Source organism: Lishizhenia tianjinensis, assembly GCF_900116425.1.
Lineage (GTDB): Bacteria > Bacteroidota > Bacteroidia > Flavobacteriales_D > Crocinitomicaceae > Lishizhenia > Lishizhenia tianjinensis.
Genome location: NZ_FPAS01000001.1, coordinates 1,356,771 through 1,414,441, shown reverse-complemented (window position 1 = coordinate 1,414,441; position 57,671 = coordinate 1,356,771). Strand labels below are relative to the sequence as shown.

The following is a 57,671-nucleotide window of genomic DNA, read 5'->3' as shown; positions in this document are numbered from 1 at the left end:
TTATAATCTTCAAGGCCAACTTGTTCAAGAAGTCGCAATTTCAAAAAAACAAGGAACTTATCACATACTCAATAATTTATCAGCGGGATCTTATACTGCCGTTTTAAGCCATGAAGAGAAGTTGATTTGTAAGAAATTGGTGGTGTTGTAAATAAAATTATTTTAAAAGAAAAACTGTCTTACATCTTAAAAAACAAAATACTAACTTTAGAGTTATGAAAACCATCCTCTTCATCCTTTCTGTTTTTCTGGTTCATCTATCAGGACAGGCACAATTCTTTCAAATCTATAATCATCAAGTATTAGATTCCTTTTCTGGATTTAGTGATATAGTTGTAGACTCAAATTCTATTCAGGTCGTTGGAGGTTCAGGTTATTTACCCATGAGAAGTCCGTTATTAATTGAAGAGATTGAAGATAATGGATATATTAACAATATTTTCACTGGAAATAATAGTGATACAACTATTCAAATTACAACTGCAAATGGAACAAAATTATTTAAAAACTACCGAGGAAATTATATGGTATTCTTTGTAGACCTTCATGCTAATCAAAGTTATTTGAAGTGTATGGAAGCCGATGAAAATGGTAATTTAGTTCACGATACCATCTTCACACAATATCCATTAGTTGTAAATCATTATCAACCTTACACACTTAGAACCTTACAAAATTTGGATTCCACATTTACCTTATTAGTCAATTCTGCCAGACCAACAACTGATACTTCCTATATAAAATCAAGTATTGATTTTATAAAAATTACCGATGATTTTGAAATTGAACAGATCAAAAACGTTCAATTAACAGATGAAAAAGAGGGCTTTCGCTTAGGTAAAATTTTAAACCGAAATAATGGAAATATATTAATAACCTATAATTTTATTGAATTCGAAGTTCAAAATGGGGCTTCTTATATGTTCATTAAAGAATTTGATTCTAATTTAAATCTTGTATTCTCAAAAAAAATTAACCCTACTCTAAAAAATTTAGGAGGCTACGGTCTATTAGACTTAGATACTGCTGTTGTTTTTACTTTCTCTAATTCCTCAATAGGAGTACAAAATACCTTTTACGATTTTAATCTTTTTTGTTACAGTTTTAATGCAGACAGTATCGTTTGGAAAAAAAACTTAATTCCTTTTCATTTAACTAGTTTGGGTAGTGAAACTTTGGTTAATGATTTAGTTCTAAACAAGAACAATGAAATAGTTCTATCACTCTCGAGGTATGAACCCGGCGACTCTCTAACCCATAGAACTTTCGAATTACAAAATAGGACAGTTTATGGTGATTTAAATTGGGCCAGAAATTATAAACATTATGGAGACAATTCTGTCACATATTGCACCTATAGAATTGTTGTATACAACAATGAGATCTATGGATGCGGAAAATTATTGAATCATAATTTTTATTTAGAGGGAAAACCTTATGAATTCGCCTATGTATTTAAAACGAATTGTTTAGGCTATTTAGATGCTCCTGAGCTAGATATCCAAACAAGCATTACCGAGAACCAGCTAATCATCCAAAATAATTCAAGTTATTTTGATTCACTGTTTATAGATTATGGTGATGGTATTACTCAAATTGTTCATAATTCTACAGATACTATTAAGCATATTTATGAGGTTGGAGGAGAATATGAGTTAAGAATAAAACCCATTACCTGTGATGCTGGTTTGGATACGAGTTATTTACAGAAAATTCAAATAGATATTTCGCCCAATGGATTACTCATATATCCCAATCCTTCCTCTGGTATATATACACTTGAATATAAATTTTTCCAACCCAATGCTAAATTTGTTGTCTTTGATCTCAAAGGGAAATTGGTACACAGATCAACACTTCCTGGAACTAATGGGAACCATGTCTTAGATTTGTCGCACATTGCTACAGGAGTTTATTTATTAGAAGTTGAAGGAGACAATACCACAGAAAGCTATAAAATAGTAAAGCAATAGGCAGAAAACCGGTGTTAGCGCAGCGGTTTTTTGTGATTCATCTCTCGGCTCCGCTCGAGAACCTTTTAATCTAAAATTCAATAAAAACATCATTTTACTTTGTGTTCTCCGTGTAATATCTTTCAGCCCTTTGTGGTTAACACCACGCCCTGCTTTCTAATATTCTCGGGCTCCATCCTTCTAAAAGTCTAACCGTCTAAAAATCTAAATTTCTAAATTTTTGTCTAGCGATCTAGAAATCTAGGTATCTAGCCATCTAAAAAATATTCATTCTAAACTCCTTTCTGCTTAACTTGTAGGTATGGATTACTTCAATTTATCTACAGCACGTTTGAACCTTCGTCCCATGGAAAAAGAGGATGTAAATTCTTGGGCCGAATTTTTTGAGAACAACAATTCTTTGCACTTTTTAGGGATAGAAGCTTGCAAGACGCACAAAGAAATGGCAGAGGAGTGGATAGAAAAACAATTCCCACGTTACGAAAATGAAAATTTGGGCTTGTTGGCAAGTATAGATAAAGCAACGGGTGACATCGTAGGCGTATGCGGAATTATTCCCCGAGAAATCAATGGTAAAAAGGAGTACGAATTGGCTTATTCTGTTAAACCCAAGTATTGGCAAAAAGGATATGCTTCAGAAATGACGGCTTGTGTAAAAGCTTATGCCCAGGAAAAATTAGATATAGACAGAATCATTTCCATCATACATGTAGACAATCATCCTTCTAAAAAAGTCGCCCAGAAAAATGGAATGGAAAGCACAGAACAAACCACCTACCTAAATATGCCCGTAGAAGTTTTTGCTTTGGGGTTGAAATAAAGTTGAAGGAGTTGTTTTAGTAATTCATCACCAAATCTGGCAGCTCTTGTAAATCAGAAATTTTCAATATACCATTGCGTTGGGTGAATTTTTCTTCTGGATCAAACAATACCCCTTCGATACCAACCGCTTGTGCACCCAATACATCTACGTGTAAATCATCACCTATCATGATGGATTCATGGGCTTGTGCTCCAGCTTGTTTTAAGGCGTGTTCGAAAATACTAGGGTGGGGTTTATTTTGACCAAATTCATCCGAGCACACAATCACATCAAAGTATTCTATCAAACCACAGTTGCTGAGTTTAATATATTGCACCTCACTAAATCCATTGGTGATGATGTGTTTTTTTATGCCCCATTCTTTAAGGGTTTTAAGCATTTCCAGAGTGTTAGGGAAAAGTTCTTTTTGATAAGGTGCACGCGAAATGTAGAAGTCGCCTGCCTCGTTCAAATGTTTTTCTTTCAAAAGGTTTATCCCCAATGCTGTGAAACTATCCTTAAAACGACCCACTCTTAATTCTTCTTTGGTGCAATAGCCTTTGCGGTAGCGCTTCCAATAATTATTATTGATGGCTCTGTATTTTTTTACAAAATCTTCGGGTGAAATCGCATGTTTGGCCAATTCAAAATTGTCGTGCAATTCAAATAGTGCGACTTCTGAGTTTTTTTCAAAATCCCAAAGTGTTCTGTCTAAATCAAAAAATACGTGTTTAATTTTCATCGCTCTCCACAATTAATTCGCTTTCACATCTACCATTCCACCAACAAAATACCAAATACAGCACAACAAGAAAGTGTTCAATACTATACCTGCCAAGATGAGGTAAGGTGTTTTCTTGTGATGTCCGTAAAATTTGGCGCAAATAATTGAGCCTATAGGTATACTTAAAAACAAGGGAACCAACCAACAAGTAATGTAAATACCTAAGGTTGTTTTCACCTTAACGATGGTTTTATTCAGTCGCGTAAAGTTCTTTGGTCGTTTATAATTGGGATCATTCGTAGCTAATGCTTTTTTGTATTTCTCTACTTTTTTAGCGTGATTTCGTCGCATGAAATATTCACTCATGAAATAAAAAACACCCCAGGAGATAAGTGCTCCTACCAGGGTACTAAAAAAAGACTCTAAGAAAGTTAAACCCAACTTTTCACCGGCTAGGGGCGAGAACATAAATTTGAACGAAGCCAAACCTACAATGGTGAGGTATTTCCACATATAACTTTATAATTTATCTCCAAAGGCAATGTCTCCTGCATCTCCACAACCGGGAACGATGTAAGAATGCGCCGTAAGCTCATCGTCTATGGCACCTACCCAAATTTCTGTTGTTGGGGGCAAATGTTTTTGCACATATTCTATTGCTTCTGGAGCGGCAATGCCTGCAATGATATGAGTTTTTCTTGGATTACCGTTTTTTAAAAGCTCTTTATATACGGTCACCATAGAACTCCCAGTTGCGAGCATAGGGTCAGAAATAATCAGGTCCTTTTTATCTATACTCGGTGCAGCCAAATATTCTACCCTGATTTCAAACTCCTCACCACTCTTGTGCTTTCTATACGCACTCACAAAAGCCGAATCTGCTTTGTCAAAAATATTCAATAATCCTTGATGCATGGGAAGTCCAGCTCTTAAAATTGTGGCTAAAACCAATTCTGTATCTAAGGTGTCAACTTGTGCAATACCCAAAGGTGTAGTTACCGATTTTTTCGAGTAATTCAACTTCTTAGAAAGTTCATAACCGAGTATTTCAGCTGTCCTTTCCAAGTTGCGGCGAAAGCGCATAGAGTCTTTTTGGATTTCTACATCTCTGATTTCCGCCATGAAATTATTGAAGATAGAATGTGTTTTACTGAGATCGTGAATCATAGGGCTTTTCTTTGTTTTAAAGATATTAAATCTTAGGCTATTCTCCCGAGAAAATTGGCTTTAATCTTTAGCTCCTTGAAGCTCTTGTTGTTAAGGTCTGAAAAGGACCCAAAAGATGTTGTTTTTAGCCTTTGGGAAGCTTGAATGACCCGCGTTTAAAAAGGTTTACCTCTCCGTTTTACAGTCCGGGGGAAATAACTTTTTGATAATTGTCATTTAGAGGTAACTTTTTCGGGGAAAAACATTTTTATTCTTTGCAATCCAAGTTATTTTTGCGCCATGTCTGATAAAAGCGCTAGAAAAGTAGATTTTGGTATTTTCAAAAGGTTGTTGGCCCACGCCAAACCTTACCGTTTGTACCTTATTCTTTCTTTACTTTTTACCATAATTCTTGCAGGACTTGCTCCCTTAAATCCTTCAATCTTAGGATATGCCATCAATACTTATGCGGTGGCCGAGGAAACACAGAGCGCCGAAAAATTGATGTACTGGATCATGTTGGCCGGTGGTGTGCTTATGCTTCAGGCTGTGTTCATGTACTTTTCTACCTATTTCTCAAACTTGTTGGCGCAATCCATTATTAGAGATTTGCGCAAGAAGTTGTACAAACACATGGTAGGGTTTAAGATGAAGTATTTCGACAAAACTCCTATTGGTACCATTGTTACGCGTTCCGTATCAGATATAGAAGCCGTTTCTGAAGTTTTCTCTCAAGGTTTGATTAACATCATAGGTGATTTATTATCCCTTGCAGCCATTTTAGGTTTCATGATTTACATGGATGCCACGCTTACCTTGTTGGTGTTGATCCCAATTCCATTGTTACTTTTCGCTACAAAAGTTTTCGCAAAAGCAATGAAATCAGCCTTCCAGAAAGAACGTGTAGCGGTGAATAGATTAAATACCTTCGTACAAGAACGTTTAACGGGAATGGCCATACTCCAAATGTTCTCTAGAGAAAAAATTGAGTCGAATAAATTTGACACCATCAATAAAGCCCATTTAAAATCGCACATAGATGCCATTTGGGCCTTTTCTATTTTCTTCCCTTTGGTGGAGATATTGAGTTCTTTGTCCATTTCTGCCTTGTTGGTTTATATGGCAGTTTTGGTTTCTGGAGATGATATTGAGAGTAAAACTAACCTAGTTGGAACGGTACTATCCTTTACGATGTATGTGAGTTTGTTGTACAGACCTATTCGACAGTTAGCCGATAAGTTCAACGTATTGCAACGTGGTATTGTGAGGGCAGAACGTGTATTCGAAACTTTGGATTTAACCGAGCATATAGATGATTCTGGAGCGGTGAAGGAAGTTGATTTTCAACAAACCATACATTTAAAAGATGTCAATTTTGCTTATGTAAAGGAAGACTGGGTCTTGAAAAACATCAATTTAGATATTCAGCCCAACTCAACGGTAGCCTTTGTTGGAGCAACTGGAGCAGGGAAGTCGTCTATTGTAAATCTACTGGCGCGTTTTTACGAATTCCAGAAGGGAAGTATTAAAGTAGGAGATACAGACATACGTGAAATGGATTTGTCCTACTTGCGCAGAAATATCTCTATTGTCTTACAAGATGTTTTCTTATTTTCGGATAGCATACACAATAATATTACCTTGGGAGATGAAAGCATTAGCAGAGAGCAAGTAATAGAAGCTGCTAAAGAAGTAGGTGCCCACGATTTCATTATGCGTTTGCCAGGAGATTACAATTATCAAGTGGGAGAGCGCGGTGGAGTGTTGTCGGTAGGACAAAGACAGCTACTTTCTTTCATTAGAGCTTACGTTTACAACCCACATATATTAGTTTTAGATGAAGCAACTTCTAGCGTGGACGGGGAAAGTGAAGAACTCATCCAAAAAGCTACAGAGAAGTTAACCCAAGGAAGAACAAGTATAGTCATAGCGCACAGACTATCAACCATACAAAATGCCGACAAAATAGTAGTGTTGGAGAAAGGAGAAATTGTAGAACAGGGCAATCACCAGAGTTTGTTAGAACAAGATGGTTATTACAAGAACTTGTACGAAAAGCAGTTTCTCGAGAATGAAAAATAAACAAGATGAATGATTTAGTAGGATTGAAAGTAGGCGGTGTTCCAGAACACTTTAACCTGCCATGGAAGTTAGCCATAGAAGATGGGAAATTCAGAGAAGTTGGATTACGACTGCACTGGGAAGACATGGGAGGAGGAACGGGCCAAATGATCCGAGGACTTGAACAAAAATCTTTAGATGTAGCGGTATTATTAACAGAAGGTATTACCAAAGCTATACTCCAAGGATTGGACGCCAAAATCATTCAGGTATATGTTACTTCACCTTTGCGTTGGGGGATACATGTTCCTTACAAATCAGATATCAAAAAGGTTGCAGATTTAAAAGACGGAACCTACGCTATTTCGCGTTCCGGTTCAGGATCTCAATTGATGGCTTACGTATTAGCCGATCAGCAAGGATGGCCAACAGACAATCTTAAATTCAATGTAATTGGTGATGTTTACGGAGGTCTTTGGGCGCTAGAAAATAACGAAGCACAAGCCTTTTTGTGGGAGAAATATACAACGCACCCATACACAGAGCAAAAGAAATGTAGATACATAGATGAGGTCGTTACGCCTTGGCCATGTTTCTGTATAGCGGTAAGAACAGATATTTACGAAAAGCATTTCGATAAGCTCAAAGAAATGTGTGAGGTAGTAAACCAAAAGGCCGAGGAGATGAAAACCATGGAAAACATCATAGATGTAATTTCTTGGAGATATAATTTAAGAAGCTCTCACGTACAAAGCTGGTTAGAAGAAACCGATTGGAATTACAAAGGAATTGAATATCCGTTGGCTTTCGAAAAAACCGTGCGTTACCTTAAGAAATTAGGTTTGATCACAGAAGAAGAATCTACAGATTTCAGAGAAAAACTATTTTAGTAGCCCACAAACGCTAGCGTATTAACATGAGTAAAACAGGTGTAAAGTATTTCGTAGAACAATGTAAGTTGAACAATTTGAGAAATGTAGTCATTTCTCCAGGTTCTAGAAATGCTCCCCTTACCATTGCCTTTTCAAGCGATGATTTTTTCAAGTGTATCTCCATTCCTGATGAAAGAAGTGCAGCCTTTGTTGCGCTAGGAATGGCTGAACAATTACAAGAACCTGTAGCCGTACTTTGTACTTCAGGTTCTGCCTTGTTAAATTATGCGCCAGCGGTTTCTGAGGCTTTTTACAGAAGTATTCCTTTGGTGGTGATTTCTGCCGATAGACCCAACATGTGGGTAGATCAAGGAGATGGTCAAACCATACGTCAAACCAATGCTTTGGCCAATCATGTGCGTTTTGAAACGGAATTGAAAGAACATTTACGAGATGATAATGAGGTGTGGGAATTATGTAGAAAAACAGATCATGCTTTCCAAGTGGCAACACAAGCAGCGAAAGGACCTGTGCATATCAATTTCCCTTTCACAGAACCTTTATACGATAGCTCCGAAGTAGCTTACACGCCGCAAAAACACCTAAACCTTGTGGCTCCTAAAATGACTTTTGACGCGCATCAATTAGAGCACTTTCAAAACATTTGGGATAAGACGCAGAAGCGTATGATTATCGTAGGACAAATGCCCGTAAACCCAAAGGTACAAGCCCAGTTGGTAGATTTGGCAACAGATACCTCTACGGTAGTTTTGGTAGAAAATACCAGCAATTGTACCCACCGCAGTTTTATTCAGTGCATAGATAGAACTTTGAACAGTATAAGCGCTGAACAAGAAGAAGATTTTGCACCCGATTTATTGATTACTATAGGTGGAGCGGTGGTGTCTAAACGCATCAAGGCTTTTATCCGTCGCAATAAAATACAACACCATTGGAAGGTGAGTGAGGATTTCAACTTCATGGATACCTACCAAAAGTTAACGGCATCTTTCCCCATGAAAGCGGAACAGTTTTTTGAGGAAATGCCTTTGACAAAATGGTCGAGAAATAGTAATAATTACGGAGGGAAATGGAAGCAGTTGGATTTGCAAATTCAAGCCCAACACGATGCCTATTTTTACGATGCACCTTATGCAGATATGTCTGTATTCGAGATGCTTTTAGATTATATTCCCGAAAATTCAGTATTACATTTTTCGAATTCATCTGTTATTCGTTACGCCCAGTTGTTCGATGCTATTCCAAGCATAGAGCGCTACTGTAACCGCGGAACTTCGGGGATAGATGGATCTACAAGTACGGCCGTTGGTGCTGCTTTGGCGCGACCAGATAAGTTGCATACGCTCATAACGGGTGATATTTCTTTCTTCTACGATTCTAATGCCTTGTGGAACAAAGTTTTGCCGAGTAATCTGAGAATTTTCTTGATCAACAATGAAGGGGGTGGTATCTTCAAAATCATACCTGGACCCGGTACAACCCAGGCTTTGGATGAATTCTTTACCACGCGTCATCAAACCAAAGCAGAGCATTTGTGTAAAGCCTATGAGGTGAATTATTTCAAAGCGGATAATTTACAGGCCATAGACGGACAAATGGAAGATTTCTATGCCAAGTTAGAACGTCCTGCAATCATGGAAATCTTTACACCTTACGAAGAAAATGATAAGGTATTGAAAGCTTACTTTGATTTTGTAAAAGTGAAGTAGGGGCCTTTCCGAGTTGGACTCGGAACCGCGCTATCCAGTATAGTCCCCAAAAGATAGTTTAAGTCGCATTTCAAGTTACAATCACTTCCAGAGGTCGTAATTGTAACTCGTGGCTTACTAAAACTCTATTTCGGGGCGCTGCCCTTCCTATCGCTAAGCCTATAAAAATTGTATGTATAATCCTAAACTGTGGTAGTAAATCTGATAGTCAGGATTGAGCATAGGAGGGTTTAATTTTTCTGTTAAACCAAAGCTATACCTGAGCTCTGTTTGTAAATCGAAGTACTGTAGTTTGTTCAAAAAGCCTACCCCAAAGTTCAGCGATAGATTGTTTCGATTGGTATAATCCGAAGCTATTTTTACTTCGCTTAATCTATGTTGGAGTGCAGGACCAAAACTAAAAAACACACTGTTGGCATCTTCTTTTAAAAAGTAATTCAACTTAGGCTGGAAGTTAAGGTAATAATCGAGTATGGGGTTATCCTGAAAACGAGCACTGGAATATCCGAAGGAGATGGCTGGGTTGAAAAAAAGTTGTTCACCAATTTTTCGTTGGGTGGTAATTCCTAGTTCGTAACCAGGCCCATTAGATTTATCTCGACCAATTACATTGCTATAGTTTGCACCAACTTCAAAACCATAGTGCCATTTTTTTTCTTCTTCTTCTTGCGCATACGTAGTAAATAGGAAACACATTGCCAAAAGGCTGATTGCTGTTTTCATCGTTTTTGTTTTTGGGTTAAGTAGTGTACTTACATATGCTTTTGGGTTTTCATCTCTTTCTCAAAACGCTAATTCACAAGGCTTATTATCTTCGTTAAACATTTAAAATTCAATAGGGATGAAATTAGTTCGTGTATTCAGTATAGTGGTGTTCACTTTTCAAGTGTTTTTATTAAGTGCTCAAGTCTCATCAAAAATAGATTTGGTTATAGGCGATAAACATCTTTTGCGCTCAGAAATATTGGGAGAAGACAGGGTACTGAATATATACTTGCCCGATGATTATAATGATACCACTGTCTATGATATCGTTTACTTGCTGGATGGAAGCATGAATGAAGATTTCATGCACATCGCCGGACTCACTCAATTTGTGCAGATGATGTACAAAATGCCTGCAACCATAGTGGTGGGGATAGGTAACGTTGACAGACAAAGAGATTTCACCTTCGCCCCCCAATTGGAAGAGTTTTCAAAAGCTATTCCCAATGGCGGTCATTCAGAAAACTTCATTTCCTTTCTCGAAAAAGAACTCATTCCCTTTATCGAACAAAAATATAGGTGTAGTAAAGAACGCTATCTCATTGGGCAATCTCTCGGTGGATTGTTGGCCACAGAAATCTTATTGTATCACACAGAATTGTTCCAGTATTATTTTATTGTAAGTCCAAGTTTTTGGTGGGATAAAGAGCGTTTACTGGAAGAAGGTAAAATGCATTTAAAGCAAAAAGAAAATCAAATCTCTGCAAAGGTTCAACTCTATGTTGGAAAGAAAGAACCTTACATCATGCGTAAAGATGCGCGCAAATTAAAGCGACTCTTAAAGCGAAATACCAAGCATAGTATAGGTTTTAAGCTCATGCGTAAAGAAGATCATGCAACGATTTTGCACAACAGTATTTACCATGCCTTTGTTCAACGCTTTGAAGCGAGGTATTAGATAGTTTTTTTGTTTAAGACTTTATTCGTATCTTTAAAAGACAAAAGTCTTTAACATGGTGAAGGAGTATAAACAAATCAATACAAGTATAGGGCAAGTCCTCAAAGATTTTCAGGTAACCTATCAAAGGTCTACACCAAGTTTTACTTCCTTTTTAAACGATAAACTTACGGTTGTAAATACTATAGCCAGTGGTGTAAGTTTTGAGTTTTATCAAGAAATTAAGGCTTTGGCCCCCTTCACAGAAGAAGAATGGGCGCAGTATTTAGGTTTATCCACCAAATCTTTGCAACGTCACCGCAAGGAGGAGAATTTTAAATTCAAGCCCATACATTCTGAAAAACTCATTGAACTCGCAGAGGTTATCTATAGAGCCTACGAGGTCTTAGAATCCAAAGAGAAAGTAAATGCTTGGTTGGCGAGCAAGGCCTTTAGTTTGGGTAATTTAACTCCCAAAGAATTGCTCAAAACCTCTTATGGCAAAGATTTACTATTAGCTGAGCTCACCAAAATTGATCACGGTTTATTTGCCTAATGAAAGTCTACCGCTTAACCCGAAGAAAATACGCCAGAGACCTCTCAGGATTGGGAGCAAGTTTGTATGGAAATAGATGGAATTCTAAAGGTGTTTTTATGGTGTATGCTGCAGAAAGTAGAGCTTTGGCGTTGTTAGAAGTTTTGGTGCACATCAGGTTAGAAAATTTACCCTCCGATTATGTGATGGTGGAAATAGAAATTCCAGATGATCTTAAAACAACAAGTATACATGTGGATGCTTTAGATGGAAAGTGGAATGTTTTTCCGCATGTAACCAGCACGCAATTTTTAGGTGATGATTTTGTTCGTGCTCAAAAGTATGCGGTTTGCAAGGTGCCTTCTGCCGTAGTAGAAAATGAGTTTAATTATTTATTGAATCCCTTTCATCCTGATTTTAAAAGGGTAGAAGTAACATCCTTCAAGACTTTTCCTGTAGATGATAGATTGATGTTTTAATATACCTTCTCTATTATCAATTCCTTGGCAATACCAGCCTCGAAAACTTCAAATTCCTTTTCCTTATTGATGCTGATAATATTGTCGGCATAGTTGAGTGATAAATCCAAGTTGTGGGTAGAGAATAAGACGGTAACGCCCTTTTTTGCTACCACTTCTTTTAGAATTTGTATGGTTTTGAGTCGGTTAGAATAGTCTAAAAAGGCAGTAGGTTCATCTAAAATTATTGCTCGAGCTTCCTGGGCCAAAGCTTTTCCTATCATGGCTATTTGTCGCTCTCCATCCGATATTTTCTGGGTAGATAAACACTGCAAATGTTCAATTTTTAGAAGGGCTAGAATCTCGTCTATCTTATCATTGTCGCGTTGAGAAATTCTACCCAAAACATTGGTGAAGGGTGCACGCCCCATACCTATGAGTTCTCGTACCGACAAGTGTTCCACACCGTAAAACTTAGAGGGGACATAACTCAAATAACGCATTTTTTCGCGTTTACTCAAGGCTTGAATTTCTTTTCCGTCCACTAAATATTCGCCTTTCAGGGGCGCTAAATTTCCCATCAGAGTTTGTAGAAAAGTGGTTTTTCCGCTTCCGTTTTTACCGAGCAATGCGTAAAGTTTACCTTTTTCCACATGTAAATCCGTGATGTGAACCAACTTCTTTTTATACCCTATGTCAACATTTTTTAATTTAAACATCAGTATTTTTTTAGTATGATCCAAACCACGATAGGCGCTCCAAAGAGGGCGGTTATGGCATTTAGTGGAAGTTGAACAATATCGCTAAAGGCAAAAATTAACAGATCACATAAGAGTAATAAAACCGCTCCCATCAAGGCTGAACCTAAGATTAAAAACAAGTGGTTGCTCGTTTTAAAAATGTATTTCACAATGTTAGGAATGGCCAAACCTACAAAGGCGATAGGTCCACATAAAGCGGTAACCGTACCTGTTAAAAGAGCTGCTATAAAGATGATGAGTAAACGTGTTCGTTTGATGTTAACACCGAGTAAGCTTGCATTTTCTTCTCCAATAACTAGTAGATTCAAGGGTTTGGTAAGGAATAGACTTAAAATAATACCAGTAAGACCCACCAAGATAAACCACCACAATTGTTCAAAAGCAACATTGTTTAAAGAACCAAAGCTCCAAAGGGTAAATGCTTTCAAGGCATCAGGGTTGGAGTAGGATTGCACAACGTTAATTAAAGCTCCAGAGAAGCTCCCCAACATAATACCTATGAGCAATAATGAGATTTTAGATCGTACGTAAATAGAACTGATTAGTATCAGCAAGCCAAAAGCGAAAGCTCCAAGTAAAGCACTGGTGATGATACCAAAATCGGAGGCGAAAACACCTATACCTGTCATGGTACTTAAGGCCACAAATAAACTCGAACCTGAATTGATCCCCAGTACATAAGGTCCGGCCAAAGGGTTTTGAAACAAAGTTTGCATGAGTAATCCAGAAATGGCTAAAGCTGCCCCTGCCAATACTCCGGTAATTGCTTTGGGAATTCGGAACACATGGGCCAACAATTGTTCGGTTTGACTCGAATCGTAGTTAAAAATGCTGTTCCATAGATCCGCCCAAGAGAGTTGAGTACTGCCTACAAAAATGTCGACAAAGAAAAGTACAATTCCGAAGAGGAATAGACCAATACTTAGGGCGATATGTGCTTTTCTTGATTTGATTACTGTATGTTTTTGTAAAAGTTCAAACTGTCTCTACTCAAAATTTCTGGGTGAAAAATAGCAATGTAATCGGCCAATAACAAATGAGGTTGATGCGCTGCATTCTCCCAGAAACAATTGTTGTTGGCGGTGTAATTGTATAAACCATCACCTTGGAAGGCTTCGAATAGACTGTATTTTTCAAAGGCTTTTTCGATTTCAGCTTTGGTGTTTCCCGACACATTGAGTAAGTAATCTACATCTCTAAATTGCGTAACTACTTCTTCCATGCTCAAATCTAAACTTCCCGTTCCAGCTTGTTGGGCAAAAACATAGTGAGCTCCTGCATCTTTGTACAATTGGGCTTGGTAGCTCTCTCCAGCAGGAGCATTAAATACGCCTCCGTAGTAGTAACCCGACAAAACAGTAGGGTGGAAATAAACCTTAGTGGCAGCCTCTTTTAATGCAGTGTAATCTTTTACTTCTTGCAGAAAAAAGGCATTTGCTTTTTCATATTCATCGAAGAAAATACCTAATACTTTTATCCATTCTGCCCTTCCTAGAGGAGTGGTTTCGCGCCAATCGTAATTGTTGAAAACGGGTATGTTAGCTTGTTTGAGTTTTTCTAAAATAGGAGCGTCTTTGGTGAAAGAACTTGAAAAAATAACATCGGGATGAAGTCCTAAATACTCTTCAAAATTGGCTTGAGCGATGTCTTGAACACTTTTTAATTTACCTTGTTCTAGTCGTGTTTTTAAGTTTTCATCACATAGGTATGGTCCGCCAGAAACGCCGACTATGGTTTGACTTCTACCCAAAGCATTGATCATACCTATATGCGTACTCGAAAGTGCTATGTTTTTTTGTATAGGAATTTGAATATTGATGGCATCTTTTTTTGATTGTATGCGCGCATTTTTGGTATACAAATAGAATTCTTGTTCTATTTCTCGGCGATTTTCAGGATTCAAAATTTGAACGATGTAGGCATCTTTCGCTTGTAGAATTTTGAAACCTTTTGCAAAAGAAATCTGAAGGGTATCTGCTTTTATTTCAGTGTCTTCTGTTGCTTTTTTACTTTCTGTTGAACAAGAAAATAGACCTGTTAAAAGAAATAAAGGAAGAAGAAAAATGAGCCTTTTCATCGCGAATTATTTTATGCAAATATGGAAAAATATTGTGTTAGACTCTCTTTAGTTGATTCAAAACTTACGAAAGTAATACTCCTTTTCCATACTCACTATTCGCACTCTCTACTGTTATTCTCACACTCAAGACTGCCTTCTGTTAGCGGTTGAACTGACAGCCCGGAGGACTTTTGGGGTGTGCAAAACAGGGTAGGGAAAGCGACCTTTGTGAAGCTTTAACTACACTGCTTTTAAACCCTTGAAAGTGTGAGGACTATAAGGGAAAACGCGACCCCGAGTTGTAGGAGGGGAAACAGCCCCTGAAAGACCATCGTTGAAATTTATACACTTATCTTATGCGCTCTTTAAATTTTAAACTACATTTGCCACGCATTTTGGTAACTGAATCTCTTCGGAGTGAAGGTTTTAAATTGGAATCCTGTGCAAATCAGGAACTGTATCTGCAGCTGTAAGCTTTAGTAGATGTTTCCAAAACCACTGTTGGGCAAACTCAACGCCAATGGGAAGGGGAAACATTAGGAAGTAAGTCAGAATACTCGCCCAAATGTTTAGTAATGAAGACTTCAGATTAAAGTTGGATTTAAATTCTTACCGCTTTTCGGCGATACGTTTTTATTTTCTTTGGGCGTGCACACCCTTTAATCCAAAGTCATTTTAGTAATATTTAATTTTTCAAGAATGAAAAAATTCTACTTAATGGCTGCTCTTGTGCTTGGAGCAGGATTTACACAAGCACAAAATCAAGTAACTGTAGATTTTGAAAGTTTAACGCTTCCTACAGCAGACACATTTTACGTTTTCACAGATAGCTATGCTCCGTTTACTGAGAATGGGGTGACTTTTGGAGCTAACCTTGGAAGCTGGGGAACCGCGCATGGTTTTGTGTATTCTAACATGACGGATGTAACAACGGCAGGTTATACAAACCCTTATTCTGCGTTTGCAGGTGAAGGTGCAAATGGTTCTGAGCAGTACGCGGTGTTTAACAACACAGACACACTTTGGTTCGAAGAAGAACGCATTTTAGTAGGGGCTGATTTTGTAAACAATACTTACGCTGGAATTTCTATGCGTGATGGGGATCAGTTTGCCAAACAATTTGGTTCTACGACAAATGCAGATGGAGTAGATGATGGTACAAATGGTGAAGACTTTTTCTTTGTTCGTATTTACGGATGGGACGCGAATTTTGATATCGTGGATTCTGTAGATGTTTACTTGGCAGATTTTAGAGGAACAGATGCACAAGATTACATTTTGGACGAATGGACAACTTTTGATTTAAGTGCTTTGTCGGGCTCTATGGCCTTAACCTTCGGTTTCCAATCTTCTGATGTTGGACAATGGGGAATGAACACACCAGCATATTTTGCAATAGACAACTTGGAATACATTGAATCTAACTTGGGTGTAAATGATGTAGCTACTGTTGCATTTGATATGTACCCTAACCCGGCTACAACGCAATTGAACATTAAAGCGGAGGCGGGTGATGTTGCGATTTACAATACGCAAGGAGCATTGGTTAAAACCGCTCAAGTGAATACAATTATAGACGTTGCTGATTTAGAGGCGGGTGTATACTTTGTGAAAGTTAGTCATGAAGGTGCACTTGCAACACAACGTTTAGTTATTCAGTAATTTATGGAATTTCCTTCGGGAAATCATCTTTATCAAGGATGAAAATCATTTCAACCATACTGTTAATTTTTTGTTCCTCGGTACTGTGGTCGCAAGACGATAGTACTGGGGTCAAAACCTTTAATGAGGTTCAAATTATTCGTCCGGTTATCCCTGAGGAGCCGCAGCGCTTCACAACAGAAGATATAGAAAGACTACAACCCTTAGATTTGGGGAGTATGTTGCAAAGTATCCCGAGTGTTTCCATTAAGAACTATGGAGATGTAGGCGGTTTAAAAACCCTGTCCTATAGAGGAATGGGCGCTCAGCACAATGTGTTGATGGTAAATGGATTTGCCGTAGCGAATGCACAAACGGGAATGGCTGATTATAGTCAAGTACCTGTAGAAAACGTAAGCTATATAGAGCACGACGTTTTTGGAAGGTCGAACATATTACCCACCGTTGGCGCTGCATTACAGGGGAATGTGGTTTCTATTTTAACCAAAGGAAGACAGTTAAACTATACAAAACAAAGTGTATTGGCTTCTTATGGTATTTCATCTTTTGGTCAGCACGACATTTTTGCTCTTTACAAGCGAAAATTAAAAAAAGGAGCATTTGGCATAGATGTAAATCAGCGCTTTTACCGCGGTAATTACACGTATAACTTTCAAACGTCTGGCATTGATGTGGAGGGAGTTAGAGAGAACAATGCTTACCAATCTTCATTTGTAAATTTCAATTATATCCGTAACTGGGAAAAGAATTACGTCTACAAAGTTTTTGAGGTATTTGGTGGATATACAAACATCGCCAATGAATTACCCGGAGCCGTATTGTTGTATGCTATAGCTAATGACGAAGAGCTTAATTCAGAAAAAGGCTATGTAAACCTATCTTATAAATCGTATAACAAACGCGTGAAAGCTTGGAACATAAGGAGTAGAAGTTATGCCTCTTTTCAATTGGATAAGAACCAATATTTAGATCCCACTTATTTCAACGCTGCTGGATTTCTAGAGCATAATTATCAAAATTTCTCGCACTATTACGGGCACTATGCAAAGGCGCTAAAAGGGGATCGTTTCACCTTGAATTGGGGTGGTGAATTTGAAAACAATTTATTGAATTCCAACCGAGAAGACTTTGCCACACCTAATCGTTTAATGGCGAAAGGATTGATGGCAGGTGAGGTGAAATACACCAAGTACATCGTTAAAGGAAGTTTAGGAGGTCGTTACATACTCGAGCAAAATAGAGGGAATAATACCTGGCGCAATCCCATTTTTGCTTTTACCCCAGAGGTTTTGGTGGATAGACCTTTTTTAATAGGAAATGTAGGTGCCTTTTTATGGTATCAACGCTCATTTCGTTTACCCAACTTTAATGAGTTGTACTATTCTCAAATCGGGAACATTGCCTTAGATCCTGAAAAAGTAAATCAACTGAATTTAGGTGTGAAATGGCACAGTAAGAACTCGGTGGGTAATGCTTACGGACAAGAGTTCAACGCCAACGCATTTGGAAACTTGATAGAGGATAAAATTTTGGCCATTCCCACCAAGAACTTGTTTATCTGGTCCATGCAAAATGTGGGGCAGGTAGGAAGCATAGGAGGAGATGTAAGTTATGTTTATCGCAAGAAGTTTCGCAACAACAAATTCATGCAGTTGAATGCAAATTATACCTACCAACGTGTAGTGGATTTGAGTGAGAAGGGAAGTGCTACTTACAGACATCAAATCGCTTACATTCCGGAACACAGTGCTAATTTTTCAGGGACCTTTGAATACAGAAATTTTGGAATGACGCACAGTTTGAATTACATCGGCGCGCGTTATGCCTTGAACCAAAACATTCCTCAAAATAAGGTTGCGGCTTACATGACTTATGATATCAACCTAAGCCTCGATTTAAGAGGTAATTCGAAACTACCGCTTCGTGTTAATGGAGGAATTAAAAATGTAGGTGGAAAAAATTATCAGTACGTAAAATCTTTTGTTTTGCAGGGGAGATCTTTCTACTTAAAACTCATTTATGAAATTTAGTATATACATAGTATTCTTAGGCTTGCTCTTACTCGCTTGTAAGGAAGATCCGCTTCCTGAACCTGATAATACAGGGGGGAAAGAAGGCTTGTTATTGCTCAACGAAGGTTTGTTTCAACAGAACAATGCTTCCTTGAGTTTTATAGACAGTGAAGATGCAATCACCAATGACTATTTCTTACAACAAAATGAAAGGTTATTGGGAGATACGGGAAACGATATGATTGTTTACGGTGGTAAAGTATACATCGTGGTACATGCCAGTTCTACCATAGAAGTACTCGATAAAAGTTCTTTAAAATCTGTAAAACAAATAAACTTACAACACCAAGGTGTAAATCAATTGCCGCGTTTTGTTGTAGGTCACGGCGCTTTCATCTATGTGAGTACTTATGATGGTTTTGTCAACAAAATAGATACGAGTTCTTTCACAGTAAGCAATCGCGTTGCGGTAGGGAACAACCCAGAAGGTTTAGCAATTAGCAATGATAAAATCTTCGTTGCTAATTCAGGAGGATTGAATAGTCCGAATTATGATTCTACAGTAAGCGTAATTGATTTGGCTACTCTTCAAGTAACGGATGAAATTTTCATAGGAGCTAATATAGGAGAACTCACGGTAGATAGCGAGGGTGATGTTTATGTGGTAAAACGCGGGAACTACAGCAATGATCCCAGTGAATTATTTGTGTTAGATGCGCAGAACAATTACCAGAAAAGCAATTTAGGGATAGCAGCAACTTCTTTATTTATGGATGAAGATGATAAGCTATGGATAGCTCATCTTAACTATGGAAACAATACAAGTAATGTGGCAGTGATTGATGCCGCTTCAGAAACGGTTCTTTCTTCCAACTTCATAAATGCCAGTGACATCCAAAGTTTATACGGGATTTTTGTGGATGAAGAATACCTCTATTGTATGGATGCTAGAGGTTTTACCCTTACGGGGAATTTGAAAAAATACAATAAAAATACAGGTGTTTTTGTGGAAGAGTTCGATACAGGATTGAACCCCAATACACTGGTTAAAATAAAGAATTAATGAAAAAGTTTTTTGCTTGCTTAAGCTTGCTCCCTGCCTTGGTTTTCGGACAATATGCTCCCGTAGCAGGTTTTCCAGGAACTACTGCAATACACAAAGATAGTAGTGCAATAATCGCATGGGCCAATGAGGTAGTTGTGCAAAGGGGCTATTTAGATATACAAGACACTACATTTAGTGTTGATGGAACCAACAAAGCAAGTTTTGGGATACCTGAAAATGCAGTTGGTCCGGCACAAGGGAATGCTATGGACGTTGTTTCTTTAGGTGATGGAGGAGAAGCAGTGTTGTACTTTAATGGACCTATTTTAAATGGTCCCGGACCGGACTTTGCCGTTTTTGAAAATTCATTTGCCTCTGATTATTTAGAGTTGGCTTATGTAGAGGTAAGTTCTGACGGACAGAATTTTGTTCGTTTTCCCTCTCATTCTTTAACGCAAACGCAATTGCAAATAAGTGGTTTTGGAAGTTTAGAGGCTATTAAATTGAATAACCTTGCCGGTAAATACAAGGGAGGTTATGGAACGCCTTTCGATTTGGAAGAATTAGTAGACAGCACTAATCTTGACTTGAACAATATACAATGGGTGAAAATTATTGACGTTGTAGGAACGATTGGAGACAGTGCAAGGTATGATAGTCATGGCAATAAAATCAATGACCCTTATCCAACTCCTTACCCTAGTGGAGGATTTGATTTAGACGGTGTGGCACAATTGCACGGTTTTGTTGGACTTGACGAAGTGGTAGAAATCAGTTTTACGGTGTATCCAAACCCATCAAAGGGAAAAATACACCTTCGTTCTGAACATGAGATAAGTGAAATAAGCCTGTATGATTTACAAGGAAGTTTGATTTCTAGTCAAATCATTCAAGGAAGAGAAGCTACATTAAATTTAGAATTAAACCAAGGTATTTATTTGCTGATAGCCAATATTGATGGCCAAAACGTTCAACAACGTATTAGCATTCTTAACTAATTACAACTTGCCACCTAAATCGAAAAGCGGAGATAAATTGTCTCTGCTTTTTTTGTGTTCGTTACTCTGTGCGCTAAGCGCTGAACAAAATGTAGAAAACCCACGAATTAATGCTAAGGAGCTGTAACAATTCTGTAGTGTTTGCGTTATGATAATTCTAAAACGGCTAAGACAAACATGAGAATATTTTACCCTTCAATTGTAAAAATATCCGCCTTGATTTTTCCTTTAATGTTGAGTGCTGCGGCTTTCGGACAGGAAGAAGAATTAAGTGAAGAGTGCGGAGCTCCTGATAAGAAAATTCAGAAATTATTAGACAAAGCGAATGCGGCGACAGATTTAAGAAGTGCCTCTGAATACTTTATAGAAGCCATAACTTTGTCCGAAGACAACAATGCCACAGCCTATTTTGATTATGCCATGTTTGCCTATGATGAAGGTTTGAAGGCATACAGTGAAAATCCAAACCCTATGGTAGGGGATAGAAACTTTGCCAAGGCGGAACAAATGTTCATGCATGCCCTTGAAATTTGCGAAGATTTTCATGCCGACTGTTTCTATTACTTGGGGGTAATCAACTTTCAACAGGAGGAGTTGGATTTCGCCATAGACTATTTTAAAAAGTTCAAAGAATTTAAGCACAGCAGTAGATCGAAGTATCCGAAAGATTACTCTACAAAGTTGCAAACTGTAAATGGTGCATTAGGGAAGCTTGTAAAAGAGCAAGAGTTATTGACACAAGAAGTTCCTTTTGAACCAGTTTTGGTGCGCAATGTTTCATCTGATAAGGATGAATATTTCCCTATGATTTCTCCAGATAATGAGTTGATTTTCTACACCCGTAAATTGGATAGAAGAAATCTTGGAGATCTACAATCGAACATGGTTGAAGAATTTACCTGGTCCTTTAGAGATAACCCGAATTTAGAGTTCAGTAATGGAACACCTGTAAATAAACCTTTTAACGACGGAACCTTTGTGAGCTATGGTGCAGCAACCGTTTCTGTAGATAACAAAGAGATGATAATTTGTGCGTGTAAATATGAGAAGGTACAAGGCATGGATTATAAAAATTGTGATTTGTATTCTACGCGTTTTAAAGAGGCTCCTCAAAAAGGAAAACCATTTATCTGTGATTCATTGACAAATTTAGGAGAAGGGATTAATACGAAAGATGGTTGGGAAGCGCAGCCTTCTTTGTCATCTGATGGGAACACTTTGTTCTACACAGCCTTAAGACCTTCCACGCAAATGGATGATATTTTCATCTCTGAACGTCAACCAGACGGTACATGGGGACCTGCTCGACCCTTTATAGAAATCAATACTTCAGGAAAGGATAAGAGTCCGTTTTTACACCAAGATTCCGAGACCTTGTATTTTGTTTCTTCTGTTTCTGGAGAACGTCAAGGAGTTGGAGGGACAGATATTTTCTATGTTAGAATGAATGAGGATGGATCTTGGGGAGAGCCCGAGAACATCGGATATCCTATCAATACGGAAGATGATGAAATAGGAATTTTTGTTTCAACCGACGGAGAGTTGGCATATTTTTCATCGAGAAAAGGAGGGAGATGGAATATCTACGCCTTTGAGTTGTATGAAAAAGCACGACCTCAAAAAGTAATCATAGCAAAAGGTAACCTTACAGATGATAATGGAGCTCCTGTTAAGGATGCTAAAATTCAAGTCAGTTATGCCAACAGTGATAAGGTACAAGAGGTAGATGTGAAAGGTGAAGACGGTTCTTATGCCGTAGTTATTAAAAACGAAGAGCCTTCAGATGTAATGATAACCGTGAAAAAGGAAAATCATGCCTTTGATTCTCAATTAATCACAGAAGAAGTAGTTGAAAAAGGAGAGATAGTGAAGGCTAAAGATTTGCAGGTTCGCAAAATTGAAGTGGGGCAGCCCTACACAATTAACGACATCTTGTACAATACAGCATCTGCAGAATTATCTGAAAGCAGTAAGTTTATTTTACGTCAGTTTGCCCTGTTCTTGAAAGAAAATCCTACGGCGAAAATTACCATTCAAGGTCATACCGATAACGAAGGTGACGCCCAAGAAAACTTAGAATTATCAGAGCGAAGAGCCGAAGGAGTGAAAGATTATTTGGTCTCTCTGGGTATAAAAGCGAATCGTTTGGACGCTGTTGGTTTTGGAGAAACACAACCTAAGGTTGAAAATACTTCTGAGACCAATAAAGCACAAAACAGAAGAACAGATTTTGTGATTAACAGTATCTAATAAGCATATAAAGCACAAAAAAATCCCGCACTTTTAGGTGCGGGATTTTTTGTTTTATAAAGCGTCTATTGCAACACCAATTTTCTTTGTTGAATTTGATTTTCACTCGTCACTTCTACGGTGTACATTCCTGCACTCATTTGAGACAAGTTTAAAGTACTCGTTCCTTCAGAAATCTCTTTTTGAAAAACTAAGTTCCCTGCCACATCAAATATTTTTACCTCAGCTTTGTTTTCAGCATTCAGTGTTATTTCAGTTGTGTTTACACTTGGGTTTGGATAAATCTCAAATAAATTATCTACGTAATTAAAACTGAAATTATCTGTCGTTAAAACATATCCATTGTCTATGGCTTCCGATAAACTTGCTTTACCTGCATTGTTTACATCACCACTAGGATCTATTAGTATTCCTATCAAATGGATTTTTGTTTCGTCCCATTCAGGGTCTAAAATTAGGGTAGCATTTAAGGTGTGAGTTTCTCCAACAGCAACGGTAGCTGGTATAGAATTTTGTTGACCTCCAAAGCTTGGGAATATACCTCTTCCTACGTGGTTATATACCATTTGAGATGCAGGTACAGAACTTGGTAAATCTCCCCAGTTAAAACCTGCAGGATCTTCTAAAGATATTCCTTGAGATCCATAGTAATTAGATTGGTTGTATCCACTGGTAGTACCTGTTACGCTATCCTCCGTTAGTATGATGGCCAATTTGTAGTTATTGTTTATTGCCTCTATAACTTCTGCCGATAATGACATTTTTAATTCTCTAGTTGTTGGGTTAAACTCAGCTCCCATTTCTATTAAAGCTGAAGGTTGAGTGGTAATTCTTTGAATAAAATCTTGACGCATAGCCGAAGGATCTATGTCTGAACCTCTATCCACCAATCCACTAGGATATCCATTAATGTAAGTCCCTAATGCTCCATCATAGGCAGCATTGGCCATAGGGTCATTGTTGTGTACGGCAACTCCAGCCCAAAAGTCGTGGAATTCAATTTCCATTTCATCCATGGCTACTGCACCTCTTGGACACCATCCACACCATGTTCCTGTAGCTTCTTCACCAAAAACCATTCTACCTGGGTACACTTCAATAGGCGTTAAAGTTTGAGATTGTGCGTCATCGCTGTTATCTTCATCTAATCCATTGCCGTTTACATTCGTAATTGTTGCTGTGAAATTAGCAGTACCACTAGCCAAAGTAACCGTGTTACTCAAGGTTAAATCAACTTCATCTAAAGAGGATAAATTAAGGTTGGTAAAAGTTTCTGTAGTTTGATTTCCATTGTAGTCTAAGGTAACCTCTACGGAGTTAATAGTGTTTACGCCTAAATTTCTAATGCGTACTTCAGGTGCATTAGATTGTCCAACCAACACAGATTTTGTATTTAAATAAGTCAACCCTGCATTAAGCGTTGGTAAGGTATAAGGTGTAATGGTGTAAGCAATATCATCCACATAAAACTCAGAACCTTGAATACTGTAAAAGTTTAAAGATGCTATTTGATTGGTTGAATTGCTAAAGCTACCTGCACTTACGTTGTCTATTAAGACTTCCCAGTTATTGGTATTGAGGTTCAATTGCATACTTAATTTAAACCAAACATTCTCTGGATACATTGTATTTATAAGGGTGGCATCGTCATTATAAACCTGAAGTAATCCATTGTTAAAGCTGGCATTCATTGCCCAAACATTACCTATGGTACTTTCTTTTTGAAAATTGAAATAAGCTTTTTTGTTGGCAGGAACGTACATCCATACCTCAAAATCGAAGTTTCCAGTAGAGTATTCACCACCAAAATCTTTTACAATATCACCTGGTCCGCCAGCACCTGTGGCAAGAAAGTAAAGTGAATTGTTACCGCTGTGCGCCTTGGTAGAACTTACAGGAACATCATCTGCTCCACCACCGGTTCCAGACCAAGTAGTCCAATCTGATGTAGTTCCAATTTGAGTTCCTGCGCTGTAAGATTCGAAATCGTCTGAAAAGGTTTGGCCAAAAGCTAGAGAGCTCACAAGAACTCCCGACATTAGGGGTAATAGTTTTTTCATAGTTATATAGTTTTAGCTAAACCTACACAAAACTTCAAGCAACTCAAAATGAGTAAATGGCCATTCTTGTAATCATAAAAAATCCCACACCGTTTGGTATGGGACTTATAAATTGTTGTATTTCTTATTCTAGAATTAGTTTTTTTTGTTGCGTTTGATCTTTGCTTTTCACCTCAATCATATACATACCGCGCTGTAGAGAGGAGATGTCTAGTTGGGTGTCATAGGAGTTTATCTCTTTTTGAAAGACAAGCTTACCAGACAGATCAAATATGCGAAGAGAAGCCTGCTCTATTTGATTCAATTGTAAGCTTACAAGATCTTCTGCAGGGTTGGGGTAAATCTCAAAAAGGTCTGATCTGTAAATTAAACTTAAGTTTTCTGTTTCGAGCGCGTAACCATTATCCATGGCTTGTTGTAAAGTTGCCTTACCCGCATTGTTGATTTCACCATTGGGTTCTCTTAATATTCCTATTAGTTTAAGCTTGTCTGGATTCCATTCGGCAGGCAGTGTAATAATGCTGTTGTAGGTGTAGGTATCACCTTGGTTAACGATGGTTGGAATGGAATTGTTTTGACCATTAAAATTAGGGTAAATTCCTCTCGCTACTTGATTGTAAATCATTTCACTGGCAGGTATTGTGTCTTGTAAATTTGCCCAATTTATACCGTTGTGATCAACATAATCGATGTCATTAATTGCGTAGTTATTTATTTGATCATATCCTGAGCCTATACCTGTAACACTATCTTCCGTGAGAATAATTGCAAGTTTGTATCCATGCGAAACGCTTTCTAAAAATTCGGATGTCACAGACATTTTTAGTTCTCTTGTTGTAGGGTTGTATTCTGCTCCCATAGTGAGGGCAGCGGAAGGGGATTCGCTGGCACGGTTTAGGAAAACCTGTTCTGAATTTTGTAGTGGTGGTTGTACAGCACGTTCAAAGTTCAGTCTCGGGTAATTGAATGCTGAATTTGCAATGAAGGCATTGTAATATTCCGTATTGAGCATAGGGTCATCGTAGTGAAGAGCTACACCTGCCCATTGCTCAGGGTATTCCTCCTCAAGATAATTTAGGGTTTGATTTCCTAAAATGCTCGATCCTGCAGATGCACTTGTAGAAAGTTCTCCCAGTACAACGCGTGCTGGATGTACAGCGATGCCTTTTATCTGCTTGGTAAACGTGTCATCACTAGAATCTTCGTCTAGTCCGTTTCCATTCACAGATGTAATCTCAATTTGAACATCATTCCACCCATTAATTAGTACTAGATTTGAGTTGAGTTCTAAGGTTGTGTCTTTTAAAGAGTTTAGGTTTAATCCTGTGACTTGCTCGTTGTATTGGTTACCATCGTAATTAATTGTAAAGGTTGCAGTGTTTATTGTTGATTGACCTAAGTTTCTAAGTTTGACTTTAGGCTGAACATTGTGTCCGACCAAACTACTAATACCAACAATGTTAGTTAAGGCCAGATTGGTTGTGGGTAAAGTGTAAGGAGTGTAAGTATACATGAAATCATCAACGTAAAAATTTGAATAAGGGACAGCATAGAAATCAATTGCGGATACTTGATTTCTTGTGTTTGAAAAGCTAGCACTGCTATTTCCTGCAGAAATTTGCCAAAAATTTGTATTTAAATTAAGCGATAGCTGCACAGGGATCCATGTACTTTCTTGGTAGGAAAGTGTTACAAAGTTTTGATCTGAGTTGGAGATATACAAAGAACCGTATTCGAAAGAAACTTCCAAGGCTGCAGTTCCTAATGTAGCTTCTTGTTGAAGGTTAAAATATCCCTCCCCACTTACATGCATGTAGAATTGTATGTCAAGTGTACCTGTATTGTAAACACCTCCCAAGTCTTTTACTATATCACCAGGATTTGGATTCGAAAAGTTGTGAAAATAAAGAGCATTATTTCCGCTGTTTGATTGTGTATTGGAAACTAGGACGTCATCTGAATTTCCACCTGACCATGTATCCCAATTACTTGTAGTTCCAATAGGTGTTCCTACAGCATAGGATTCAAAATCATCTGAGAAAGTTTGGCTGAATGTTAAACAAGAGGTGAGTACTCCTGTAAATAGGGGTAAAAGTTTTTGCATGAATTTAAGTGTTTAAAAGACCTTTGGAGTCTTAGGGTTAATTAATTATATGGAAAATACTAAAATCATTCTCCACAAAAAAGGCTCATCCGCAATAGATGAGCCTTATGTAGTTTTTATTGAGTAAACTAATCCATACGTCTTTGACGCTGCATAGGATTCTCGTTCATTTTCTTTTCTTGGAACAATTGGTACCTACTTGGTTCTACTTCTTTCGGCCAAGCGTTGTTGTTCAAGTTTGTGTCACCCGTTTCTAAGAATGGATCTAGTCTAAAGGAAACCACTTCTTTCTCAAATATGAAGACCTTGCTAATGTTGTAGTTGTCTCTCATCCAAACTTCTGCTGGGATGCGAATAATTTCTTCTGTTCCATCAACAAAAGTTGCACGAATAATTAAAGGCATTACCAATCCTCCTATGTTTTCAAAGTGTAATTCATAGAAGTTGTTGTTTGCCGCTAATAAGTCCAAATCTTTTTGCGAAAGGCGTGATTTGAACTCTTCGTATTCTTCTTTATCCAACTTATCTACTTCGTAAATGTTGTGTTTGTTGTAGAAGTCGTTCAAACTTGTATCCTTTTCGTTTTCAGTTTGAGCAATACTTGTTTTGTTTCTCGTATCACCTATGAACTGGTCTTTTTTAGCGTCTTGAGCTTTTTGGAAAGCTTTTTCTACAGCCGGATCATTGGTGTTCAGTTGGTACCATTTTACATTCGTTAATGCAATGTCAACGTGGTCATTGGTAAAAAACCAACCTCTCCAGAACCAATCCAAATCAACACCAGAGGCATCCTCCATGGTTCTAAATAAATCTGCAGGCGTAGGGTGTTTGAAAGCCCAACGTTCACAGTATTGTTTAAAGGCGTAGTCAAATAACTCGCGACCCATTACTGTTTCTCTTAATATGTTCAAAGCTGTGGCTGGTTTACCGTAAGCGTTGTTTCCAAATTGCCAGATAGACTCAGAGTTGGTCATAATAGGAGAGATGTATTTTTTATCACCTCCCATATAGTCTGCTATCATGTATGCCGGACCTCTTCTTGAAGGATAACCTCTTTCCCATTCTTGCTCTGTTAGGTACTGTACAAAAGTGTTTAAACCTTCATCCATCCATGTCCATTGACGCTCATCTGAGTTTATAATCATGGGGAAGAAGTTGTGACCAACCTCGTGAATAATTACACCTAACATTCCATATTTTGTGCGCTCAGAATAGGTTCCATCAGCTTCTGGTCTACCTCCGTTAAAACAAATCATGGGGTACTCCATACCTATGCTTTTAGCATGTACAGAAATAGCAACTGGGTAAGGATAATCTATAGTGTATTTAGAGTAGGTTTTAATGGTGTGTGCAACAACCTTTGTTGAGTATCTTTCCCATAGAGGATTTCCTTCTTTCGGGTAGAAACTCATGGCCATTACATTTTTACTTGGTAATTGCACGCGTTGTGCATCCCAAATGAATTTACGAGAAGATGCAAAGGCAAAGTCACGAACATTTTTCGCTTTAAATATCCATGTTTTTTGTCCTTTCTCTTTTTTACTTTCAGCTTTTTCAGCTTCTTCTTGTGTAATGATAAATACGGGAGAATCAGATGTTGCTGCCTCTTTTAATCTTTTTCTTTGTTCAGAGCTAAGAACAGTACTTGCGTTTTGTAACTCTCCAGTAGCGCCAACTACGTGGTCTTCTGGTACCGTAATTTCAACATTGTAATCTCCAAAAGGAAGACTAAATTCTCCTCTTCCTAAGAATTGTTTGTTCTGCCATCCTTCTACATCATTATAAACACACATACGTGGGAACCATTGCGCTATCGTATAGATGTAATTGTCTTCGTCCTTAAAGTATTCGTATCCAGATCTACCACCAATTTTCATTCTGTCGTTGATGTTGTACATCCACTTCAAATCAAAGGAGATCTTTTCTCCTGGTGCCAAGGGTTCTTCTAGATCTATGCGCAACATAGTTTTGTTTACAGCATAGGTCATTTTCTTACCACTTGTAGTTTTGATGTAGTCAATTTTAAATCCACCATCAAATTCAAAAAGCTTGTTATGTATGGCTTGAATACTGTAAAAGTCTTCCATACGCTCCACAGTAATCAACTTAGACACAGAGTTCATAGAACGAACATTCTGGTCCAATTGCATCCATAAATAATCTAATTTATCTGGAGAGTTGTTGATATAGGTTACGGTTTCCTCACCATGTATAGTTTGATCTGCATCGTTTAATTCAACTTTGATGTCGTAGTTGGCTTGTTGCTGGTAATACTCATGTCCCGGGGCACCTGAAGCCGTTCTGTACACGTTGGGTGTGGGAAGTTCTTCGTGTAATTGCTTAAACTTGTTGTTGTTATACCCTGGTTGAGCCAAAGCGTGGAGTGAACCTAAAATCAACCCCGATAATACCAATAGTTTCTTCATGTTATTTGATTTCTAGCGTACGTTCTTTGTTGCTGAATAGAAAAGTAAGTGCGGTTTTCGCACCTTTCTCAACATAGTTTAATTTATTTTGTTGTTTCGGAAAACTGTTCATCATTAAGTCAAACTCAATGTCCCATTTTCCACTTTTATCTGTAGTCTCTGATTGTAAATAGAAGAATAACTCATCTTTAAGGTTGACTTCGAATCCTATACATTTCAAGTCCAAAGCTTTTCCTTCTTTTGAAATACGAAACCCATTGTTTATTTCTTCTAAAGCCAATTGAAATAAGCTGTCTTCTACGCTTAACTTTTCAATGTGACCTAGTTCAACGCCCATGTGTTCCATGTGGTGTTCAAAATCATGAGCCGTTGTTTGTATAGAAATTTCAAATTTCTTGTCCTCGGAATTGTATTCCATTTCGGCAAAACCGAAAAAGTATTCGTGTAATGCAAAACTGCTTAATGCGCATATGCTTAGCAGTCCTAAGAAGCCTAAAGTAAATTTGTACATCCGTCTAATTTTTTAACAAAAATAAAAGATTAATGTTCTCTGTGAAGTGCTTTTGCCCACAAGTCCGTAAAATGTCCGTAGTTGTCAGCTGTTCTACTATTGTATTGGAATGTAGAGTCCTAAATTAAAACCTAAGGCATAGGCTTTTCTTATGTAGGGAGATTGTACAGAATAATTGCTGTTCAATTGTCTTCTTCCTTCTACACCTGCATAAATACCAAAGCTGTCGCTCATGCGTAAACGAAATCCTGCGGCGGCCGTTAGGTCTAACAAAAATGATGTATACCCTTGGTCTTCTACAAGCTCTCTGTTCCTTGGTGCATTTTGAAAGGTATATTCTTCTAAATACATCACGTTAAAAAAGGCCTTAGGTGTGGCACCTATGCTCGCGTGAAATGAAATATCTCCTCCTGTTATGTAGCTAAATTTAATCGGCACTGCAAAGTGTCTATAACTTCTTGAGGTTACAAAAGAGGTGTCGTTACTGTCGTATTTATTTCCTTCTTTATTGGAGGAAAATCCGATTCCAAAATCAAAGTAGAATTTGTTGTGAATTTTATTGCGAAGTCCAACCGATACAGAGTTGGCCCACAATGCGTATTCATTGGCCCTTACTCCGAGGTCTTTACCAAAAGGAGCGGGAGATGATTCAAGGGTTCTAAAGGTGTATTGGGGAGAAAATTGAAAGTAAAATTCTGTATTGGTTGTATCTACTCTACGTTCAGGTAGCGCTTGCTTTCTCGGGTCTTTGATAACATTTCCTCCTGTGCTAATTTGCCCCCAAGAGAAATTTGCAAATAATAACAAAGCGATTACGTTAAAATGTTTTAAAGTCATTAATTTCGAATTCATATTGGAAAGATAAAAATTAAGCCGTATACTCACAATACGCGAGGAAAGTAAAATAAAAATAACCACATTATTACAGACAAAACATGACAAAAAAGAAGAAAAGAAGTGTAATTGCGCGCATTTTTAGAGGAATTGCTGCGCTTCTGTTTTTACTCACAATTGCTTTGATAGCTATTCCTTATTTCTTCAAAGATGAATTGAAGGATATGGCCTTGAAGGAAGCCGATAAATATTTGCTGGCGAAAGTGGATTTAAAGGATTTTGATTTAACCTTTATTTCGAGTTTTCCAAAAATGAGTATACAACTTGAAGGCTTGAAGCTTACAGGAAAAGATGCCTTTGAGGGTGTTGAACTGGTAAATGTAAATAACCTAGAGGCCAAAGTAAATTTCTGGAGTGTAATTTCTGGAGATAAAATTGAAGTGGAAGGTATAGCCATAGATCAGCCCAAAGTAAACGTGCAAGTTTTGGAAAATGGCTTGGCGAATTATGATATCATGAAACCTGATTCTGTGGTGGCGGCTGAAAATCCTGCAGATACTGCTTCAAATTTTGTTTTTAAATTGAAGGAGTTTACCATTAATGAGGGGGATATTATCTATGCTGATAAAGCAGGTGATATGATGATGGAATTGTTAGCGTTGAATTTATCTGGAGACGTTGGTATTGTAAACGAGGCCTATGAGGTAAATACCAAGGCAGATATGAAATCCTTAACTTTTAACTACGACGGTATAGATTATCTTTCAAAAGTTGCCACTAAAATGGATGTAGGCATGCTTATGGAGATGACAGATGAAACCATGAAGTTTACTTTTACTGAGAATCAGTTTGAGTTGAATGCTTTAAAAGCAAGCTTAGATGGTTACTACGCAATGTTGGAAGGTAGAGATGAAATGGACATTAAATTAATTACTGCCGAAACAAAATTCAAAGATCTTCTTTCTTTAATACCGGCCTTTTATACAACAGGTTATGAAAGCATGGCAACAGGTGGAAAGTTAGCGTTGAATGCCTGGGTAAAAGGAACTATGGATGAGGTAAACATGCCCGGTTGGGATATAGATATGAAGGTGGACAATGCCTCTATTAATTATCCAGATTTACCTCAAGGTATTGATAACATTAATATAGACTTAAATACCAAGTTTGCTGGAGGAGCGGATTTGGATAAAATGACCTTGGACATCAATAAGTTTACAGCAAAGTTTGCGGGAAATTCATTGGATGCAAACATGAAATTGCGCAATACTATGACAGATCCTTACATCAAAGCAGGGGTATTTGCAGATGTGGATTTAGCTACCTTAGGTCAAGTAATGCCTCTAGCAGAAGGCGAAAGTTACAACGGACAATTGAAGTCTGATCTTGCCTTAGAGGGTAGATATTCGAGTATAGAAAAAGAGGCGTATGATGAATTTAAGGCGTCTGGAAATTTAAGTTTGAAAGATGTGTTATACAAATCTCCTGATTTACCACAAGCTGTTGAAGTTGAAAACTTGGCCTTTGCTTTTACGCCACAGGATATGAAACTTACGGATTTAAAAGCGAAAATGGGTAAAAGTGACTTCAATGCTTCGGGTACGGTAGACAATTACTTGGCGTATGCATTAAAAGACGAACCTTTGAAAGGTACTTTTAACTACTCTTCTAATCTTTTGGATATGGATGATTTAATGCCAGCATCAGAAGAAGTTGCAAGTACAGAAGAAGAGACCACCACAGAAAGCTCTAGCGATGAAGTTATCTTGGTTCCAGGAAATATAGATTTTGTATTGAATGCTAAAATCAACAAGTTGATCTATGATGGAATGGAAATAAATAATGTTACGGGTGATGTAGTATTACGCGATGAAAAGGCAAGTATTTCTAATTTAAAGATGGATGCCCTTGGGGGTGGAGTATTATTGAATGGTACGTATAACACGCAAGATCATACAACTCCTAAATTAGATTTTGCTTATGATCTAAAGAATTTAAATATTCAGGAGTTGACGAAAAACTTTATGACCATAGAACAAATGGCTCCTATTGCGAAATATGCACAAGGATTGATCAGTTCTAATTTTTCTATGTCGACAAATTTAAATGCTGACTTTACACCAGACTTTACCTCTTTAACAGCCAATGGTGATTTATTTACACAAGCTGTGAAAGTTTCTGGATTCAAGGCATTGCAGAAAATGGAAAATGTGTTGAGTATATCAAACCTTGACAACAGAGAGTTTAAAGATATCAAAGCTTACTTTGCTGTGGAGGATGGTAAATTGAGTGTGAAACCATTTAAACTGAATTTAGGTCAGGGTATTACTGCCGATGTAGAAGGAACCACATCTTTGGAACAAGATATAGATTATACCTTAAAGATGCTGATCCCGAAGGCCTTGATTCCTAAGTCTGCCGTAGATGCTGCAGAAAAGGCCATAGCTCAAGCCAACAAAATTCCAGGGTTTAAGATGGATGGATTACCAGATCAATTACCTGTTACTGCATTAATAGGCAATAAGATTACAGATCCTAAAGTAACTTCTAATTTAAAAGAAGCTTTGCTTGAACAAGGAGGTGGTATTAAGGATGGCGTTAAAAACCTAGTAGATGAAGGTGTACAAAATGTGAAAGACACCGTAAATGCAACGATAGATAAGGCCAAAGAAGATTTAGGTGCCGCAAAAGAAGCCAAGAAAAAAGAGATAATGGCTGAGGCAGAACGCAATGCGAATAAATTTAGAGCCGAAGGTAAAAAAGCAGCAGATGCCATAAGAGCAGAAGCTGAAAAGGGAGCTCAGAAATTAATGGATGAAGCAGGTTCTAATCCCTTGAAAAAGAAAGCTGCGGAAGTAGCTGGAAATAAATTAAAAAAGGAGGCTGAAGAACGTGCAATTAAAGTTGAGAATGAAGCGAATGCTAAGGCCGATAAAGTAATCGCAGATGCACAAAAAAGAGTGGATGCCCTTTAGAAAGTGACAACTAAGGGTGAAGTATTAAAAAAATGAATTATTTTCACGGCGAAAACTTAAAACTAATATTATGGGATTTTCTGCATTATTTGAATCAGGAGAGAAAGCAAAATACAGAGGACATTACAGAAACCTTTTATTGATAGCTTGTGCCGATGGTGGTATTGATGACCAAGAGCAAGCACTTTTAGATAGAATTGCTTCAAGAATTGGATTAACAACAGATCAAGTTGCAGAGATTAAAGCAAATCCGGCTAACTTCCCTACCGTTGCACCTACAACAAGAGAAGAGAGATACGAGCGTTTTATTCAATTGATGCAGATGGTTGCTATCAACGGTCATGCTGATGCAAACGAATTGAAATTGGTGAGAAAATACGGAATTGCTCTAGGATTTACAGAAGAGAGCATGGACGAGAAATTTGAGCTTATCTTAAAGCACTTGTTAGACGGAAAATCAAGAAGTGAAGTATTGGATAAGGTTTTATAAACTGATTCAAGATAGAATTAAAAAAGGCTGCCGTTAGGCAGCCTTTTTTGTTTGTATAATGTCGTGTTATCTTTCGAGAACTTAAATTGCTAGGTTGTCTAAAAGTCTCAAGGTCTAACGATCTAAAATCTAATTTTTATCATTCAACCAATACAAGAATTTCTTCCAAATTCCTTTTGGAGCTTCTTGTTTTACTTTTTTCTTTGGTTGGGATTTAGCCTTCTTTTTCTTTTTTGCAGGAGCTTTAGCCTTTTGTTCTTCCAACTGCTTTAAATAGTGCTCTTTTCGCTTTTGTTGCTCAATTTCCTTTTTGCGCTCTTCTTTTGCTTTCTGCTCAGCTAGTTCTTGTTTGCGTCTTCTTTCTTGCTGTTGCTTGCGCTTTTGCTCTGGAGTTTTGCGTTTTACCTGTTTTTTTACCTTGGTCACCTCAACTTCCTCACTGCGCTCAGTTGTAGGAGTTTCTTCTGAAGAAATAGCCTCTTCTGGGGTTTCTACCTTAGGTTCAGGTAAATCTATCTTACCGATCACTTTTACTCCACCAAGTTCTTGCTTCGGAGCTTTAATTACTCCATCCACGATGTTTAATTCTTCTTCTTCTAATGGACTTTCCTCTTCTGGGTTATTTTCTGTTGGAGTTGTATTTTCAGAATGGGGATTTTCCGCAGACTCATCGCTTGTATCGTTAAGAGGTTCTTCTTGTTCTGCTATAATTTCAAGAGGCGCTTTGTTTTCTACTTCAATTTCTTGCTCTTCTTTTGGTTCAAGATTTTCTTCAACAAGATTTTCCTGAAGGGACTCTTCGGGAATTTCGTTCAGAGCTGCTACCATTTCCTTAATCGGTTCAGGTTTGAAGTGATTAATAACGTCGTCTACGAATTCGTCAGGAATTTTTGTATTAGGATGTTCGCCGATTTTAGTATCCTTCGTTTCCTCTAGGAATTTTACAATTTTATCTGTTTTGATACTTAATCTACGGGCTAACTGTCCTAAGCGCATTTTACTTGTGTTTTTTACAAATATATACGAAAAGTCATAATTTGGAAGGTAATTTTTCGGTGCTTAAAGTCCTAAAGTTTGGAGCAAAAAAAATCCCCCAGCGAACCGGAGGATTTATACGTATTTGTGAGCTTTAGAAATAGCTATTAGAAACTTCTTCTGAATTGATAATCAAACAAGGTTTTTTGTCTGCGTTCGTAATTAAAGTTTGCGCAAAGCCATCAAATTGAGGAAGTAAACTTTCTGAGTGATAAGCTAATGCAAACATTTCAGCATTTACTTCTTTGGCATAATTCACAACCTTCTTTTGGAAAGAACCAGATCCGCCGAGCAAAGTAATTACGTTTTTAACGTTTTTCTCCTCGTACTCTTTCTTTACCAAAGCAATTCTAATTTTTATCTGATTTGCTAAACGAGCATCCGTTTGTTTTTCCCCAACAATATGAACCTCTGCATCAAACATAAAAGCCAAGTCAGCCGCGTAATTAATGATTTGTAAGCTTTCTTTGGTTAAATCTATAGGAACTACGATTTTGGTAATCGGCTCGTAAATCACCCTGTCTTGTACTACCAAGAAAGGAGTAGATGTTGAAGTAATTACTTTAATAGCGTAACTACCTAATATTTTTTGCATTCCTTTCGCACCATGTGTTCCCATAACAACCAATCGCGCATCTTTTTCTTCCGAAATTCTGCCGATGTCGTCGAAGATGTTTCCAACGGTTACTTCTATTTCAATTTCAGGGTCACCTTCTTCCCAAATGGAATTGGCAACAACCTTTTCTAAATGTGCTTTCGCTTTTGCAATTTTTGATTCCTTGTCCACAAGGTGTAAGAGTAGAATGGCCGTGTGTCTTCTTCGCCCAAGTAGTATAGTGTTTTCTAGTGTCTTGTCACCTAGTTCTGTTAAGTCGTGCGGAACTATGTATAAATTTGCGCTCATAAGGGGGTTCAAATTTTATTCAAATGTAAGTATTATTAGGCTTTAAAGCCATCATAAAATATAAAGACTCCAGTCTTAATAAGTTACAATTTTACCTAGCAAACTAAACGTAATAATTGTTATCTTGTTGGTAAAACTTCATTATTTCTTTGCACTTCTTATTAAACGCAAAAAAGCATTGTATATTTGCAACTGTGTATGCATAATAAATAATATGATCAAATTAATAAAGTTTTACTTACAATTTCTCCAAATATTTTCGTCTCGACTTGCGGGGAAAAAAGCCTTTGATATTTTTCAAATCACCAATAGAAAAACGATTAGGGAACGAGAAAAAAACTTTTATGATGCTTTTCAAACTATCATTTTAGAAGATGAAAAGGAAAGTTTTCCTGTGATTACAAATAATCTTGACTCCGATCAAAAGGTGGTGTTGGTTCATGGATGGAATTCTAATTTGGCGGCTTTACAAGAGGTTGCCAATGCATTGAATAATGCCGGTATTCGTTTTTATGCTTTTAACCTTCCGGCCCACGGTAAATCTAAATTGAGTAAAACGAATTTGTATGCTTCTAAAGAACGTTTTAAGCGCGTAGTGGAGTGTATAGATGATAAAAGTAATTTGTCTTTTGTTGCGCATTCTTTCGGTTCGGCAGTTACGGCTTACGGATTGAGCGAAATGCAAGTCAATGCAAAGCACCTAGTGTTTTTAACCGTACCTGAGTCTATAGAAATGATGTTTTCTGAACTAGCCGGCTTGTTTGGTTTGAATGATAAAACCCTTGATCAGGTTTACGCAGAGGCTACGAAATTGGTGAAAGAAGATGTGAAAGAGATTACGGTTCAACGCAAGTTGGAAAAAGTGGATTACAACAAAGCACTTTTTATTCACGATAAATTCGATAAGGTAATTCCTTTTGATAACTCAGAGCGTGTTCATGCGTCAGCGCACGATAGTAAACTTATAGCCTTTGAGAATATAGGACATTATCGCATGTTAACGAACCCAGAAGTACTTCGTGCAACGATGGATTTTGTTTTAGAACCGGTAGAAGCAGAAATAGTGGAATAATGCTATTTTTATCGGGATGGATAAGAAAGCAGAGAAATTACAGTTGTTATCAGACCTTATCGACCTAGCTAGAGTAGATAAGGAAATGAAAGAAGTTGAAGAGGATTTTTTAACGATAATCGCGCAACGATTAAACCTAAGTCCGGAAGATTATATTGCCGCTGCAAATGCTAAGCGTCCTGGCAATTACCCGAAGGGAGAGGTGGAGCGTATCCTTCAATTTCATCGTTTGGTTTTGTTGATGAATATAGATGCAGAAACCGGAGAAGAGGAAGTTGGTTTTTTAAAGGAAGTTGCATTGCGTATGGGACTCAATCCTATGTCTGTTCAAAAAGTTTTGGCTGTAATGTCTAATTACCCAAATAAAGTAGTTCCGCCAGAAATACTCCTTTCAATTTTTAAAGAGAATTTTAATTAAGTAAAAGAAGGTTGTTGGCTACGTTGTAGTGAATGATTTCTTCATCAAGTAAATGATCTACCACGCGCGTTAATTGTTTTTTATCGCGAATATTGAGTTCTGATTTGAGCTGATCTAGGCTAAGATGGCCATTATTTAAAAGATCCAGAATGGCTGCCTTTAGTTGTTCATGTGTGTATTCCGAATTGGCTTCAGATCTACAAACATCACAGGTTCCACAGGCTTCAGAGCTTTGACCAAAGTAAGCGAGTATAAACTGAGTTCTGCAGCGCGTAGTTTTTAATAATTCTGTCATCGCTTTTAATTTGTTGAAGGCGATGTCTTTTCTGTTTTGATAAGCTTCCTTTTTAATGCGAAGGTAGTCATCTGGCAAGCGTTCATGGGTAAATGAAATTTGAGGCAAATCACTACGCCATTGAATTTCTACCACACCATTATTCTCTAAAAACTTTAATTGTCTGTCCAGTTCTTTTTCAGTAATTCTCAATCTTTTACTCAAGTCTTTTTCGCGTATAGTGGCAAATTCACTAAAAATACCCGCATAACTTCTGCTTAACCAAGTTATAAGTCCGGAGTAGTTATCATGTTTAATTTGAAAACTGTAGGCGCCAGCATTGGAAATTACAAACTTCAATCGAGTAGGGTGATGAATGGCTTCATTCAAAACAATATCATCATTGAGCTCGAGTATTTTCAAAGCGTTGTAGGCTTCCACAACGTTCAATTTAAATTTACTCGCGAACTCTCTTAAGTCAAAAGGATAGGTTTCGTCCTTTCCAGAGCCTATGGCAATTTTTAAGAAGTTACATACCGCTCTATACATCAATTTTACATCATCGATAGGTGGGAATTGTTGTTCGAGTTGTTTGCGCATGAGTAGTAAGTCTTCATCCTCGTATAAGGCAAAGGTTCTCGATTTTTTTCCATCTCTTCCTGCTCGTCCTGCTTCTTGAAAGTAGGCCTCTATGGAATTTGGAATTTGATAATGGGCAACAAAGCGAACGTCGGGTTTGTCTATTCCCATTCCGAATGCATTGGTGGCAACCATTATTCGAATGTGGTTACTCAACCATGCTTGTAAGCTTTCATTTCTTTTATCACCGTCCATACCTCCATGGTATATTCCCACCAAGTGTTTGTAAGAGAGTAGAAGTTTTGCAATGTGCTTACAATCTTTGCGGGTTTGGCAGTAAATGATGCCTGTATGCCCTTTGAATTTGTCAACCAGCGCGAGCAAGTCTTTTAACTTGTTTTCTGATTTATATATTTCGTAACTGATGTTATCTCGGGTAAAACTCCCTTCAAAGTATTTTAAATTTCTTAAGCCGAGTTGAGTAATGATATCTTCTTTTACCTCTGGTGTAGCCGTTGCAGTTAAGGCCATCATGGGTACGTTGGGATGGTATTCACGTATTTTAGCTATTTCTCTGTAGGAGGGTCTAAAATCATGTCCCCATTGAGAAATACAGTGCGCTTCATCTATGGCAATTAATGAAACATTCATTTGCTGAAAGCGCGTGAGAAAGAGTTTGGACTTTAAACGTTCTGGAGAAACATACAAAAAATTTAATCCTCCAAATTTTGCATTGTCCAAAGTAATGTCAATTTCTCGCTTCGACATCCCCGAAATGATAGCCTTGGCTTTTATTCCTCTGGCTTTTAGATTATCTACTTGATCCTGCATTAAGGCAATCAAAGGAGAAACCACAATACATATGCCTTCACGAGCTAGTCCTGCTATTTGATAGCAAATGGATTTACCACCACCCGTTGGTAAAAGTGCTAAAGTGTCATGACCATAAATGGCGCTATTGATGATATCCTCCTGCTTTCCACGAAAACCATCGTATCCCCAATATTTACTTAGTATCTCTAAACTTTTACTCATCCTTGTATCGCTCAAATTTATGAATATATGCGATTGACTAATTAATTTTTAGAATCTTTGTCTAGATTTTATGGAATCTAGCATTTCTAGGCATTCTTAAAATAGAAACTTCAAACAAATTAACCATGAGAAACGCTATTCCCTTCTTTTTGTTTTTGTTGACTTTCGCGAGTTACGCACAAAACATCACCTTAAAAGTTGAGTTGTACGATACGGATACAGACAGCAAAGTGAAAAATGCAAACCTGCTATTGAGTTTGAAAAATGAAAAAATCCAAACGAGTTCTAACGCCGAGGGATTTGCTTACTTTAATATACAGTCAAAAGAGGATTTGATTTCTTTAAGCATAGAGCATTACATTTTTAAAGATACATTGTTTACCAGTTTTGATAAATCACTCAAAATGGTCCACGATGATACCCTTTTATTGCGCATAGATTGTGAGTTCGACGGACTTTCTCAGGAGGGGGTAACCATTTTTTCGAATAAACTCCCCGATACCGTTTTTGGTTCAAAAGAATTGAGCGTTGCTGATTTTGAATTAATAGGGAAGAACAGAATTATTCTTTTGGCCTATGAAAAGAAATTGAAAAAAGGGAGTCAGATTATGCTTTATGAAAACGGAGAAATTTTAAGTACGCTTAGGGTGCCCAATAAAGCGGAAAAACTCATCAGAGATTTCCGTGGTAATGTGCATATACAATGTGCAAAAATCATGTATACTGTTTATGTGGATGAATATGATGCTTTGAAATTGGGAGCCATTGATAAGTCATACTATTTTAAATACATCTCGCCCATAGTGGATACACTGCAAACCAAAATGTATTTCTCTAATTATAACCCCGATTTCCCGGCCATGGATTATATGTATGTAGACAAGATAGATACGACGTATAAGCACCTCCTAAACATAGAGGATGAATTGATGATGGATCTTTATACTTCTGAATATTTATGGGTAGACGTAAGAACTAAATTATGGGCCATGGAAATGGAATCGAAAACAGGTATTGATAAGCGTATCTGGGTAGGAGCCAATTATTTTACACAAAGTATTTATTACGAAGAGATATATGCTCCCATGTTTATGCGTAACGATAGTTTGTTTGTTTTTGACCATTACAAAGAATATATGTTTGTATTAAATGATGATGGGGAGAAGCTCGATAGTATGAATATCTATTATCATTTAGATGAACGCAGAACAGGTTGGGAGAAGTTACTCTTACAAGACCATGTTACCGGACAAATTTATAGTGTTTATGAAAAAATGGGATATACCTACATTAAATGGATAGATCCGAATACAGGTGAGGCTTTACGTAGTCAGAAATTGCATTTTAGATATGTAGACAAATTAGAAATAAGAGATAATAAAATTTATTACGTGTATAGACCTTTTGAATCTACACAAAAGAAATTTCTTTATGAAGAGGATCTTATTTTTGATTTTGAAGCGGCCAAAGTATTGAATGGAGATCAAGTGATGAATTAGAAAGGACTTAAAATGAAAAGGAGAAACAGACGGGCGTCCATTTCTCCTTTTCTAATCAACCTAACCTAACCACCTAAATCAGTTCAAAGATACGTCAGATTTTAAGCTTGTACAAGGAAAATTATACGAGATTCATATTTTCATCGGGTAAAGGACATTTTTTATCGATGAATGATTATTGGGTACGCATAATATAGTTGTGGTAAATATTTTATTTAGACAAACTTTACTTGATATGCGGGAAATAGTAGGATAACATGAAAGTGGTTTCTTACGAAAGGAAAGTACTTAAAAATGAAAAGGAGAAACAGACGGGCGTCCATTTCTCCTTTTCTAATCAACCTAACCTAACCACCTAAATCAGTTCAAAGATACATTAGTATTTAAACTTGACAAAGTAAATTATATGAGTATCTATTTTCTGTATGTAAATAACAAGTTTTTGTCGATGAATGCTTTTTAAGCGTGCATAATATTTATTAGCCACAGGGTGAAGCTTTTTTCATCACGTGTGCTTGTACAAAATTTTCTAGTTAAAGAGGGGAGAGGAGAAAATGAAAGGTCCTAAAAATGAAAATGAGAAGCAGACGGGCGTCCACTTCTCATTTTCTAATCAACCTAACCTAACCACCTAAATCGTTACAAAGATAATTTAAATATCTAATCTTAGACGAGTTAGTTCTATTTTATTTCTAGTAAATCTTGGATTGCTAATTCGACGGAAAAAACGAAAGGTCTAAAAATGCAAATGAGAAGCAGACGGGCGTCCACTTCTCATTTACTAATCAACCTAACCTAACCACCTAAATCAGTACTAAAATAAGTCTTTTTTATGATTTGACCAAATGTAAAATCAATTTTAAGAAATAATTAACATGCGTGACATTGGCCCAAGGTTCATAAGTGCGTCTAACACAGATAGATTGGGCTCAAAAGTTAACTTGTCTGAAAATACCTGAATATAGGGTGGGGTATTAATTTTATTCTTTTTATCGTTTAAAAAGACCCGAGGATCTTCCATGTTCTCAATGTTTGGAGCATCATTTTCAAGCGTAATTTCTAATTCTAAAGAAAGAAACTCAATGATTGCTTGTTGAATATTCTTATTGAACTCCACTAAACTTTTTTCTTCTTGAAAAATTAAATCCTTTACCTGATCTCCGTAGTACCAAAAATACGGCGCGTGTTTATAGGCACTTTCTATGGCTTTCCAATGGTCTTTTTGCCAGTTTTCAGCATCACTAATGCGAACATCTTTACTCAGAGTGTTAGAGCCATTTGGACGAATAACCGGTATACTCAGTGCCTGTTTACCGTTAGCACTTAGTATTTCTTGTCTATTCCTAAAACTCTGCTTTTTGTAGACGTCCTTGTAGTCGAGACAGATTTTACCCACCTGGGCTTGTTCTTTCCAGTAGGCAATGTTTCCGAAATAAACTGTGGTACTGTACATTATTTAATCCAAGTGAAAAATCTTTCTGTTCTAAATCCTCCATTTGGATTTTTAGACAACCATACTAAAGAAGCTTTACCTACGATGTGGTCTTCTGGTACAAATCCCCAAACTCTTGAGTCTGCAGAATTGTATCTGTTATCTCCCATCATCCAATAGTAATTCATCTCAAAAGTGTAATCGTTCGCTAATTCACCGTCAATGTAGTATTGACCGTCCTTTTCTTCAAAGGTATGACCTTCATACGCTGTAATTACTCGTTTGTACCAAATCACATTCTTACGTGTAAGCTGAATTTTATCTCCTTTTCTAGGAATGTAGAACTTTTGGAAATTTGTAGACGTGTTGTGAACATCAGGATGTTTTGGGTAATAGCTTAAATTGTTGATCTTCATTTCAACGTCATCGAAATTTTTGTAGTAAGCTACATCTTCATCTAATTTCGGTGTTAGAGTAATGTGCTGACTCAATTCTTTGTGCTCTTCAGCGGTTAAGAAAAGGAAAGCCTTTGTTTGGTCGTCGTAAGAAACTCTATAATCTCTATTTTCTTCAAGACCCATTCTGTTCATTAAACCAACCAAAGAAGCCAATTGATTGCGATCCGCTTCATAACGTAAATTTTGATGTTCAAATATAGGTGCAGGAGTACCATTAACATACAATTGAGCATCGATCACTTCCAGGCTATCACCAGGTATTCCTACACATCTTTTAATGTAGTTTTCTCTTTTGTCAACTGGACGAGGAATCACTCCCATATGGTCAACGTAGCTACCTTGATTGTAGGTTCTTTTGTTTACAGCAAACTCGTAACGTGCTTTAGCCTTCCATTTTTCTAATTCATCTAAGAAAGTGCTCCAGTCAACATAGAAATCTTTCGATTTGATTTCTTCGAGCTTCGCATCGTAAAGAGAATCTGGATTTGTTATCGTAGAATCTGTATAAATACGTTCTCTTAATTTATTCTTCAGTTCATTTACCTTGTTGAAGTTATTTTGATTGGCCAATTGGAATTGGTGTTGCGCTTCTCCAATGATTAATCCGTGATAATCATGTCCCATTAAACCAAAAGGCATACGCGGGTCATAAACTGCAGTATCTCCAGAAGGGTAGTTGAATACTACTACATCATATCTGTTAACATCTGTAAAACCTGGTAGTCTTGTATATTCGAGTTTTTCAACTCCCACGTAAGACTTGATATTTAAATAAGGAATGAAGTTATGTACCAATGGGAAACTTACCGGTGTAACAGGTACTTTTGGTCCGTACGCTAGTTTGTTAACGAATAAGAAGTCACCCACCAATAAAGTTTTTTCCATAGATCCCGTAGGGATTTGGAAAGGTTCAAAAACGTAGGTTCTAATACCTGAGGCAGCAATTAGTGCAAATAGCACGGTGTCTCCCCATTCTTTGATTTTTGATTTTTTAGATTTTTTCTTGCTTTGAGCAGCTCCCAAGGTATAGGCTAAAATATGACCTAAAATTGGAAGTGATAAAAACAGAACTATGTGATCTCCAGCTGTACGTTCAGCCACTTGTTTGGCGTTCTCCCAATCTGTAGTGTAATTTGCTTTTGCATTTTCGTCTCCTGCAATCTGGTACATAGGAACGAAAGGGAAAAAGATTCCAAGAAGTGTATCTACAACCGATACTTTTCCGAATTTTCTAATCAAGGAGACATTGATAACCATCCACATAAAAATATGTATCCCCGGAATGATTAAGAAAAGTGCCCACCACCAGGGTTGACCAGAAATTTTGTTGGCAATGGCATAATTGTAACCCGGTACAAATGCCTCCCAAGTTTGTCTACCTGCCTTTTTAAAGATTTTTGGCCACATAGCCAAGATAGGGTAGACGATGAAGAAGAGGTAAAAATATAAAGCTGACATAGTTTAGAAATTTAGCACATCTTGCATGGTGAATACTCCTTTTTTATCGTGTATCCATTCTGCAGCAACCACAGCTCCTAATGCGAAACCTTTGCGGTTGTGTGCTTCGTGTTTTATAGTAATCGTATCGATTTCTGATGTATAATTAATGATGTGGGTACCCGGAACTTCTGGTTCTCTTAAGGCTGTAATGTTGATGCCGTTCTCCACAGCTTTTTCGTTGTTTTCCTCACAGAAATGCGCATTGTAGGCATCGTGATTGGCTATGATTTGTTCAGCAAGCGTAATGGCTGTTCCACTCGGAGCGTCTAATTTCTGCATGTGGTGGATTTCTGTCATGTCACAAGCGTAAGACTCTTGAGTGTTCATGATTTTAGCCAAATACTGGTTGACCTTAAAAAAGATGTTTACACCTATACTGAAGTTACTGGCATGTAATAAAGCTCCATTTTTATTGGCTACTTTTTGACTAACAGCTGCCAAAGCATGATTCCATCCTGTTGTACCAACCACTGTTGGGATGCCTGCATCCAATAAAAGATCTACATTGTTTAACACAGTGTCTGGGATACTGAATTCGATGGCCGCATCAATGTTTTTTAATTGATCTGGAGTAATTGGAGTTTTTGAAGTCGATCGCAATACAATTTCGTGTCCTCTTTCAACAGCAATTTCTTCAATTGCTTTCCCCATTTTTCCGTATCCTACTAATGCTATTTTCATGTAATATCTTCTTTGCAAAATTGCTGATTTAACAATTTCATTTCCAAAGCAAAAATAAGAGAAACTGGGTACTTACGTTCTTTTTTAACGAAAATTAAAGGCTAAACTCACACCGTAAGTGGAGTTGTTGAGTAGGGTAGGACTTAAATTTAACGAAAGGTCAGGACTCACGTCAAAATTTACAAAATGTGCCTCCACGCCGGCGTCTAAAACATTTAATCCCCAAATTAAAACAAAGGCAGCTATGCTTAAATCTCTGTTCTTTTTAGAAAGGTTGTGTCTGTTGATTAAGTTGGTTTGGTCAAAAATTGTGTATTCTGGAAATTTGATAGTTCCAGGGTTTTCTTGTCTGTGGTAGTATTCTAAACGCGTACGATCTACTTCTACACTATTCGAAAAAACCGAGTAAGCAGCCCATCCTAAACCAGCGTAGATTATAGGAACCTTTAAGAAGGCATAACGCTTACCTTTGGGTTTTGCAAAATGATTGTAGAATTGACCTGCACCAGGAACAAAAGCGCTTAATTTCATGGCTTTGCTTGGTGAGTGTATGGTGTCTTTGGTAGGTAGAGGCTCAGCTATGGTGTCGTTATTCTGACACCATGCTAAACTTCCAATGAGTATAAATAGTATGAGAAGAGGGGTTCTCAATTTATTTGTTTAAGATTTCAATGATTCTATTCAAGTCTGTTTCAGAATTGAAATTGATCACCAATTTACCACTTCCTTGTGGTGTTTTTTTGATTTCAACTTTAGCTGCTACTTTGTCGCCGAAGTGAGATCTAAAGTCGTTTTGGATTTGGCTAATAGGTGCAGCTTCTACTTTAGCTGCTGGCTTTGCCTTTTCTACGTCACCTTCTCCTTTGATTAAATTTTCTAAGGCTCTAACCGATAATCCTTCCTCAATAATTGCGTAGAATAAATCGATTTGTGTTCCTTCGTCACCTGCAGAAACTAAGGCTCTTGCATGTCCCATAGAAATAAGGTTGTCTCTTACTCCTTTTTGAACCAAAGCAGGAAGCTTTAGTAAACGCAAATGGTTGGTGATAGAAGATCTGCTTTTTGCAATTTTTTGACTCAGTTGTTCTTGGGTCAAATCACATTCATCCAACAAACGTTGGTAAGATAAAGCAACCTCTATGGCATTTAAATCTTCACGTTGAATGTTTTCCACCAAAGCCATTTCAAGCATGGTTTGGTCGTTGGCAACTCTAATGTAAGCAGGGACTTCTGTTAATCCTGCTAATTGAGAAGCTCTAAATCTACGCTCTCCAGAAATTAATTGGTATTTATCTCTACCTAATTTTCTAACCGTTAAGGGCTGAATAATTCCATGTTCTCCAATAGACTTACTTAATTCATTAAGCGCGTCCTCTTCGAAATGGGTTCTCGGGTTAAAAGGGTTGGCTTCTATGCTAGAAATAGGAAGCATAGCAATTGCACCTAAAACCGATTTGTCTGAAATGTCTGATGAAGTTATATCTGTTGCTGAACTTTGCAACAAGGCCCCTAGTCCTTTACCTAAGGGTGGTTTTTTATTTGCTTTAGAGCTCATTTCCAAGTGTGATTTTTTTATCGTCTTCGTTTACTTTCGTTGCGTTATTACGTTGTAATAATTCTCGTGCAAAGTTAAGATAGTTTATAGAACCTTTACTCGTTGCGTCGTGCATTACTATGGTTTCCCCAAAACTTGGAGCCTCTCCTAACTTTGTATTTCTGTGAATTACAGTATCAAAAACTAATTCTTGGAAGTGCGTTTTTACTTCGTCTACTACCTGGTTGGCTAAACGTAAACGCGTATCGTACATCGTTAATAAAATACCTTCTATTTCTAAGTCTGTATTTAATCTTCCTTGTACAATTTTAATGGTGTTCAATAATTTACCTAATCCCTCTAAGGCAAAGTACTCACACTGTACAGGAATCATTACTGAATCAGCTGCAGTAAGTGCATTTAAGGTAATTAAACCTAGAGAAGGAGAACAATCTATAATAATGAAATCGTATTCGTCTTTAACTTTGTCCAACGCCAAACGCATCATGTGCTCTCTGTTGGGCATGTTAATCATTTCTAATTCCGCACCTACTAAATCGATGTGCGAAGCAATGATGTCTAAGTTTGGATTTTGAGTTTGCATGATTACATCTCTTGGATGCGTTTCATTGACCAAACAATCGTATATGTTCTTGTTGTTTTTTGGATCAAAACCTAATCCAGAAGTAGCATTGGCCTGTGGGTCGGCGTCAACTATCAATGTTTTATATTCCAGCACTCCTAAACATCCTGCAAGGTTAATTGCAGTGGTTGTTTTTCCTACTCCTCCCTTTTGATTAGCTATCGCAATAATTTTACCCATAGTGTTTTATTTTCAAGGTAAAGATAGTTCTAAACCTCGATTCAAATTAAGAATTCTCGTCTTTATTTTTCCTTATGACAATGTTGATTTATTGTTGATATCTATAAATCATCAAAGCTAACAGTGGTGTATTCCTCTTGTTCTTCATCCTCATTTTTGTAAGCTCCAGAAGCTTTCAACTCGGCAATCTTTTCGATTACTTCCTGAAGTCCATCGCTAAACTTTTCAAAATCCTCCTTGTATAAAAAGATTTTGTGTTTTTGAAAACTCATGCGTCCATTGACCATGGATTTTTTGCTTTCAGTTAAGGTTAAATAAAGGTCGTTTCCTCTAGTCGACTTAATATCAAAGAAATAGGTTCTTTTACCTGCTCTAACGACTTTAGAAAATACTTCTTCATTACGATCGTTGCGGTTTGTTTCATCCATAAACTCCTGGTTTTGCTTCCCAACAAATATTGAAATTTATTTTATCAATTGCAACCTGATCACGGCTCAACTTCTGAACGGTTGATTTGGCTTGCTTTAAGTTACTTTACTCGTGTTTAAAGGCTGTCTAGAACAAAATATGTGGGGTTTCGAAGTTACTACAAACGAGGATGGAGAAGCGTGGGGTATTGTGTTAGTTGTTGATATTAAGAAGGTTGGAGCGTGAAGCTTTTTTTTGTGGTGAAAGATGAAAAAATAGAATTTGGAATTGGGCTTTTCAAATTCTTTTACCTTCGTAGAACAGCATGCTGATTTTTACAGTGCGGTTTCGAAGTTGGAGGAAAGAAAAATTTATGAAATATTATCACTTGATCATTTTGTTTTTAGTTCTTGGAGCTTGTATAGCTCAGAAGGAAGAAGACCTTCAAAAGTTAGATGTGGAAGTAGATAATAAATCGACTTCATCTCAAAAGGATACACTTATTTCTGCAGAAGCAGTAGTAGATACAGTTGAGATGTTGGACACCTTAGAGCAAAGGATAATTAATGCAGGTTTGGTAGATGTCGAAATAATTAATGCCAATATATGGGTTGATTTAAAATATAGTACTACAGATAATTTTCTGGCAACAAACTTATATGGAGTATTGACCAAGGCTTATTTACAAGAGGATATAGCTTTGCGTTTGGCGAAAGTTCAAGATAGTTTGAGCGCCATTGATAGTACCTTGCATTTGTTGGTGTACGATGCTGTTCGTCCAAGAAGCGTGCAGTGGAAGATGTGGAGGGCTTTGGATAGTTTGCCTGTTGCGCAAAGGATAAAGTTTGTTTCTAACCCCAGAAATGGAAGTGTGCACAATTATGGTTGCGCGGTAGATTTAACCATTTGTAGAGCTGATTCTGTTCCCTTGGATATGGGTGCGAACTTTGATGATTTGCGTAAAATAGCCTATCCTAAATATGAAAAAGACTTCTTGAAAAGCGGAGAATTAAGCGATGTTCAACTGGAAAATAGGTTGTTGCTCAGAAAGGTTATGCGCTATGGTGGGTTTTGGGTGTTAAGTACCGAGTGGTGGCACTTTAATGGCCTCAGCCGCGATGCAGCCAAGGCCAAATATAAAGCTATTGAATAAGGCTATTTCTCTAATTTAAGAGAGTGACCTAATTTGTCTCTTTTTGTTTTCAAGTACAATTCGTTGTGAATGTTACTCTTAATTTCTAAAGGAACGTTTTCTACGATTTCTAAACCGTATCCAATTAATCCAGTTCTTTTCTTTGGATTGTTTGACATCAAACGCATTTTACGAATATTTAGATCTCTTAAAATTTGAGCTCCAATTCCGTAATCTCTTTGGTCTGATTTAAATCCTAATTTGTGGTTCGCTTCAACGGTATCTAAACCTTCTTCTTGCAACTTGTACGCACGAAGTTTGTTCATCAATCCAATTCCACGACCTTCTTGATTCATGTAAACAATTACACCTCGTCCTTCTTCGTTAATTTGTTCCATTGCGGCATCCAATTGAGGTCCACAATCACAACGACAAGAACCAAAAATATCTCCTGTTATACAAGAAGAGTGAACACGCACTAAAACAGGATCATTTTCATCCCATTCACCCATCACTAAGGCCAAGTGCTCTTCACCTGTATTTTTGTTTACGTAAGCGTAAAGATCGAAATCACCGAATTTCGTTGGCATCTTCACAGAAACCTCACGTGTTATTAATGTTTCTTTTTGAATTCTGTATTTGATCAAATCTTCAATAGAAATGATTTTAAGATCGTGTTTTTTCGCGATTTCCATCAATTGAGGAAGACGCGCCATTGATCCATCTTCATTTAAGATCTCAACGATAACTCCCGCTGGTTCAAAACCTGCTAAACGACTAATGTCTACGGCAGCCTCTGTGTGTCCAGCTCTTCTTAATACACCACCTTTTTTGGCTCTTAAGGGGAAAATGTGACCGGGTTTACCTAATTCGGCAGGGTCTATATTTGGATCGATTAAAGCTTTAACTGTTTTCGATCTATCACTGGCACTAATACCTGTAGTACAACCATGACCGTTTAAATCTACAGAAACCGTAAATGCAGTTTCATATACAGCAGAATTTGATTTTACCATCAAATCCAAGCCTAATTCATCACATCTTTCTTCTAATAATGGAGCACAGATTAATCCTCTTCCTTCAGTTGCCATGAAGTTGATGATCTCTGGAGTACAATTACGAGCTGCAGTTAAGAAGTCTCCCTCGTTCTCTCTATCCTCATCATCAACAACTATGATTACTTTTCCAGCTTTGATATCTTCTAAAGCTTCTTCAATTGTATTGAGTTTGTTTTCCATTTTTCTCTAAATCTTTTGCAAAGTTAACAACTTTAGTTGGTTTAAGTTATGATTTCATGAGGTCAATAAGACGCATGGATGACGAATGCCAATTAAAGTTGTTATTTACAAAGGTTCTTGCGTTCCCCTGTATATGTTGGTATAATGTGTTATCTGTTAACAATGTTTCTACAGCAGCAATAAATTCTGCTTCGGTGTTGGCGATTAAGATGGAGTGTTTGTCCTTCGCTCCAAGTGCATTATTGGCAAGGGTTGTAGTAATACATGGTAAGCCCATGGCCATGGCTTCTAAGAGTTTGTTTTGTAAGCCTGTACCAATAAACATAGGGGCTACAAATATTTTAGCAGAAGCATAAGCTGTACGTATGTCATCTACCCAGCCCGTTACCTCTATTTGTTTGTTTTCAAGCGCTTTTATTTCCTGAACAGGATTAGCACCACTTATTTGCAGACTAAGCTTCGGTAAAGCTGGCATAATGTGTTGCCCCAAATACAAAGAGGCTTCTATATTTGGAGGGTAGCTTAAATTTCCCGTAAAAACAAGATCTTTTGTAGGTTCTTCTTTGTGCTGAAAATTGAAAAAAGAAGGCGATACTCCGTTGGGAATGATAGCAATTTCATTTCTGTCTTTATGAAAAATCATTTCCCTGTCTTGCGCCGTTATGATGCTATGATGCTCGAAGTAATCGAAAATCTTATGCTCATAATTTCTTAGGCGTTGATATTCCGCTTTGAAAAATGGGCGCTTGTACCACGGAGCTAAAGCAATTCTTCGGTGTATACCTTTACTTAAGGCATCCATGTAGTCTATGGTTTTGGGACAAGCGTGGTAGTTTTTAACGTACTCTGCTGGTCGTACCAATTGACAATAAATGTGATCGGGTTCAATTGCTTTGAGTAATTGATTGATCTGCTTTTTTACGCCGTAATTGGTGAAATACCCGACTTGAAAAGGCTTGTTGGTCAACAATTGTAAGGCTGTACCAAAAAGTTTTTGAACCTTGTTGAGTTTAAAAACGTGAATGGCTTTACAGTATTTTTCAACTTCTTTGATCCATTCATCCTTCAATTCAATTTCAGTAAGTGCAAGGAGATGTATATCGTAAACCTTCGCCAATTCTATCATTTGATAGTAAGCACGCAGTTTGTCACCCTTCTCCAGAGGGTAAGGAAAACGAGAGGTTAATACAACTAATTTCTCTTTATGTGTTGCTGATGAATTCAAGGAGTTTTTTCGCTTCTTTATCTGGTGCAAAATTATCATTTAGAAACTGTTTCCCACCTAATCCAAGTGCTTTTCTTGTATTTTCATTTTTTTGAAGCGCAAGCATGGCAGCAAAGAAGTCGTCTTCGGTTTTGGCCAAAGCAATGTGTTTCTCATTTTTTAAATCTAATCCTCGCACACCTTCTATAGTAGAAATCGTTGGTTTACCGTGTTTTAAACTTTCTAAAACCTTCATTTTTACACCACCTCCAGTTTGAAGAGGTACGAGAGCAATGCCGTGTGCGGAAATAAATGCATCCGCATCTTCAACTTCCCCGTGGTTGCTTACAAATTCATACTCCTTAAAGAGTTCTGGGTTTAAGTTTTTACCCGCGATATGTATGTTAAAGTTGTGTTCCTTGTTTTTCAATACACTTTCAAGTAACCAAGTAATGGCTTCTAAATTTGGAGCCCAATCAAAAGCTCCCAAGAAGTAGAAATCGTTTTTGGTGTAATCTGAAGGATGGCTTTCTGTTGCTAAACTGGTATGAATTACAGCCGTGTTGGGCAAGAAGGTCTTGAACCACGCATTGTCGGCTTCTGATATGCTCAGTACTCCATCAACTTTTTTCAGCTCCTTTTCTTCGTAGTTTTTCAACTGTTTACTAAGGTGTTGTGTGTATATTTTCTTTAAAGGATTTGTTTCGCTTTCTGCTCTGTCTTCCCATAATTTCCATTCAACATTGTGAGTTCGCACAAATACTTTTTGTCCTACAAATACTTCTAAATAGGGTAGGAGGTATATGCTTTCAAGTATTACCGTGTCAATTTGATGGATGGCCAATAAGTCCTTTAAGGTTTCAACTACGGCCTCATCATAGAAACGTTGAACGTTATATGGGACGTAAGCAAAATAGTTTTTTAAAAGCTGCAACGGTTTAATTTGCGTTTGTATATCCTGAAAATATACCAGCTTTTCTTCTTTTTTTGGATAGGCTTTAGCCGAGAAAGGATGTTTGTGGGTAGCCAACGTGAAATGCGTTACTTCAATTTCATCTCCAGCCAGGTCTAACAAGTCAGCTGTGTTTTTCATTGCAACGCAACCACCGTCTATTACCGGGTAAATGGGTTTATTAGTGAAGTGAAGTATTTTCATTTCTTCTTAGAGAATCTTTTTTGCCACGCTTTTATATCAATTGGAGATCTATCGTTGGCGGCTGAAATCATCAAGAAAATGGCAAAGGGTGCCAATATAAAGCTAGGACCCCACATTCCCCAGAAAGGTGAAACAACAAAGTTTTCAGCCATTCCTTCTCCCACACTTATCAATACAAAATAGATCATGAAAAGTAATACAGCGATGACAACCGGTGCTCCAAATCCTCCTTTTTTTACTATCGCTCCCAAAGGTGCTCCAATGAAGAATAAAACGATAATGGTGAAACTCAAGGCAAATTTACGGTGAAATTCTATTTTAAAACGACGTAAATTATTATGCTTTGCGTCTTCGAAATCGAGTTGTCCGTTTAACTTTCTTTGCTTTTCTCGTATACGTGTGAGTGCCGTTTTGTAGGCCTTTGATAATTCATTGTCAGAGAGTTCTGCTAAATCAATTTGTACACTGTCCTGATCGAGGTAGGTGCTGTCAGCATTTTCTTTTTCTGAGCTTTGTGCGGGTAAAAAGTCTACACTTTGGTAGTATTGTAAATCTCCTCTTACGCGTTTTTCAAAATTGTCTGCAACGTTTTTGTAGTCCGTTTTTAAAGAATCAAGCAAATGATTGATTTGAAACACATTGAGCATTTCGTATTCATTGGTAAATCTTTCATCTTCTGATCTGTCCACCGTAAAACCACTCATGTTCATCTTATAAGTAGCCGTAGTAAATTTAGATTTTCTACCCGCTCTATAAGCTTTGCCCATTTCACTGTCTTTTCGCTTACTTCCGTCAGAAAGTTCTTCTATTACGGTTCCATTGTCCAGCTTTAAAAAGAGCACGTCTCCCTTTTTAGATTTGAAGAATTCTCCGTCTTCTGCAGTTATGGTTTTTAAAACTTTTTCGTCTGTATGGTCGTGTATCGTAATACCCTTTACTTTGTTATCGGTTTTTTCAACTACACGTATGCTAAATCCATCTATATCATCGGTGTAAGAACCGGGCTTTAAGAAGCTGGTTAATTTGGTTTGTTGTATATCCCAAATTATAGAGTGCCACTTTAAATTGGCAACAGGAATTACATAGTTAGCAAAGTAAAAAGTACCTATAGAAAGTAGGATAACCACAAAAGTAAGGGGTCTTAAAATTCTATACAAAGAGAGACCACTCGCTTTTAAGGCTGTTAACTCGTTCTTTTCTCCAAGATTTCCAAGGGTAATGATGGAGGCCAGCAAAATTGCAAGGGGAAGAGCAAGGGGTAACAAACTTGCAGAAACGTAAAAAAGTAATTCTAGAATAATTACTGTATCGAGTCCTTTCCCAAGCAAGTCATCTATGTATTTCCACAAAAACTGCATGAGCAGCATGAACATGGAAATAAGAAAGGTCGCCAGAAGGGGACCTCCAAATGATTTGATAGAAAAAATACTAAGCCTATTCACAAGCAATTTTTGGAGTTGCGAATGTATACGAAAAAAATGAAAATCTATTGTCTATGCGCCAAGAACTCTTTTCAGATCGCCTATAGCGTTTTCCCATAAGTCTTGGATTTCTTCCATTTCGTCTTCGTAAGCAAAACCTGTTACCCAAAGAACAATCTCTTTGGTCATGCCGTCTACCTTAAATTTTAATTCGATGTAAGTATTGCGTCCTTCTTCTTCATCCTCTAACCATCTAAATTTGATTAATTCGTTGGGTCTTTTGGTTAATAGGCGGGCTTGTTCTTCAGAACCGTCCCAGATAAACGTGTAGATGTCTCCTTTGATGTTAACGTCGTCTGCAAACCACTCGCTTAGTCCGCTTGGGGTCATTAACATGTTGTTTAATACCTTGGGTGATGTTTTTAGCAAATACTCTTGTTCGAATTTAATTTTATCCGACATAATTGGTTTAAGTTTTAATTATTTAACTTCGCGGCTGGAAATTAATTGCTTGAAATATACAAAAACTTTTAAATGGCACTAGTACACTCTTTTGAAAAATCTGGAAATTTTTTATTCCGCTACAGAGGTCAAATCCCAACAATATTGTTCCTTTTGGCGATACCTGTAGTTTATTTTACGAACTATGATTGTTTACAAAAAGAGGGATGGTACTTCACTGCACTTTTAGTTGTTTCTGTGGTTCTTTCACTTTTAGGACAAATTATTAGAGCCATTGCAATTGGAACAAGTAATAAGAATACTTCGGGTAGAAATACCAAAAAGCAAGTGGCTGAAGCTTTGAATACTAAGGGGATATACTCAACTATGCGTCACCCCTTATACGTTGGGAATTACTTTATGTGGATAGGAATAGTTGCTTATACAGGGAACATTTGGTTTGTTGTATTGGTTTCTTTAGCCTTTTGGTTGTACTACGAAAGAATCATGTTTGCGGAAGAAAGATTCTTAGAGCGTAAGTTTGGTGAGGACTACGTGAATTGGTCGTTAAAAGTACCGGCATTTATTCCAAGCTTTAAAAATTATGAGGAGAATGATATTAAGTTCTCTATGAAAACGATACTAAGAAGAGAATACAGTGGAGTTACCGCTACCATGTTAGGTTTCTTGTTTGTGGACTTCTTTAGAGATTGGTTTACTACAGGGAAAATTGAGTTTAGACTTTATTATGTGGTTGTTTTGGTAGTGGCATTAAGTATTTCTTTAATCCTTCGTACGTTAAAACATCATACAAAAGTGTTGCACGAGGCAGATAGATCTTAATCTCTATAAAAAGATTGAAAATTATTTTTCTTATACAGTGTTGAAAAGTAGAAAGTTAGGGTCGGGCAAGAAAAAAGCTTGAAAAAAAACTTCGAAAAAGTTTAGTTTTTCCATAAAAGTAAATTATATTTGCACCCGATTTAAGAACAACGGTTCTAGAGAAAATAAGGCGTGGTAGCTCAGTTGGTTAGAGCGCAGGATTCATAACCCTGAGGTCGGGAGTTCAACTCTCCCTCACGCCACCAGAGAGAAAAAAGGCTTACAGTGATGTAAGCCTTTTTTTGTGACTTTTATTTACTTTTAGCGCATGAACCACCTATTGTTGATATTAACCGTCGCGCTTTTATTTGCGTGTCAATCACCGCAAGAAGAGACTAAAAAAGAACTTTCGCATTTATTTATTGATATGCCACAAGGAGTAGGCTGGGACCAAAAGGATAGCTGTTCTTTTCTCTATGTTAGCGCTCAAAAAGATAGCTTCTTGCTTAAAGGGGGGCTAAAATGCAGAGGTGGTTTATCAAGTGCTTACGGCAAGCATAATTATAGTTTGGAGTTTACCAAGGATTTTGAGTTATGTAATTTACCAGCAGAAGATGATTGGATATTACACGCAAGTTATATCGACAAAACTTTTATGCGACATAAATTATCCTATGATTTGTTTAGGCAGATGTCTCCCCAAAACATAGCCCCTCAAAGTAGCTTCATACAAGTAACGTATAATGGAGATTATCACGGTATATATTTGGCTATGCAACGTGTTAATGCCAAAATATTAGGGTTAAGTAAGAAAGATACCACTGCCTTTCTCTTTAAGGAACCTGGAATTTTTTATGAACACAGCAATCAGCAAGAAAGTAAAACCGGGAATTATTATTTTCAAAAACACCCGAAATTTAAAAAGGTGGATAAGCACGCTCATTTAGCACGTGTGAATCACTTTTTATTTCATGCCAGTGATGCGGAGTTTTTAGCAGATGTTGGGAAATATTTTGATTTGGACAACATCGTAGACTGGCATTTGCTATTACTGCTGTCCAATAACAGTGATGGAATCTTAAAGAACTTCTATTGTTATCAAGTGAAGGATGGAAAAGGATTGCGCATCATACCCTGGGATTACGACCATGCTTTTGGAAGGGATGGAAATGGAGATAGAAATGATTTAGAACGCAATGTAGATCCTCAACGGGCTGTATTAATCCAACGACTCATGACTATTGAATTGAACAATGATTATCCTCGAAAACTAAGAGAAAGGTATGCAGAGTTGAGAAGAAGTGGAGTTTTTTCTGAAATTAATTTCAACACAAGAATAGAGGAGATGCGTCAGGAAATTCTACCGTATATTCAAAGGAATTTTGAGCAGTGGCCCGTGAATGGAGCCTATTATCCTGACAGTAATGATTTCGAAATAGAGGTTAAGATTTTGAGCGATTATTTTCCGAAACGATTGAAGATGTTGGACAATCGATTTGGTTATCAGAAATAAAAAAAAGAGCCCTATGTTGTAGGGCTCTTTTGTTTTTAATCTTTGTAATGACAACATTTTGGAAGCTTTTCATAAGCTTCCATGTTGGCCTCATGATGATCGGTAGCATAACCACTGTTGGCAATGCGTTGATCTATTTCATCTAAGCTAATCACGCTAGAATCATATTTAACCATCATTTGCTTGGTGTCTTTGTTCCATTCTGCCATGTCAACTCCATCACATGTGTTTACTGCACCTTCAATGGTACTTTTACACATGTTGCAATTTCCTTGTACATTGAAGCTTGCTTCAACAACAGTGGCTTCTGTAGCTGCATTATTTTGGCAACTCATGGCTACCAAACCTAGTATGCTAAAAATTTGTATTGCTTTACGTTTCATTAATGTGGGTTTGAATATTCTGGATTATTTAAATACGTGTAATCCGTTAAAGTTTTTAGAAAGTTAATTAAATCCTCTTTCTCTTGAGCATCTAACATTAATCCTGTAGCTGTTGTTCCCAACAAAGCTTGATCAACGGTACTCGAGTTTTTAATTCCTTCGTTGTAGTGGTCTATTACCTCTTCTAAGGTATTAAAACGACCGTCGTGCATGTAGGGTGGAGTAACGGCAACATTACGCAAAGAAGTTACCTTAAACTTACCTCTATCATTTGGATCACCCGTAGCATTTTCACGACCGTAATCCGTCATTTCAGCATCCGTATCTAAACCGTTGTTCATGTACAAGTCATTTTCGAAATTATTCAAAGAATGACAGTGCATACAATCTGCTCCAGACTCGTTCGGGAAGAACTCTGTATATTCTTTAGAGAAAAGTTCCATACCTCTCATTTCACTCTCTGTCAAGGTTTCTTTTCCTGCCAAATATCTATCGTACTTAGAGTCTTCCGAGATAATGGAATTCATGAAGTTTTCGAGCGCTAATGAAATGTTAAGTGTATTTATCTCTCCGTTTTCA

The 57,671-nt window shown here is 37.4% G+C and carries 51 protein-coding genes, 1 tRNA gene and 1 riboswitch (2 of these 53 cut by a window edge); of the genes, 23 read left to right on the top strand and 29 right to left on the bottom strand.

Annotated elements, in window-relative coordinates:
* The 3 genes from BM327_RS06480 to BM327_RS06470 form a co-directional block, all read left to right on the top strand.
* Positions 1 to 151, top strand: the 3' end of a protein-coding gene (locus tag BM327_RS06480) for a PKD domain-containing protein (protein ID WP_090247504.1). It extends 839 nt beyond the left edge of the window; 151 of the gene's 990 nt are visible here — the last part of the coding sequence; the start codon falls outside the window, past its left edge; it ends in the stop codon at positions 149 to 151.
* A 64-nt stretch (positions 152 to 215) separates the two neighbouring features.
* Positions 216 to 1,973: a T9SS type A sorting domain-containing protein gene (locus BM327_RS06475; protein WP_090247503.1), complete on the top strand. Its 1,758-nt coding sequence runs from the start codon at positions 216 to 218 to the stop codon at positions 1,971 to 1,973.
* A 301-nt stretch (positions 1,974 to 2,274) separates the two neighbouring features.
* Positions 2,275 to 2,793, top strand: coding sequence for a GNAT family N-acetyltransferase (locus BM327_RS06470; RefSeq protein WP_090247502.1), 519 nt, complete (start codon positions 2,275 to 2,277; stop codon positions 2,791 to 2,793).
* Between the two features lie 16 nt (positions 2,794 to 2,809).
* On the opposite strand, the gene BM327_RS06465 is transcribed toward BM327_RS06470, so the two are convergent.
* The 3 genes from BM327_RS06465 to upp are packed head-to-tail and all read right to left on the bottom strand — an operon-like array spanning position 2,810 to position 4,666.
* On the bottom strand, positions 2,810 to 3,517 hold the full coding sequence (locus BM327_RS06465) for a YjjG family noncanonical pyrimidine nucleotidase (protein ID WP_139230279.1): 708 nt from the start codon (positions 3,515 to 3,517) through the stop codon (positions 2,810 to 2,812).
* Between the two features lie 12 nt (positions 3,518 to 3,529).
* Complete coding sequence (locus tag BM327_RS06460; RefSeq protein WP_090247500.1) at positions 3,530 to 4,012, bottom strand: hypothetical protein; 483 nt, start codon at positions 4,010 to 4,012, stop codon at positions 3,530 to 3,532.
* A gap of 6 nt (positions 4,013 to 4,018) precedes the next feature.
* Positions 4,019 to 4,666 carry a uracil phosphoribosyltransferase gene (gene upp, locus BM327_RS06455; protein WP_090247499.1) on the bottom strand — a complete coding sequence of 216 codons (648 nt, stop codon included), beginning with the start codon at positions 4,664 to 4,666 and terminating at the stop codon, positions 4,019 to 4,021.
* A gap of 279 nt (positions 4,667 to 4,945) precedes the next feature.
* Between upp and BM327_RS06450 the strand changes: the two genes are divergently transcribed.
* Genes BM327_RS06450 through menD form a run of 3 tightly spaced genes read left to right on the top strand, consistent with a single transcriptional unit; the run spans position 4,946 to position 9,308 of the window.
* The gene (locus BM327_RS06450; RefSeq protein WP_090247498.1) at positions 4,946 to 6,727 is read left to right on the top strand and encodes an ABC transporter ATP-binding protein; all 1,782 of its coding nucleotides are present in this window, start codon (positions 4,946 to 4,948) and stop codon (positions 6,725 to 6,727) included.
* A 5-nt stretch (positions 6,728 to 6,732) separates the two neighbouring features.
* Positions 6,733 to 7,596 carry a substrate-binding domain-containing protein gene (locus BM327_RS06445; protein ID WP_090247497.1) on the top strand — a complete coding sequence of 288 codons (864 nt, stop codon included), beginning with the start codon at positions 6,733 to 6,735 and terminating at the stop codon, positions 7,594 to 7,596.
* A gap of 26 nt (positions 7,597 to 7,622) precedes the next feature.
* On the top strand, positions 7,623 to 9,308 hold the full coding sequence (menD, locus tag BM327_RS06440; protein ID WP_090247496.1) for a 2-succinyl-5-enolpyruvyl-6-hydroxy-3-cyclohexene-1-carboxylic-acid synthase: 1,686 nt from the start codon (positions 7,623 to 7,625) through the stop codon (positions 9,306 to 9,308).
* A gap of 159 nt (positions 9,309 to 9,467) precedes the next feature.
* Here menD and BM327_RS06435 read toward each other — a convergent pair whose 3' ends face one another.
* Positions 9,468 to 10,031 (bottom strand): outer membrane beta-barrel protein, encoded by a 564-nt coding sequence (locus BM327_RS06435; RefSeq protein ID WP_139230278.1) that lies wholly within the window; start codon positions 10,029 to 10,031, stop codon positions 9,468 to 9,470.
* 118 nt (positions 10,032 to 10,149) lie between these two features.
* On the opposite strand from BM327_RS06435, the gene BM327_RS06430 reads away from it, so the two are divergent.
* The 3 genes from BM327_RS06430 to BM327_RS06420 are packed head-to-tail and all read left to right on the top strand — an operon-like array spanning position 10,150 to position 11,964.
* A complete protein-coding gene (locus BM327_RS06430; RefSeq protein WP_090247494.1) occupies positions 10,150 to 10,971 on the top strand; it encodes an alpha/beta hydrolase in 822 nt (273 codons plus the stop codon).
* A 55-nt stretch (positions 10,972 to 11,026) separates the two neighbouring features.
* The gene (gene parS / locus BM327_RS06425; protein WP_090247493.1) at positions 11,027 to 11,506 is read left to right on the top strand and encodes a type II RES/Xre toxin-antitoxin system antitoxin; all 480 of its coding nucleotides are present in this window, start codon (positions 11,027 to 11,029) and stop codon (positions 11,504 to 11,506) included.
* A complete protein-coding gene (locus BM327_RS06420; protein WP_090247492.1) occupies positions 11,506 to 11,964 on the top strand; it encodes an RES family NAD+ phosphorylase in 459 nt (152 codons plus the stop codon). Before parS ends, BM327_RS06420 begins: the two co-directional genes overlap by 1 nt.
* On the opposite strand, the gene BM327_RS06415 is transcribed toward BM327_RS06420, so the two are convergent.
* The 3 genes from BM327_RS06415 to BM327_RS06405 are packed head-to-tail and all read right to left on the bottom strand — an operon-like array spanning position 11,961 to position 14,781.
* Positions 11,961 to 12,662 carry an ABC transporter ATP-binding protein gene (locus BM327_RS06415; protein WP_090247491.1) on the bottom strand — a complete coding sequence of 234 codons (702 nt, stop codon included), beginning with the start codon at positions 12,660 to 12,662 and terminating at the stop codon, positions 11,961 to 11,963. The two genes, BM327_RS06420 and BM327_RS06415, sit on opposite strands and share 4 nt — an antisense overlap.
* Entirely contained in the window at positions 12,662 to 13,603 is a 942-nt protein-coding gene (locus BM327_RS06410) for a FecCD family ABC transporter permease (protein ID WP_262987295.1), read from the bottom strand. Before BM327_RS06410 ends, BM327_RS06415 begins: the two co-directional genes overlap by 1 nt.
* A gap of 53 nt (positions 13,604 to 13,656) precedes the next feature.
* The gene (locus BM327_RS06405) at positions 13,657 to 14,781 is read right to left on the bottom strand and encodes an ABC transporter substrate-binding protein (RefSeq protein WP_090247489.1); all 1,125 of its coding nucleotides are present in this window, start codon (positions 14,779 to 14,781) and stop codon (positions 13,657 to 13,659) included.
* 361 nt (positions 14,782 to 15,142) lie between these two features.
* A riboswitch (cobalamin riboswitch) is annotated at positions 15,143 to 15,342 on the top strand.
* Between the two features lie 120 nt (positions 15,343 to 15,462).
* On the opposite strand from BM327_RS06405, the gene BM327_RS06400 reads away from it, so the two are divergent.
* From BM327_RS06400 to BM327_RS06380, 5 genes are all read left to right on the top strand, one after another.
* On the top strand, positions 15,463 to 16,425 hold the full coding sequence (locus tag BM327_RS06400; protein ID WP_090247488.1) for a T9SS type A sorting domain-containing protein: 963 nt from the start codon (positions 15,463 to 15,465) through the stop codon (positions 16,423 to 16,425).
* A gap of 38 nt (positions 16,426 to 16,463) precedes the next feature.
* Positions 16,464 to 18,455: a TonB-dependent receptor plug domain-containing protein gene (locus BM327_RS06395; protein WP_090247487.1), complete on the top strand. Its 1,992-nt coding sequence runs from the start codon at positions 16,464 to 16,466 to the stop codon at positions 18,453 to 18,455.
* Positions 18,445 to 19,500, top strand: coding sequence for a YncE family protein (locus tag BM327_RS06390; RefSeq protein WP_090247486.1), 1,056 nt, complete (start codon positions 18,445 to 18,447; stop codon positions 19,498 to 19,500). The genes BM327_RS06395 and BM327_RS06390 overlap by 11 nt, the downstream gene beginning before the upstream one ends.
* Entirely contained in the window at positions 19,500 to 20,480 is a 981-nt protein-coding gene (locus BM327_RS06385) for a T9SS type A sorting domain-containing protein (protein ID WP_090247485.1), read from the top strand. Before BM327_RS06390 ends, BM327_RS06385 begins: the two co-directional genes overlap by 1 nt.
* Positions 20,481 to 20,657: 177 nt before the next feature.
* Positions 20,658 to 22,730, top strand: a complete 2,073-nt coding sequence (locus tag BM327_RS06380; RefSeq protein WP_090247484.1) for an OmpA family protein — start codon at positions 20,658 to 20,660, stop codon at positions 22,728 to 22,730.
* A 65-nt stretch (positions 22,731 to 22,795) separates the two neighbouring features.
* Here BM327_RS06380 and BM327_RS06375 read toward each other — a convergent pair whose 3' ends face one another.
* From BM327_RS06375 to BM327_RS06355, 5 genes are all read right to left on the bottom strand, one after another.
* Entirely contained in the window at positions 22,796 to 24,790 is a 1,995-nt protein-coding gene (locus tag BM327_RS06375; protein ID WP_090247483.1) for a T9SS type A sorting domain-containing protein, read from the bottom strand.
* Positions 24,791 to 24,914: 124 nt separating this feature from the next.
* Positions 24,915 to 26,894, bottom strand: a complete 1,980-nt coding sequence (locus BM327_RS06370) for a T9SS type A sorting domain-containing protein (protein WP_090247482.1) — start codon at positions 26,892 to 26,894, stop codon at positions 24,915 to 24,917.
* A gap of 128 nt (positions 26,895 to 27,022) precedes the next feature.
* Entirely contained in the window at positions 27,023 to 29,320 is a 2,298-nt protein-coding gene (locus BM327_RS06365) for a M1 family metallopeptidase (RefSeq protein ID WP_090247481.1), read from the bottom strand.
* A 1-nt stretch (position 29,321) separates the two neighbouring features.
* The gene (locus tag BM327_RS06360; protein ID WP_090247480.1) at positions 29,322 to 29,831 is read right to left on the bottom strand and encodes a DUF6702 family protein; all 510 of its coding nucleotides are present in this window, start codon (positions 29,829 to 29,831) and stop codon (positions 29,322 to 29,324) included.
* A gap of 96 nt (positions 29,832 to 29,927) precedes the next feature.
* Positions 29,928 to 30,683, bottom strand: coding sequence for a hypothetical protein (locus tag BM327_RS06355; RefSeq protein ID WP_139230277.1), 756 nt, complete (start codon positions 30,681 to 30,683; stop codon positions 29,928 to 29,930).
* 83 nt (positions 30,684 to 30,766) lie between these two features.
* Between BM327_RS06355 and BM327_RS06350 the strand changes: the two genes are divergently transcribed.
* Together BM327_RS06350 and BM327_RS06345 are read left to right on the top strand one after the other, a co-directional pair.
* Positions 30,767 to 33,640, top strand: a complete 2,874-nt coding sequence (locus BM327_RS06350; RefSeq protein ID WP_090247478.1) for an AsmA-like C-terminal region-containing protein — start codon at positions 30,767 to 30,769, stop codon at positions 33,638 to 33,640.
* Between the two features lie 70 nt (positions 33,641 to 33,710).
* A complete protein-coding gene (locus tag BM327_RS06345) occupies positions 33,711 to 34,130 on the top strand; it encodes a TerB family tellurite resistance protein (protein WP_090247477.1) in 420 nt (139 codons plus the stop codon).
* Positions 34,131 to 34,259: 129 nt separating this feature from the next.
* Here the strand turns inward: BM327_RS06345 and BM327_RS06340 are convergent, their stop codons facing one another.
* Positions 34,260 to 35,126, bottom strand: coding sequence for a cell envelope integrity TolA family protein (locus tag BM327_RS06340; RefSeq protein WP_090247476.1), 867 nt, complete (start codon positions 35,124 to 35,126; stop codon positions 34,260 to 34,262).
* A gap of 133 nt (positions 35,127 to 35,259) precedes the next feature.
* The gene (locus BM327_RS06335; RefSeq protein WP_090247475.1) at positions 35,260 to 36,069 is read right to left on the bottom strand and encodes a universal stress protein; all 810 of its coding nucleotides are present in this window, start codon (positions 36,067 to 36,069) and stop codon (positions 35,260 to 35,262) included.
* 214 nt (positions 36,070 to 36,283) lie between these two features.
* Here BM327_RS06335 and BM327_RS06330 point away from each other — a divergent pair, with 214 nt between their 5' ends.
* Together BM327_RS06330 and BM327_RS06325 are read left to right on the top strand one after the other, a co-directional pair.
* Positions 36,284 to 37,141 carry an alpha/beta hydrolase gene (locus tag BM327_RS06330; protein ID WP_090247474.1) on the top strand — a complete coding sequence of 286 codons (858 nt, stop codon included), beginning with the start codon at positions 36,284 to 36,286 and terminating at the stop codon, positions 37,139 to 37,141.
* Positions 37,142 to 37,157: 16 nt separating this feature from the next.
* Positions 37,158 to 37,559, top strand: a complete 402-nt coding sequence (locus BM327_RS06325; protein WP_090247473.1) for a TerB family tellurite resistance protein — start codon at positions 37,158 to 37,160, stop codon at positions 37,557 to 37,559.
* Here BM327_RS06325 and BM327_RS06320 read toward each other — a convergent pair.
* Positions 37,552 to 39,447: a RecQ family ATP-dependent DNA helicase gene (locus BM327_RS06320; RefSeq protein WP_090247472.1), complete on the bottom strand. Its 1,896-nt coding sequence runs from the start codon at positions 39,445 to 39,447 to the stop codon at positions 37,552 to 37,554. The two genes, BM327_RS06325 and BM327_RS06320, sit on opposite strands and share 8 nt — an antisense overlap.
* A 125-nt stretch (positions 39,448 to 39,572) precedes the next feature.
* Between BM327_RS06320 and BM327_RS06315 the strand changes: the two genes are divergently transcribed.
* Entirely contained in the window at positions 39,573 to 40,946 is a 1,374-nt protein-coding gene (locus BM327_RS06315) for a hypothetical protein (RefSeq protein WP_090247471.1), read from the top strand.
* Between the two features lie 859 nt (positions 40,947 to 41,805).
* On the opposite strand, the gene BM327_RS06310 is transcribed toward BM327_RS06315, so the two are convergent.
* From BM327_RS06310 to BM327_RS06280, 7 genes are all read right to left on the bottom strand, one after another.
* Positions 41,806 to 42,399 (bottom strand): WbqC family protein, encoded by a 594-nt coding sequence (locus BM327_RS06310; protein ID WP_090247470.1) that lies wholly within the window; start codon positions 42,397 to 42,399, stop codon positions 41,806 to 41,808.
* Positions 42,399 to 44,294 (bottom strand): signal peptidase I, encoded by a 1,896-nt coding sequence (lepB, locus tag BM327_RS06305; RefSeq protein ID WP_090247469.1) that lies wholly within the window; start codon positions 44,292 to 44,294, stop codon positions 42,399 to 42,401. Before lepB ends, BM327_RS06310 begins: the two co-directional genes overlap by 1 nt.
* A 3-nt stretch (positions 44,295 to 44,297) precedes the next feature.
* Positions 44,298 to 45,053: a 4-hydroxy-tetrahydrodipicolinate reductase gene (dapB, locus tag BM327_RS06300; RefSeq protein ID WP_262987294.1), complete on the bottom strand. Its 756-nt coding sequence runs from the start codon at positions 45,051 to 45,053 to the stop codon at positions 44,298 to 44,300.
* 48 nt (positions 45,054 to 45,101) lie between these two features.
* Positions 45,102 to 45,668, bottom strand: coding sequence for a DUF5683 domain-containing protein (locus BM327_RS06295; RefSeq protein ID WP_090247467.1), 567 nt, complete (start codon positions 45,666 to 45,668; stop codon positions 45,102 to 45,104).
* A 1-nt stretch (position 45,669) separates the two neighbouring features.
* Complete coding sequence (locus tag BM327_RS06290) at positions 45,670 to 46,572, bottom strand: ParB/RepB/Spo0J family partition protein (protein WP_090247466.1); 903 nt, start codon at positions 46,570 to 46,572, stop codon at positions 45,670 to 45,672.
* A complete protein-coding gene (locus BM327_RS06285) occupies positions 46,562 to 47,374 on the bottom strand; it encodes a ParA family protein (RefSeq protein WP_090247465.1) in 813 nt (270 codons plus the stop codon). Before BM327_RS06285 ends, BM327_RS06290 begins: the two co-directional genes overlap by 11 nt.
* 101 nt (positions 47,375 to 47,475) lie before the next feature.
* Positions 47,476 to 47,802 carry a DUF3276 family protein gene (locus BM327_RS06280; RefSeq protein WP_090247464.1) on the bottom strand — a complete coding sequence of 109 codons (327 nt, stop codon included), beginning with the start codon at positions 47,800 to 47,802 and terminating at the stop codon, positions 47,476 to 47,478.
* A 353-nt stretch (positions 47,803 to 48,155) separates the two neighbouring features.
* On the opposite strand from BM327_RS06280, the gene BM327_RS06275 reads away from it, so the two are divergent.
* Positions 48,156 to 48,935 (top strand): M15 family metallopeptidase, encoded by a 780-nt coding sequence (locus BM327_RS06275; protein ID WP_211664709.1) that lies wholly within the window; start codon positions 48,156 to 48,158, stop codon positions 48,933 to 48,935.
* Between the two features lie 2 nt (positions 48,936 to 48,937).
* Here the strand turns inward: BM327_RS06275 and BM327_RS06270 are convergent, their stop codons facing one another.
* The 5 genes from BM327_RS06270 to BM327_RS06250 are packed head-to-tail and all read right to left on the bottom strand — an operon-like array spanning position 48,938 to position 54,395.
* Positions 48,938 to 50,152: a bifunctional 3,4-dihydroxy-2-butanone-4-phosphate synthase/GTP cyclohydrolase II gene (locus BM327_RS06270; RefSeq protein ID WP_090247463.1), complete on the bottom strand. Its 1,215-nt coding sequence runs from the start codon at positions 50,150 to 50,152 to the stop codon at positions 48,938 to 48,940.
* A 46-nt stretch (positions 50,153 to 50,198) separates the two neighbouring features.
* On the bottom strand, positions 50,199 to 51,416 hold the full coding sequence (locus BM327_RS06265; protein ID WP_090247462.1) for a glycosyltransferase: 1,218 nt from the start codon (positions 51,414 to 51,416) through the stop codon (positions 50,199 to 50,201).
* Complete coding sequence (locus BM327_RS06260) at positions 51,355 to 52,512, bottom strand: glycosyltransferase (RefSeq protein WP_090247461.1); 1,158 nt, start codon at positions 52,510 to 52,512, stop codon at positions 51,355 to 51,357. The genes BM327_RS06265 and BM327_RS06260 overlap by 62 nt, the downstream gene beginning before the upstream one ends.
* Complete coding sequence (locus BM327_RS06255; protein ID WP_139230276.1) at positions 52,509 to 53,954, bottom strand: LptF/LptG family permease; 1,446 nt, start codon at positions 53,952 to 53,954, stop codon at positions 52,509 to 52,511. Before BM327_RS06255 ends, BM327_RS06260 begins: the two co-directional genes overlap by 4 nt.
* 51 nt (positions 53,955 to 54,005) lie before the next feature.
* The gene (locus tag BM327_RS06250; protein ID WP_090247459.1) at positions 54,006 to 54,395 is read right to left on the bottom strand and encodes an START-like domain-containing protein; all 390 of its coding nucleotides are present in this window, start codon (positions 54,393 to 54,395) and stop codon (positions 54,006 to 54,008) included.
* Between the two features lie 72 nt (positions 54,396 to 54,467).
* Between BM327_RS06250 and BM327_RS06245 the strand changes: the two genes are divergently transcribed.
* The 3 genes from BM327_RS06245 to BM327_RS06235 all read left to right on the top strand — a co-directional run bounded on the left by BM327_RS06245 (position 54,468) and on the right by BM327_RS06235 (position 56,709).
* Positions 54,468 to 55,217, top strand: coding sequence for a methyltransferase family protein (locus BM327_RS06245; protein WP_090247458.1), 750 nt, complete (start codon positions 54,468 to 54,470; stop codon positions 55,215 to 55,217).
* 168 nt (positions 55,218 to 55,385) lie between these two features.
* A tRNA-Met gene (locus BM327_RS06240) sits at positions 55,386 to 55,462 on the top strand.
* A 62-nt stretch (positions 55,463 to 55,524) separates the two neighbouring features.
* Positions 55,525 to 56,709 carry a CotH kinase family protein gene (locus BM327_RS06235; protein ID WP_090247457.1) on the top strand — a complete coding sequence of 395 codons (1,185 nt, stop codon included), beginning with the start codon at positions 55,525 to 55,527 and terminating at the stop codon, positions 56,707 to 56,709.
* Positions 56,710 to 56,744: 35 nt separating this feature from the next.
* Here BM327_RS06235 and BM327_RS06230 read toward each other — a convergent pair whose 3' ends face one another.
* Both BM327_RS06230 and BM327_RS06225 read right to left on the bottom strand, forming a co-directional pair.
* The gene (locus BM327_RS06230; protein WP_090247456.1) at positions 56,745 to 57,092 is read right to left on the bottom strand and encodes a heavy-metal-associated domain-containing protein; all 348 of its coding nucleotides are present in this window, start codon (positions 57,090 to 57,092) and stop codon (positions 56,745 to 56,747) included.
* Positions 57,092 to 57,671 carry the 3' portion of a cytochrome-c peroxidase gene (locus tag BM327_RS06225; protein WP_090247455.1) on the bottom strand. 509 nt of this gene lie beyond the right edge of the window, so the window shows 580 of its 1,089 coding nt (coding positions 510–1,089); the start codon falls outside the window, past its right edge; the stop codon is at positions 57,092 to 57,094. The genes BM327_RS06230 and BM327_RS06225 overlap by 1 nt, the downstream gene beginning before the upstream one ends.

Bases quoted from the DNA above. Each gene is read 5' to 3' on its own strand.
- BM327_RS06475 (WP_090247503.1), top strand. From the start codon at position 216: ATGAAAACCATCCTCTTCATCCTTTCTGTTTTTCTGGTTCATCTATCA.
- BM327_RS06470 (WP_090247502.1), top strand. From the start codon at position 2,275: ATGGATTACTTCAATTTATCTACAGCACGTTTGAACCTTCGTCCCATG.
- BM327_RS06465 (WP_139230279.1), bottom strand. From the start codon at position 3,517: ATGAAAATTAAACACGTATTTTTTGATTTAGACAGAACACTTTGGGAT.
- BM327_RS06460 (WP_090247500.1), bottom strand. From the start codon at position 4,012: ATGTGGAAATACCTCACCATTGTAGGTTTGGCTTCGTTCAAATTTATG.
- upp (WP_090247499.1), bottom strand. From the start codon at position 4,666: ATGATTCACGATCTCAGTAAAACACATTCTATCTTCAATAATTTCATG.
- BM327_RS06450 (WP_090247498.1), top strand. From the start codon at position 4,946: ATGTCTGATAAAAGCGCTAGAAAAGTAGATTTTGGTATTTTCAAAAGG.
- BM327_RS06445 (WP_090247497.1), top strand. From the start codon at position 6,733: ATGAATGATTTAGTAGGATTGAAAGTAGGCGGTGTTCCAGAACACTTT.
- menD (WP_090247496.1), top strand. From the start codon at position 7,623: ATGAGTAAAACAGGTGTAAAGTATTTCGTAGAACAATGTAAGTTGAAC.
- BM327_RS06435 (WP_139230278.1), bottom strand. From the start codon at position 10,031: ATGAAAACAGCAATCAGCCTTTTGGCAATGTGTTTCCTATTTACTACG.
- BM327_RS06430 (WP_090247494.1), top strand. From the start codon at position 10,150: ATGAAATTAGTTCGTGTATTCAGTATAGTGGTGTTCACTTTTCAAGTG.
- parS (WP_090247493.1), top strand. From the start codon at position 11,027: ATGGTGAAGGAGTATAAACAAATCAATACAAGTATAGGGCAAGTCCTC.
- BM327_RS06420 (WP_090247492.1), top strand. From the start codon at position 11,506: ATGAAAGTCTACCGCTTAACCCGAAGAAAATACGCCAGAGACCTCTCA.
- BM327_RS06415 (WP_090247491.1), bottom strand. From the start codon at position 12,662: ATGTTTAAATTAAAAAATGTTGACATAGGGTATAAAAAGAAGTTGGTT.
- BM327_RS06405 (WP_090247489.1), bottom strand. From the start codon at position 14,781: ATGAAAAGGCTCATTTTTCTTCTTCCTTTATTTCTTTTAACAGGTCTA.
- BM327_RS06400 (WP_090247488.1), top strand. From the start codon at position 15,463: ATGAAAAAATTCTACTTAATGGCTGCTCTTGTGCTTGGAGCAGGATTT.
- BM327_RS06395 (WP_090247487.1), top strand. From the start codon at position 16,464: ATGAAAATCATTTCAACCATACTGTTAATTTTTTGTTCCTCGGTACTG.
- BM327_RS06390 (WP_090247486.1), top strand. From the start codon at position 18,445: ATGAAATTTAGTATATACATAGTATTCTTAGGCTTGCTCTTACTCGCT.
- BM327_RS06385 (WP_090247485.1), top strand. From the start codon at position 19,500: ATGAAAAAGTTTTTTGCTTGCTTAAGCTTGCTCCCTGCCTTGGTTTTC.
- BM327_RS06380 (WP_090247484.1), top strand. From the start codon at position 20,658: ATGAGAATATTTTACCCTTCAATTGTAAAAATATCCGCCTTGATTTTT.
- BM327_RS06375 (WP_090247483.1), bottom strand. From the start codon at position 24,790: ATGAAAAAACTATTACCCCTAATGTCGGGAGTTCTTGTGAGCTCTCTA.
- BM327_RS06370 (WP_090247482.1), bottom strand. From the start codon at position 26,894: ATGCAAAAACTTTTACCCCTATTTACAGGAGTACTCACCTCTTGTTTA.
- BM327_RS06365 (WP_090247481.1), bottom strand. From the start codon at position 29,320: ATGAAGAAACTATTGGTATTATCGGGGTTGATTTTAGGTTCACTCCAC.
- BM327_RS06360 (WP_090247480.1), bottom strand. From the start codon at position 29,831: ATGTACAAATTTACTTTAGGCTTCTTAGGACTGCTAAGCATATGCGCA.
- BM327_RS06355 (WP_139230277.1), bottom strand. From the start codon at position 30,683: ATGAATTCGAAATTAATGACTTTAAAACATTTTAACGTAATCGCTTTG.
- BM327_RS06350 (WP_090247478.1), top strand. From the start codon at position 30,767: ATGACAAAAAAGAAGAAAAGAAGTGTAATTGCGCGCATTTTTAGAGGA.
- BM327_RS06345 (WP_090247477.1), top strand. From the start codon at position 33,711: ATGGGATTTTCTGCATTATTTGAATCAGGAGAGAAAGCAAAATACAGA.
- BM327_RS06340 (WP_090247476.1), bottom strand. From the start codon at position 35,126: ATGCGCTTAGGACAGTTAGCCCGTAGATTAAGTATCAAAACAGATAAA.
- BM327_RS06335 (WP_090247475.1), bottom strand. From the start codon at position 36,069: ATGAGCGCAAATTTATACATAGTTCCGCACGACTTAACAGAACTAGGT.
- BM327_RS06330 (WP_090247474.1), top strand. From the start codon at position 36,284: ATGATCAAATTAATAAAGTTTTACTTACAATTTCTCCAAATATTTTCG.
- BM327_RS06325 (WP_090247473.1), top strand. From the start codon at position 37,158: ATGGATAAGAAAGCAGAGAAATTACAGTTGTTATCAGACCTTATCGAC.
- BM327_RS06320 (WP_090247472.1), bottom strand. From the start codon at position 39,447: ATGAGTAAAAGTTTAGAGATACTAAGTAAATATTGGGGATACGATGGT.
- BM327_RS06315 (WP_090247471.1), top strand. From the start codon at position 39,573: ATGAGAAACGCTATTCCCTTCTTTTTGTTTTTGTTGACTTTCGCGAGT.
- BM327_RS06310 (WP_090247470.1), bottom strand. From the start codon at position 42,399: ATGTACAGTACCACAGTTTATTTCGGAAACATTGCCTACTGGAAAGAA.
- lepB (WP_090247469.1), bottom strand. From the start codon at position 44,294: ATGTCAGCTTTATATTTTTACCTCTTCTTCATCGTCTACCCTATCTTG.
- BM327_RS06290 (WP_090247466.1), bottom strand. From the start codon at position 46,572: ATGAGCTCTAAAGCAAATAAAAAACCACCCTTAGGTAAAGGACTAGGG.
- BM327_RS06285 (WP_090247465.1), bottom strand. From the start codon at position 47,374: ATGGGTAAAATTATTGCGATAGCTAATCAAAAGGGAGGAGTAGGAAAA.
- BM327_RS06280 (WP_090247464.1), bottom strand. From the start codon at position 47,802: ATGGATGAAACAAACCGCAACGATCGTAATGAAGAAGTATTTTCTAAA.
- BM327_RS06275 (WP_211664709.1), top strand. From the start codon at position 48,156: ATGAAATATTATCACTTGATCATTTTGTTTTTAGTTCTTGGAGCTTGT.
- BM327_RS06270 (WP_090247463.1), bottom strand. From the start codon at position 50,152: ATGGAAAACAAACTCAATACAATTGAAGAAGCTTTAGAAGATATCAAA.
- BM327_RS06265 (WP_090247462.1), bottom strand. From the start codon at position 51,416: ATGATAATTTTGCACCAGATAAAGAAGCGAAAAAACTCCTTGAATTCA.
- BM327_RS06260 (WP_090247461.1), bottom strand. From the start codon at position 52,512: ATGAAAATACTTCACTTCACTAATAAACCCATTTACCCGGTAATAGAC.
- BM327_RS06250 (WP_090247459.1), bottom strand. From the start codon at position 54,395: ATGTCGGATAAAATTAAATTCGAACAAGAGTATTTGCTAAAAACATCA.
- BM327_RS06245 (WP_090247458.1), top strand. From the start codon at position 54,468: ATGGCACTAGTACACTCTTTTGAAAAATCTGGAAATTTTTTATTCCGC.
- BM327_RS06235 (WP_090247457.1), top strand. From the start codon at position 55,525: ATGAACCACCTATTGTTGATATTAACCGTCGCGCTTTTATTTGCGTGT.
- BM327_RS06230 (WP_090247456.1), bottom strand. From the start codon at position 57,092: ATGAAACGTAAAGCAATACAAATTTTTAGCATACTAGGTTTGGTAGCC.